Raw genomic sequence first — 57,671 nt, forward strand, 5'->3', positions numbered from 1 at the left:
GCGGCTGTGGACGCCTCGCTCGCCCTCATAGGGACGGCGATGGTCAGCGGCCTGGAACGGTCCGACCCGGGCGCCGCGCTCGCACAGGCCACCGCACTGCACGACGGGCTCATCCAAGGGCAGAAACTGCGCGGGCCGCTCGGGATGCGGTCCAAACTGTCCAAGACCGTCGGTGCCTTCGTGGACTCCGTTCGGGTAGACGGTCGGGCACCCGAAGATGCCGCGGCGGCGGCCGTCGTGCTCGCGCGTGTGCAGCTCGAACTGCGCCTGGCCCAGGTCGAGTCCGAATGGGGGAGCTCTGCCCCTGCCTGGCAGGGGCACGGTCCGCGACTGGCCCGCCTGCGACAGGAAGCCGAGGCTCTCGTAGCGCTCCTCGCGGTCACCGCGACCCGCACCGACGTGCTCGCCGCCGCCGCGACCTCACCGCAACTCACCGTTGCCGCCTGGCAGGATCCGGCCGTCGAGAACGCCGTACGAGCCGTGCTCCGGGCGGCTACCACGCTGGGTGCCGCCGAGCTGTCGCGGAGGGTCGTCGCGGACACCGAGGAGTTGCTGCGCGTCTGGAGCGAGCGGCCCGGTGCCTCGCCCGCCGTCACACGTGCGCTCGACGCCGTACAAACACAGGACCCGGACGGCTACCGAGAGTTCAGCCACGAGATGGCCGAGGTCCGCGAGGCCGCCCGGCTGCGGGCCGAACAGCACGCCGCGCTCACCCGAGTACGGGAGGTCTTCCCCTCGCTCGCCGAGCGGATCACCCGGACCCCGGAGGACGACGCGTGGGACGCCTGGCTGCCGCTCCTCGCAGAGGCCTGGGCCTGGTCGGCATGGCGGGAGCGCATGGAGAGGCTCACCGACCCGGACGCCGAGCGCACCCTGCGCGCACGGCTGACGGAGGCCGACGACGAGGCGCGCATCATGCTCGCCAGACTCGCCGCCGCCCGGGCGTGGCACCGTTGCCTCGGGCTGCTCACCGGCGACCAGTCCCGCGCCCTCAGCGCGTACCAGCAGGCCGCACGCCGCATCAAGGGCAAGTACCAGCACCGCTACCGGCGCGACGCACAGGCCGCGCTGCGCAAGGCGCAGACGGCCGTACCGGCCTGGATCATGCCGCTGCACGCGGTGGCGGAAACCGTGCCGATGGACCAGCCGGGCATGTTCGACGTCGTCATCGTCGACGAGGCCAGCCAGTCAGGACTGGAGGCCATGCTGCTGAGCTGGCTCGCCGACCGCATGGTCGTCGTCGGTGACAGCAAGCAGGTCAGCCCCAACAACGTGGGGCTCAAGCAGGACGAGTACTTCCACCTGAGGGACCGGCTGCTCACCGCCCTTGAGCCGGACGTGCGCAGCCTCTTCGGCCCCGAGTCCAGCTTCTTCGACCTCACAGAAGCTCTGTCCGCCGGCCGCGGCACGCTCATGCTCAAGGAACACTTCCGGTGCATGCCGGAGATCATCTCCTTCTCCAACGAGCTCTGTTACAACAACCGGCTCCAGCCGCTGCGGCAGTACGGGGCCGACCGGCTGCCACCGGTCCGCACCGTTCACGTCGAGGACGGAGAGGCGCTCGGCACCAACACCCGGCTGGTCAACATCGCCGAGGCGCAAGCCATCGTCGATGCGGTCGTGCGCTGCTGCGCCGACCCCGCCTACGACGGAAAGACCATGAGCGTCATCAGCCTCCGAGCCGCCAAGGGCCACCTGGCGGAGCTGGAGAACCTGCTCGCCGAACGGCTCGACTACGAACAGCGCGAGGAACGGCGCATCAGGGTCGGTGACGCGGAGGACTTCCAGGGTGACGAGCGGCACGTCATGTTCGTCTCCTGCGTCAACTCGGCGAGCACCGCCGCCGGGACCGTGCCGGGCGGATTCACCGGCAAGACGTACGAACAGCGGATCAACGTCGCCGCCTCGCGTGCCCAGGATCAGCTGTGGGTGTTCCACAGCGCTCCTACGGAACAGTTCCACGAGAACGACCTGCGTCGGCAGTGGCTCGATCACCTCACCAGGCCCGCGGAGGAGGACACCGTCGCGGTCGAGGGCGAAGTCCTGCCGGACGTACGGCACGAGGCTTTCGACAGCCTTTTCCAGCAGAAGGTGTACCTGGAGCTGGTCGGGCGCCGCTACCGGGTACGGCCCGGCTACCGGGTCGGGCGTCACTCGATCGACCTGGTCGTCGAGGGCGGCACCCGGCGACTCGCCGTCGCCTGCGACGGTGACTCCTTCGCCGAGGGCGAGGACGCGTCGACCGCGGCGGCCAGGCAGCGTGATCTGGAGCGGGTCGACTGGACCTTCGTCCGCGTTCGCGGAAGCCGGTTCCACCTCGACCGGGAGCAGGCGCTCGCGCCGCTCTGGGCGGAGCTGGACCGGCTGGGTATCGAGCCGATCCGCGCGGAGTCGGAGGCGGACCAGGTCAGCGTTCTCGAAGACGACGACCCGGATCACGCGGCTCGGGAGCAGGTGAGCGCGACGGCTCAGACGTACGCCGCGGTGTTTCCCGTCCCGGCACCGACGAGGGGCACCGCGTCGGCATCGGTACCGAAGAGGAGCACCGCGGCATCATCCGCGTCCACACGCACCGAGCCGACGGACGAGGCCGCCGTGTGGTCTGTCGCCCGCGCGTCCGCCCCGGAGGAAGCGCCGGAACCCGCCCGAGCCCCGCACGGTCCGCTTCCGGTACGGCGGATTCCCGTTGCCGCCTTCCAGCGGCTGGTCCGCGAGATGCAGGATGTGCAGCTCGCCGTCGACGCACCGGACGAGACACCCGACGGCGTCGACCCGGCCAACCTGGCCTTCCTCCGCAGGACGCAGGCCGACCGGCGCGACCGTCGTACGAAGCGTCTCGCCTTCCTGCGCACGTTTCTCGACTCCGCCCATGTCGAGGGCGGAACGGGCGCGCCGACGGTCGTGATCCCCGGCGCGCTGCTGGCCCTGGAGTTCGATGGGCAGGCTGACGACGACACCCTGTACACGATCGCCGAGCTGGCCACCGACGAGGCAGACATCATCTCGCCGTCATCCCCGCTGGGACACGCGCTGATGTGGCAGCCGCCGGGACGTGAGATCTCGTACGACGCCTCGCAGGACAGGACGCGCACGGTCGTCGTCCGCGAGATCCGGGTCTGATCCTCCGGCGGGGGACGACGGTCAGGCCCTCCGCACCCGCCGAAATCCCGCCGGCCGAACCGGAAGCCGGTTCGGCCGGCGGGGCGTGCGTGTCTCAGCCGACGACCGGGTCCAGCATGCGGCTGCGCTCACCGCTCCACGAGAGCGCCAGCGCGTCGCGGGCCCGGGTGCAGGCCACGAACAGCAGGCAGTGCTCGGCCAGCAGGTCCGCTTGGTGCTGTACGGAGTCCACTTCGGCCGGCGTCATGTGCGGGGCGAACGGGAGCACGGCCGAGGTGACGCCGACGACGGCCACGCAACGGAATTCCAGCCCCTTCATCGCGTGCATGGTGGCCACCCGCACGCCCGACACCTCCGGCCCCGGGTCGTCCTTCACCGCGACCGCCGGGACGCGTTCCCGGCGCAGGCGCGTGATGACCGCGTCGACCACCGTGTTGAAGCGAGCGCAGACTGCCACCTCGGAGGGTTTGACGCCGTCCTCCTCGATCCAGGTCCGGATCTGCCGGACCAGCGCCCGCAGTTCGTCGTCCTGGCTGACGTACCCGTGTGCCGTCGGGACACGGCCGTGCAGCTGGGAGCGGTAGCCCCGCAGCGAGTCCCGGCCGCCGTCCGACTCGTCGTCCTCGCCGAGCCGTCCCACGGTCTGGCCGTCGAGCAAGGACGCGGACCACCGCAGGATCTCCTCCGTGCTGCGGTAGTTCAGACGCAGCCTGGACGTACGTCCCCGGACGTGGATCCCCAGTGAGCTCAGCGAGACCCGGGAGTCGTAGATGCGCTGATGCGGGTCGCCGACGAGGAACATGTCGTCGGACTGTGACGCGACGCAGGCGCGCAACACCCGCCACTGGGCGGGATGCAGGTCCTGTGCCTCGTCCACCACGATGTGGCGGTAGCGCGGCTCACCGTCGGCAAGGTTGCGCGCGGCGTGGTCGCACAGCTGCGTGTAGGTCGCCGAGTCCCGGGAGGCGACGTCCGCCGTGAAGCGTTCCATCACCCGCCACAGCCGGGCCCTCTGCACCCGTCCGACCTGGGTGCCACGCCCCCGCCTCACACACCGCAGGTACTCCTCCGGGGTGCGCAGCCCTTGGGCGAGGACGACGTTGCGGAACTCCAGGGACAGGAACTGCTCCGTCCACGGAAGGTCCTCGCGTGCGACGGCTCGCGTCCAGGCGCTCTTCTCCGCGGCGGCCGACAGCGGCTTCGTCGCTCTGCCCCGTGCCTCGCGGACGACGCGGGAGGCGAGTGAGTCCACCGTCGTGACGTCGACCCGCTCCAGCAGGTGGGCGTCGGCTTCACCGAGCAGGAGCGCCAGGCTGTCCCGCAGGGTGGACGCCATGGCGTTCGTGAAGGTGGTCAGCAGAATGCGCTCGCCGGCGCGGCCGGTAAGCAGCAGGTGGCGTACGCGGTGCAGGGCGACGACCGTCTTGCCGGTTCCCGGTCCGCCGGTGACCTGAGCGGGGCCGTTGAAGCCCGGGTGATAGGCATACCGGCGCTGGGCGGGGTGGAGGAAGATCCGCCAGCGGGTGAAGTCCTCGGTGAGGATGCGTTCCAGCTCGCCGGGGCCCGTCACCTCGACGATGCGGTTGGGCGTGTTGAGGATCGCTTCGCTGAGGGTGACCGTAGGCCGTTCTTGCGCGGTGCGCACGGTCTGGCCGCGCGGGGCGATGAGTTGCTCCCAGACGTCCTCGGGGGAGTTGCCGTCCGCGAGGAACCACAGCACTTCGTACTGGTCCTCGGGCATCATGGGCGGCGCCATGACCGTCAGATCGTCGGCCGTGACGCAGACGCGGGCCAGGCGCAGGACCTGGTCGTCGATGCCGAGGTCGCGGAGCACAGCGTCGGAGTGCTCCTCTAGGAGACGAGCGGGAGTGGTGACCGCCTTCGTTTCGAAGTACGTCTCCATCTGTTCGAGCGCCTCGACGTTGCGCACCTCGAGGCCGCCGGTGGCGCCGTTGACGGAATAGGCGCGCTTGCAGGCCCAGTTGATCGCCTCGTCGTGCGGGGCCACCCGAAGCAGCGTGAACAGCTCGCTCCCGTCGTCAGGAGCGAGCAGCACACCGCGGTAGGACTTCGTGACACGTATGGTGCGGATCCGTGGGTCGCGCGCCCGCTCCAGCTTCTCCAGATGCATGCCCTTGCTGGCGTGGAGCTGGGGGACGGTCATGCTCCGGAACCTCTGGATGGTCTCGTTGACCTCCTTCTGCACGGGTCTCTGCAGCGAGATGAGGTCCGCGACGAAGTCGTCGGAGAGGGCGAGTCGGGGCATGGCGTCCTCGGATCAGGTGTCAACTGCGGTCCGGGGCAAGCCTAAAGACGTTGAGGCAGGGGCGACAGAGCCCCGCGAACTTATTGTGTGAACTGAGTCAACGTTTTATCGTGCTGGCATACGTTCGATCCGTCACGATTCCCGGTCGATCTCCGCTCGACTCCGTTCATGCTTCACCGGATCTGTCCGAGAGGACCCACCGCATGCCGGCCCAGCCTGCCCAGGCCGATGTTCCGCATCCGCTCGAAGAAGTGCCCCAGACGTTCCGTGCAGGGGACTCGTACACCGTGCGGGACGGGCTCGTCACCTACATCCGCCGCGATCTGCTGGGTCCTTGGGACGGTGAGACCGAGACCCTGTCGAGCGCGTCTTCCGGGCCGCGCGACCGCTACCTGGTCGGCATGCTCGGACCACAGCCCGCGGCCGTCACCAAGGACGGCCTCGCGCTGGCGGCGGCCCAAAGCGCGGACAGCGACTCGGGCGACGAGCAGGAAGGCGACGACGACGCCCCCCAGGACCGTCTCACCCCGCAGGCCGCCGGCCGCATCTGGGCTTCCTCCATGGGGCTCTCGTTCACGGTGCCCGCGTCGGTCGGCACGCTCAGCACTCACGTCCGCTGGGGCCGGTACACGCAGTCCGGGAAGGTGACGGACCGGGGTACGACCCGCCGGGCCTGGTCGCGCGAGCCGGTCACGCACCAGGTGGACATCGACGTGACCGGTGAGACGGAGAAGTTGCTCGCGCTCGACGGCCACGCCGTCGTCCTCGACGTGCGCGTACGCCAGCACGCCGCGCAGGCCGGAACCGAAGATCTCAGGGTCGTCGAACTGGCCCTGGTGAACCGGCAGCAGGACGGCGGCGAGGCGCGCGACGCGCACTGGCTCTTCCAGACCGAGATCGACGTGACCGCCTTCCCGGACGACCAGGCGGCGGTGTTCCTGCCCGTCGACGATCCGCTCGGCCCCGCCAACCGCGGCACCGTACCGGAAGACGCCGAGGACCGGCGTCTTCGCCTCCTCTACCGGGACAGCCTCAATCACGCCGGCGGCCGCAACGTCGCCGTGCACGCACAGGTGCGCGACGGCGAACGCAACGCGCACCGGCTTACCACCAGTTGGCTTCCCGAGTACGACGTCCGGGCCACCACCGCCCCGTCCCTGGCGGAGCAGGAACTGCTCCGCGGCCTCGAACTGGGCATGGACGAACTCGCCGAACTGGCGGTACCCGCCCGCAGGAACGAGCTCGGTGCCGCGCTGGCTCCGCTCGCCGACGGCTACGGCGCATGGCTCGAAGAGCAGCGTCACCGCGCCCGCTCGCTCCCGGACGACCTCCGTGAATCCGCGGAGACAGCCATCGAGCAGGCTTTGGAAATCTGCGACCGCGTCACGCTCGGCATCGACCGGCTCGTGGCCGACGACACGGCCCTGGAAGCCTTCCGGTTCGCCAACCGCGCCATGGCGCTCCAGCGCCGCAACACCGCCATCGCCGCCGCCCGCTCCGGCCGCGAGGACGACCCCGTCTCCTACCAGGAGGCGTACGGCGAGGTCCACGCCAAGGGCAAGAAGGCGGCAAGCTGGCGGCCGTTCCAGATCGCCTTCGTCCTGCTGAACCTCGACTCCCTCACCCGGCCCGGGCACCCGCACCGCGGCACCGGCCGCGAAGCCCTCGTCGACCTGCTCTTCTTCCCGACCGGCGGTGGCAAGACGGAGGCTTACCTCGGCCTCGCCGCCTACACCTTCGCGCTGCGCCGGCTGCAGGGCACCATCGGTTCGGGGGCGGAGGCACGCGGCGGAGAGGCGGGCGTCGGTGTCCTCATGCGCTACACCCTGCGGCTGCTGACGGCCCAGCAGTTCCAGCGCGCCGCCGCTCTGGTCAGCGCCTGCGAGGTACTGCGTCGTGCGGAGTACGCGCGGGACGCACGCTGGGGCGCCACCCCGTTCCGTATCGGTCTCTGGGTGGGAACCGCGGTCTCGCCGAATTGGTTCGACGAGGCCAAGGAGCAGATCGCCGACGCCAGGGAGAGCGCGAGCGACAAGCACGCACGCGTGCTCCAGGTACTCACCTGCCCCTGGTGCGGCAGCGGGCTGACGGCCCGCTCTCACATGGAGTACGACGAGGGGCGCCGCCGCGTCGTGCTGTACTGCCCGCGCGGGGAGGGCGAGGACCGCTGCCCCTTCTCACGCCGGGAGTCGCCGGGGGAGGGTATTCCTGTCCTCACCGTCGACGAGGAGATCTACCGGCTGGCCCCCGCGCTGCTGATCGCCACCGTGGACAAGTTTGCCCAACTCCCCTGGAACGGGTATGCCGGTCTGCTGTTCGGCCGCGTCACCGAACTCTGCCCGCGACACGGTTACCGCCACGAGGACCTCGACGCCAGGACAGGCTGCGGGAGCCGGCACAACGCCAAGGGCGACCTGCCCGGAGTCACCGCACAGCCGGTCGCCAGACTCCGCCCTCCGGACCTGATCATCCAGGACGAACTCCACCTGATATCCGGTGCGCTCGGCACCATCGTCGGCCTCTTCGAGTCCGCCGTCGACCAGTTGTGCACGTGGAGCGTCACCGACGCCCAGGGCCGGCGCCATGAGGTGGGGCCGAAGATCGTCGCCTCCACCGCCACCACCAAACGCGCCGCCGACCAGGTGCTCGGGGTCTTCGGCCGCAAGGTCGCCGTCTTCCCGCCGCAGGTGCTCGACGTCGGGGACACCTTCTTCTCGCGCCAGGTCGAGCTGAGCCGCGAGAACCCCGGCCGGCGCTATCTGGGCGTCTGCGCCCACGGCACCCGCCTCAAGGCGGCCGAGATCCGCGTGGCCGAAATCCTGCTCCTGGCCGGGCAGCAGCTCTTCGACGACTACGGCAAACCGGCGGACCCCTATATGACACTGGTCGGCTACTTCAACGCCACCCGCGAACTCGCGGGCATGCGACGCTACATGGACGACGACATCACCACCCGCGTCCGCTCCAACGGCAGCCGCAGGGGCCAGGACACACTGTCGGACCGCATCGTGAGCAGAGCCGGAATGCTCAGCGTCCAAGAACTGACCTCACGCATCTCCTCGTCCGACATCGGCGCGGCCCTCAAGCGCCTGGAGATCGAGTTCGACCCCGAACGCGACACCTCCGAGCGGCGCCGCGCCTTCCTGCGCGAGTACGCGGTGTGCGCGAAGGAGAAGCGCGTCCCGCGCGCCGCCATGACACCGACCGCGAAACAGGCCGTCGACGTCGTCCTGGCCACCTCCATGCTGCAAGTCGGCGTCGACGTCTCCCGGTTCGGCCTGATGCTGGTGGTCGGCCAGCCCAAGAACACCGCCGAGTACATCCAGGCGTCGTCCCGCGTCGGCCGCGACTCCGCGCGCCCTGGTCTCGTCGTCACCCTCTACAACTGGTCACGCCCGCGCGACCTCGCCCACTACGAGGACTTCGAGCACTACCACGCCACCTTCTACCGCCGGGTCGAGGCACTCTCCGTCACGCCGTTCACCCGTCGCGCCCTCGACCGCGGAGTGGCCGCCACCTACGTCGCCGCACTGCGGCAAGCGGCCCACGACACCTCCCGCAATCTGGACGCCTCCCAGGTCGATCTCGACGGACCACTCGCCCAGGACGTCGAGCGCCGGCTCCTGGAGCGAGCCGAACGGGTAGCAGGCGACCGGCCCCGCCAGTACCTGAGCGAACGCCTGGACCACCTCAAGGACGAGTGGCGGCGCAAGCGGGACGAGAACACCGCGACCCTCGGCTACCGCAAGGAGAAGCACAAGAAGACCGTCGTCAACGGGCTCCTGCACAGAGCGGATGGTTCACGATGGACCGAACTGACCGTCGGCATGTCGATGCGTGAGACGGAGAACGAGATCAACCTCCTGCTCCCGGGCAGCGGCTCCTTCCTGGACGAGTCGCCATCAGGGAGCGGACCCGACTGGAACTTCGGTGCCACGGCCCCCCGTTCCGAGGACGACCCCGACGCGACGGCCACCGTGGACAGCGACGAATACGGAACCACCGACACCGCCACTGCGAGAAGTGGAAAGGGACAGCGATGAGCGGCAACGGCAACCGCAGGGTCGGCGCCGTCCGCCCCAGCCACCTCATGTTCACCGCCGGCATCGGCTCCCTGGTCGACCTGCCGAACTTCTCGGTCCTCATCAAGGGACTCGAATCCTGGAGCCACGCGGGCATCACCGACTACGACATCGACGAACCCCGGCTGCGCGCCGCCGTGAACCGGACCCTGCAACGCTACGGGCGCGGCCAGATCGAGCAACTGCGCGCGGCACCCTGGCTCGAAGGTGGCGACATCGACCCCAAGAGCTGGGCCGCACAGGGCGTCGGAGTGCCCGTCACACCCTTCCCCCAGTGGTTGCGCTGCACCGCCTGCAATGTGCTCGCCGCCGTGGACTCGGGCGAGTTCGTCTTCCTCAACTCCAACCCGAGGACGCCGCACGAAGCCAAGTTCGTCCACGACTGCAAGAAGAGCAAGCCCCTCGCCGTGGCGGCCCGCTTCACTCTTGTCTGCACCGTCGGCCACCTCGACGAGTTCCCGTACACGCCATACGTTCACCGCGGGCAGAGCTGCACCAAGGCGGAACGCCCCAAGCTGCGCATGAAGGACCACGGCGGCAACCAGGCCGCGAACGTGACCATCGAATGCGTCGCGTGCGGCGACAAGCGCAACATCCGCGAAGCGATGGGCGAACGGGGCCGCCGTCACCTGCCACGGTGTCGCGGCCGTCACCCGCACCTGGGCACGTACGCGCCGAACGGCTGCGAACAGGACCCGGTCCTCATGGTGGCGGGCGCCTCCAACCAGTGGTTCCCGCTCACGCTCAGCGCCCTGGCCCTGCCCAAGGGGCGGGGCGGCGACATCGACAAACTCCTCGACGACCACTGGCCCGACCTTCAGGTCATCGCGGATCCACACCAGTACGCCTTCATGGCGAGCATCCCCAAGTTCGGCTTCCTCAAGGAGTTCGACGCGGAGACGGTGGTCGCCGCCATCGCGGCTCGCAAGGGAGGCTCGAACGCGCCGGCCTCCTCGGCCCCCGACGTCCAGGCAGACCTCTTCGGGCCCGAATGGGACGCGCTCTCCGGCCCTGTCCCCACACCCAGCGACGACTTCGCCCTGTGGCCGGTGCCCGTATCGCCCACTCTCGGGGAACTGTTCTCCGACATCCGCCAGGTCGAGCGGCTGCGCGAGGCACGCGCCCTGATCGGATTCACCCGCCTCGACGCTCCTGATCCCGAGTCGCCGGAGATCGCTACGCGAGTGGAGTTGTCCCGCGGCGCGCAGAACTGGGTGCCGGCCAGTGAGGTCCGCGGCGAAGGCATCTTTCTCCGGGTTCGGGACGACCTCATGGCCGACTGGGTTGCCCGCATGGAGAAGTCACCGCAGATGGAAGCCCACCGAGAGGCCTTCGGCCGGTTCCGTGTGAACCGGAAGTCGGACCGCAAGACCAGCGACTTCGACCCCTACTACGGCTGGCCCGGCGCACGGTACATCGCCCTGCACACCCTGTCCCACCTGCTCATTCGCACGATCGCCCTGGAATGCGGCTACAACTCCGCCTCGCTCGCCGAGCGCGTCTACGCGGGGGACGACCAGGACCCGAGAACGGGCATCCTCATCTACACCGCCGTCCCGGACTCCGAAGGCACCCTTGGAGGCCTGGTCTCCCTGGCAGAGGAGCGCGAGTTCGAACGCATCCTCCGCCGTTGCCTGGTCGACGCCGGACACTGCTCGGCCGACCCGCTGTGCTCGGAGCGTCTGCCGCACGATCCGGCGGACCATCTCCACGGAGCCGCCTGCCATGTCTGCCTCTTCGTATCGGAAACCACCTGCGAGCGCGGCAACCGCTTCCTCGACCGCCGCTTCCTGGTCCCGCTCTCCGGAGACAAGGAGCAGGTGCTGACACCGGTCGGTCTGCTCCCATGAGCAGGCCCCGGTTCGAGGCCGCAGCCGAGGCCGCCATCACGGTCCTCGGCCTGTCCCGCGGCAAGGACCTCGCCGGTCTGCTGGCGCAGCGGCGCCGGAAGGAGAGAACCCTGGCCGAACTCGCGACCCCCGCCGTCAGCGCGGCCGTCGGGGAACTGTACGACGCCCTGGAGGCCGAGGCGGTCTCCTTCGCCGAAGCGTCCGCCTACGTACGTGGCTATATCGCCGCCACACTGCGTGCTCGGGACGAGGTCCAGGTCCGTACCGTCTGGAGCGGCCCCGCGACACCGGCCGTACCGGTCCGGGCCACCGCTCAGGTACTCATCGACGTCATCGAAGAGGCACGGGACGAACTGCTCGCGATGACCTACGCGGCGCGCCCCTACCCGGCACTGACCCGGGCGCTGACCGAGGCCGTGGGCAGGGGCGTGACGACGCATGTGGTCGTCGAGACCCTGGCGGGCGCGGGCGGACTCCTGTCGGGGCGGGAGCCGGCCGATGCCTTCAGGTCCGTACCGGGTCTGCGCCTGTGGCACTGGGCACGGGACCCGACCGCGCGCACGCGCTCGCGTCAGCACGCCAAACTCGCGGTGGCCGACCGGCGCGTGCTCTTCCTGGGCAGCGCCAATCTGACCGAGTCGGCTGCCCGGCGCAACATCGAGGCGGGCGTGCTGGTGAGGGGCGGGGAAGCACCACGGCGCGCGGCGGAGCATGTGGTGGAACTCCAGCGCGATGGAGTGCTCCGCCCTTTACGGTATTGAGCACCCTCCGGTGCAGAGCCGTCGGTGCAAGCGGAAAATGCGGCGTCGGCACGTCACCCACGTAAAGACGAGCAGTGGAATCAACCCGGCTTCGAGGCACAGACGCGTTTCACCTGGGCGATGCCACCGTGGCCCTTGGCCACGCTCGGGTAACCGGACTACGGCGGAGACGGTGTGCCAAGGATCGCGTTCGTTCGGGCTCTGTCGCACGGCGTACGGGCCAGTGCCTCCCTCGCCCCCGCCTTCGGCTCCTGAACGGTACCGCTTCAGGAGCCGTGGTCCCTCGGGCCGCACAGCCGGGTGGCACGCCCTGTCGGCGCGAGCGACGCCACCGGAACCCCGTTCGGCACGACGTACCGCCGGCTTCGAGCCCGGCTCCCGCAGGGCCGAGAACTGGCTGCGGCCGGTCTTCGGCCCCGGCACCGTGAACGGCGTCGTCCAGCGCACCGCCAACGACCGGCTGATCGCGCGGGTCAACTCGCGGGCGCCACCGCCCAGATCGACGCCGCCACGCACCGCTACCGGGTCGAGGCGGACGTCGCCCGCGAGGGCCGGGCGTTCTGGCAGTACGGCACGAGGACGTCCACGGCTTGGACGTTCGACTCCGGCCACGTGCACGTGGCCGCCCGGCTCGACTTGCAGGTGCTCCGCTACGACCTTGGCGCCGGCCTGCTCGGCGCGGCGCCCGCTGATCGTGACATCACCTTCGGTGTGTCCCTGGACAGGCCCGACGCCTCGCTGAAGGCCCGGGCTTCGTACGACGGCGGCCGGCCCTGCCAGGTCTGCGGTTGCTCCGGGCGTCACGTGATCGTCTAGGATCGCCGGAACTTCGGAGGCAGGGCCGCGCGGGCCGTGAGTAGCAGAGGATCATTCGTGCCGAGCCACATACGCTCGTTTTGGGTCGTGACCCCGGGGCAGGGCGCGATCATTGACTCCGAGGCCCGCCTGCCCGCCTGCCCGCCTGCCCGCCTGCCCGCCTGCCCGCCTGCCCGCCTGCCCGCCTGCCCGCCTGCCCGCTAATGCGGAGGCTGTAGTACGGACGCTGTACTCGGCGGTCAGCCGTGGTACCGAGTCCCTGGTCTTCCAGGGGCGGGTTCCGGCCAGCCAGTACGCCATGATGCGTGCCCCGTTTCAGGAGGGCGACTTCCCCGGACCCGTCAAATACGGGTACTTGAATGTCGGCCGCGTGGAGGAGGGACCTGCGGACCTGGTGGGCCGGACCGTGTTCAGCCTGTATCCGCACCAGACCCGCTTCAGCGTCCCGGCCGCCGCGCTCACCCCCGTACCGGATGGTGTGCCGCCGGAACGGGCCGTGCTGGCCGGGACCGTCGAGACCGCGCTCAACGCACTGTGGGACGCGCCGCCGCGGATCGGCGACCGGATCGCGGTGGTCGGCGCGGGCATGGTGGGCTGCTGCGTGGCCGCCCTCCTCGCCGATTTTCCCGGGCTCAGAGTCCAGATCGTCGACGTCGACCCGGCGCGGGCGGCAGTCGCGGAGGTGCTCGGTGCCGGCTTCGCCGCGCCCGATCGGGCGAGCGGCGACCGTGATCTCGTCTTCCACGCCAGCGGCACCGAGACCGGGCTCCGGCGCTCCCTCGAACTGCTCGCGCCCGAGGGCACCGTGGCCGACCTGAGCTGGTACGGGGACCGCCAAGTGTCTCTGCCGTTGGGGGAGTTCTTCCACTCCCGCCGTCTGTCCTTGCGCAGCAGTCAGGTCGGCGCCCTCCCGCCGGAACTGCGCGGGCGGTACACGCTCGCCGACCGGCTGGCCCTGGCGCTCGACCTCCTGCGGGACCCGCGCTTCGACGCGCTGATCACCGACGAGTCCGACTTCGACGATCTCCCGCGGGTCATGGCCGGGATCGCCGCGGGGCGGCTGCCGGGGCTGTGCCACCGCATCCGGTACAGCCCGCACTGACCCGCGTACAGCACCCCACTACGTCACCGCACAGCCAACCCCCGCCCGGAGAAGCCATGTTCAGCGTCACCGTCCGCGACCACCTCATGATCGCCCATAGCCTCGACGGCGAGGTGTTCGGCCCCGCGCGGCGCCTGCACGGAGCGACGTATCTGGTCGATGCGACGTTCCGGCGCCCGGACCTCGACGACGACAACATCGTCGTCGACATGGACCTGGCGGCCAGGGAGGTGCGCGGGATCGTCGGGGCGCTCTCGTACCAGAACCTCGACGACGACCCGGACTTCGCGGGGATCAACACCACTACGGAGTTCCTGGCCAAGGCCATCGCCGACCGCCTCGCCGCCCGCATACACGCAGGTGCTCTGGGGCCCGGTGCCCATGGTCTGACCGGCCTCTCCGTGCAGCTTCACGAGTCGCACATCGCGTGGGCCGACTACCACCGCGCGCTCTGACCGCGGGCGGGCGGCCGGATCACCCGTGGCCATCGCGTACAAGTGGACCCGCACCGCGCGTAGCTGACACGTCGTAGGTATGCTGCGGCGGACGGATGACCGGACGGTGTCGGGCGGAACGGGGGCCGAGTGTGGACGACGCGGTGGAACTGGCGGACATGATCGCGCAGTTGCGGGCCGAGCTCGGCCGGGCCATGGCGGACGGCGAGGGCGACGGACTCCGGTTCCAGGCGGAGAAGCTCGAACTCGAACTCGCCGTGGGAGTGGAGCGCAGCCGCGAGCCCGGGGCCAAGGTGCGTTTCTGGGTGTTCGACGTCCAGCACTCCGCGCGCTCCGCCCGCACCACCACTCAGCGCCTCACTCTCACCCTCCAGCCGGTGCGCACCGACGCGCCCGACCGGCCCGCACTGATCTCGGGTGCCGAGCTGCTCGATGAGGTCTGAGGCGCCGGCCGACGAGCCGGGCGGGCTCGACCCGCGCCGGATCGCCGAGATCATCGTCGAGGCGGAGCAGGGCGGGCGGCGGGGATCCGGCTACCGGATCTCCTTCGGCGCTGTCCTCACGGCTGCGCATGTGGTCGCGGAGGCCAGCTCGGTGATCGTGCGGTGTGAGGCCGACAGACCTGGCGAGTGGTCGGCTCCGGCGACCGTGGCTTGGGCGGACAAGGCCAGTGATCTCGCCGTGCTGAGCGTGGCTGCGCCACCGACGGCCCCCGCGGCCGTGACAGCCCCCCGCTTCGGGCGGGTGGCCGACGACCGGCACGGAGTGAGCGTCGTGCACGCCGCCGGGTTCCCGCTGTGGAAGCGGCGCCGCCGCCCCGACGGAACGTCCTTCCGCGAGCTTCACCAGGCCGACGGGACCGTGGCCGCGCTCTCCAACCTGCGGTCCGGAACCCTGGAGCTGACCGTGGCACCGGCCGGCGCCGATCCCGACCCGGGCGCGTCGCCCTGGGCGGGCATGTCCGGCGCCGCCGTCTGGGCAGGCCACCGCGTCATCGGAGTCGTCGCCGAGCACCACCGCGCCGAGGGGCCCGGCAGGCTCACCGCCGTGCGTCTCGACCACGCACTGCGCCGGCTCGGCGCGGTGGACCGCGCGGAACTCGCCCGACTGCTCGGTCTCGTGGACCCGATGGCACTGCCTGTCGCGGACGACACCGCCGCGCACGTCGAAGGGCCGCCACGGATGCGGGTGGTCGGGGTCCCTGTCGCGCACGGCATCGAGCTGTTCAAGAACCGCACCCGTGAACGCGACGCGATCGTGCGGCACTTGAGCGATCCCGCGATCCGCATGGTGACCGTCACCGGACGCCGGGGCATCGGCAAGAGCGCGCTCGCGGCCAAGACCATGGACCTCCTCGACCGCGGTGCCACCTGGCCGGACCCCGCCTCCGGGCCCCTCCCGTCCGGCATCGTCAACCTCTCCACGCGGACCACCGGAATCTCCCTGGAGCGCCTCTACTTCGACTGTGCCCGCCTGCTCGGCCCGGAACAGGAAGTACGCCTGCACACCGTCTGGGCCGCGGCAGGCACGACGCAGGACCGCCTGGCCGAACTGCACGCGGCCATCGGCGAGCGACTCGTCGTCATCCTCATGGACAACCTGGAGGACCTGCTCCACGACGACGGCACCGTCGCCGACAACGACCTGTCACTCTTCCTCGACTGGCTGTTCCGGGCCCGCTCCAGCCCCCGTCTCCTCGTCACCAGCCAGGTCCCCGTGCGCCTCGCACCCGAACTGCGGCGCTTCGCCGCCCACGTGGAACTGTCCGAGGGGCTCAGCCCCGCCGAGGCGGCCGCCCTGCTGCGCGAACTCGACCGGGACGGCAGCCTCGGTATCGCCGATCTGTCCGACGCCGAACTGCTGCACGCCGCGGTCCGCGTCCACGGCGTCCCCCGCGCACTGGAGCTCCTCGTCGGCGCGGTCGCCGACGACACGGTCCTGCTGCCGAGCCTGCAGGACGTACTGGAGGACTTCACCCGCCGCCACGACGTCGTCGCCGACCTGGCCCAGGACCGCTACCGTCGCCTCGCCCCACCTGAGCGCGCCGTCCTCGGCGTCCTCGCCGCACTGCGCACCCCGGTACCGCCGGACACGGTCGTACAGATCATGGTGGGACTCGACCCGGACCTGCCCGCGACCGACGCGCTCACCGCCCTTGTCCGCGTCCACCTGGTCTCCGCGGACAGGGCGAGCCGTACCCTCGCCCTGCATCCCATGGACGCCGACCTCGCCTACACGCAGATGCCGCAACAGGGACCTTTCGGGAGGCAGGCAGTGGAACGGCGGATCGCATCCTGGTACGCGCAACAGGCCAGGCCGCACGGCACCTGGCGGACCCTTGAGGACATCGAGCCGCAGCGACGGCAGTTCGACCACCTGGTGCGCGCGGGCGACTACGACGCCGCCGCGCTGCTCCTGGGCGAGATCAGCGAATGGCTCGTCTGGCACGGTTCGGTGCTCGCCGCGCTCTCCATGCACCTTGCCGTGGACGAGCACATCGCCGACGAGCGATCACGCCTCGCCCACCTCGTGGCCTACGGGCACGCCCGGCTCAGCGCGGGACCGATGGAACAGGCCGTCGACCTGTTCACCCGCGCTGTGGACCTCGCCGAACGCCTCGGCGACCAACGCGCCGTCCAGAAGGCCCTGTTCGGGCTCGGTGACGCCCACCGGCAGCTCGGGCGCACCGACGCCACCGTCATTCCGCTCACCCGCGCCGCCGAGCTGGCGCACGAACTCGGCGACAGCGAGCGCCAAGTCCACGCGCTGCTGTCCCTGAGCCTTGCCCACAGCTACCTCCGCGACGGTGAGAGTGCGCTGAAGGTCGCCGACCGGCTGGCCGAACTCGCCCGCCAGGGCGGCGACTTGCTCACCATCGCCCGCGCGGGCAACGCGCGCACCATCGCCCTGCTCGCCCTGGGGCGCTGGCAGGAGACCGCCGACGCGGGCGCGGAGACGGCCCGCGCCTACCGCGCAGTCGGCAGCCAGGAGGCGATCGCCTACGCGCTGAACGCGCGCGGTCTCGCCCTCCTGGCCCTCGGCGAACCGGCACAGGCGGCCCCCGTTCTCGAAGACGCCCGCCACGAGGCATCGTTGATGGAGAACCCCCGCGCCGAGGGTGTCTGTCTGCTCAACCTCGCTTGGGCGTACTGGTGCGACGGCCGTCTCCAAGAGTCCGTCACCGTCGCCGAACGCGCCTCCACCACCCTCCAGATCGCGGGCGCCGGCCAAGCGGCGGCGGCTCAGGACCTGGCCGAGGCCGCCCGCGCACTTCCTGCCGACCCCAGGACCGCTGCCACCGCCCTGGCCCGGGCGGCCGCCTCACTTGACGGTAACGCCGAGATCATCACTCCCGTATGGCTCGCCGACCACGCGCGGCGACTGGCTGATTGACCGGGGCGCGCTACCGGAGCCGTGCCCGTGAGTGATCAGCCGGCTGCGGACGGGCGGCGCCGCCCCACTCCTGACCCACGAGTTCCTGCGATTCCTGCGCGACGGCGGAACGACGGCCGCGACGGCGGGGAGCGGATCCGGCGCGGTGGGCGAGGATCCGCCGGGAAGTGTTCGTCTCACCGTGCCACGTCAAGCGCCGAGATCCTCGATCAGCTCGTCGATCACGATCTCCTCCTCGACCCGCACCCCGAAATCCTGCAGGGCGTGGGCCAGTTCGGGTTCCCAGGGGGATGCGGCAGGGCTGCCTGTCAAGGGTGGCAGACCCGTACGGCGGGCTGCTCGTCGGTAGTCGGTGGCCCGGTAGCGCCACGGCTGCCAGGGCGCGTGGCGCAGCAGCCCGGCGGCGATCCTGAGGCCTCCCCAGTCGAAGTCGCCGTGATAGTGCAGGGTGATGTCCTGGGCGTGCGCTCGGCGCAGCAGGGTGAGTGCGGCTGCCGAGGGCTGGCCCTGGAGACAGACGAGCGGTGGGCAGCCGGCGCCGTGGGCCTCCGCGGCCGCGGACAGGACCGCCGGGTTCTCGCAGATCCACAGCTGCTGGTGGGGCAACCGGGCTTCTGTGCGTGCAAGTTGACGTAGCGTCAAAACTGTTGGTTCGCCCACGTCGGCCATCCAGTCCAGCGCCGGCGTGCCCCGGAGGTTGAGGGCGAGGGCGGTCGAGGAGACGTCGTCCTTGAGCAGGCCGGCCGAAGCCCAGAGGTCGCGGCGTCCCTGGGCCCCGGGGCCCGGCGGGTGTCCGGAGAGGGCGCGCAGGCCGGAGAGCAGGAGGGTGGCCTGCGGCCGACCCTCGTCGAGGGCGTGCGCGTCGCCGAGCACGCGCGCGGCGAAGGTGCTCAGCGGGGCCGGCGGGTCGGCGGGCAGCTCGCGCAGGGCGTGGACCGTCTGCCCGACGAGGATCGCCGCGCTGTCCGGGTCGCGGGCGAGGCGACGTACAAGGCCTTCGCGCGCAAGGCGTTCGGCCCAGTCGGCCAGTGGGGTCCCGGCCAGTTCACCGAGCGCGGCGTACGCCGCCTGCCAGGTCCTCGCCTCGCGTTCGCGGGCGCCGCGCAGCGGTTCGACGGGGCCGCCGAGGGCGACCAGGGCGGAGGCGAGGCCGCCGGGGCTGACGCCGCTGCGGCGCAGAATGTCGTCCACCGTCTCCAGACGCACGCTGAGCGAGCGTCCGGTGCCGGGTGTGCGGCCGAGCAGCCGCTCCGCTGCGGCCCGCTGCGCCGCGCTCGGTGCGGTCAGGGTGACCGCTCCGCTGAGCGGTTCCTCGCGCGCCAGGCGCCGCCGGGCCCGTTCGACGAACCACGCCAACTCGTCTGCTCCCAGCAGTCGTTGGAGCCGCTCGGGGTCCACTTGGTGCGGGCTCATGGCCACAACGCCCCGTCCTGGGCCGGGTCGCCACTGACCGTCTCCCGCGGATCGTCCCGTCGTGTGCGAGCGGTGCCGTCCCATTCCCAGCGGGTCACGAGCACGGACGCGATCTCGTCGACACGGGACAACTGGGCGATGGCGATGCCGGGAACCTGCGGGTAGCAGGCCCATTCGCGTTCACTGGTCATGACGACGTCGAGGTCGAAGGCGTGCAGCAGCCCGAGGCACTTGGCGCGCGAGTCGTCGTCGACGCCGGCGAACGCCTCGTCGAGGGTGACCAGTCGCGGCGCGTACGGGCTCGTGGCGCTCGCGTAGTGGGAGGAGGCGGCGGCGAACAACGGGACGGACACCGCGAGGGCACGTTCGCCCCCGGAGGCGGGGCCGGTCGCCGGGACCCATTTGCCGTGCTGTTGACGCTCGATCCCGAACTCGTGCCAGGTGCGGTAGTCGAGGGCCTCGGTGAGGTGCTCCAGCCAGCTCCCGGAGGCGTCCTCGCTCTGGTGGCGGGCGATCTGCTCCTGCAGGAACGCCCCGACGGCCGCCCGGTCCTCGCGCGACCAGGCGTCCGCCGATTGCCGCAGGCGTTTGCGGGCCTCGCCGAGTCCGGCCGGAGCCCCGCGCACCGTCCGCCACACGAGCTTCAACCGCATCCCGGTGGAGGTGGGCCGCTCCTCCAACTCGGTGTTCATCGCGTTCACCTGCCGGTCGGCCGCGCCGATCAACTCCTGCAAGGTGCCGGCGACTTCGGTGAGCAGATGGGTCTCCAGGATCTCCCGCTCGTGGGCGGACAGGATCCGTTGCAGCTCGCCGACCTCGGTGGCCAGCGCCTCAGCGAGCTCCGCCACTGCTCGCTCGCGGCCCTGGTACACGATGTCGACGATCACGCCGTCCTCGACCATCCGCGCGGACGCGCTGTGGCCGCCGCGGGAGAGGCTGTCCTGCAGCTTCTTGAGCTCGGCGTTGAGGTGGGACTGGACGCGTTCCCAGGCTGCGTCCGTGTCCTCGGTGCGGGTCAGTTCGGTCTCGACAGCGCGGGCGAGGGCGATGGCGGGGGTGGCGGCCCATTCCGGGCCGCTCGGGTCGGGTACGGGCGCGTCGGGCAGGGCGAGGGCGAGCAGTCCTGTGGCCGCGAAACGCTGCAGCGCGCCGATCGCCTCGGCGCGGCTCGCGGTCGCCTGCGCCACATCCTGTTCCAGCTGGTCGATGCGGCCCTCGGCGCGACTGGCCCGACGGTCGGCGGCCGCCCGCTCCTCGGCCGTCGTACCCAGGACGGTTCCGGTTTCGGTGAGGGCGCGGGCGGTGTCGGCGAGGCGGCGCTCCATCTCGGCGACGGCCGTGCCGACCGTGGAGCGCAGCGTGGTGTGGTGCTCCTCGGCCGCGGTGGCCAGGTGGGCGCACTCCTCGGCGCGCGAGGCGAGTTCGGCGGTGCGCTCACCGGCTTCCTCGGTGTCCGTGCGCTCCTGGGTGACGGCCGTCTCGGCCTCGCCGCGTGTCCGCAGCGCGGGCCAGAGCGCGGCGAGGGCGACCGTGTAGTCGGTGAGTGCCTGGCGTACGGCGGCGAGCGCGTCCCGGGCGGCGGGCAGCGCGAGATCGGCTGCCGTGTCGACGAGAGTGGTGCGGGCCTGCGCGGCACGTTCGGTGGCGGCGGTCACGTCCTCGGCCCGCTCGTCGTGCCGCTCCTGGGCCCGCCGAGTGGTAACGCCCGCAGCCGCTGCCCCGGCGTGGGCCTGCCTGAGCGACGCCTCGTCGGGGACCGCGGCCAGCTCGGCGTCCAGGGTCCGCCGCCGCCCGGCGACGCGCTCCAGATCGGCGACGATGGCCGCCAACTCCTGTTCCAGCTCTGCGAATTCGCTCTCCAGTGCGGTGATGCGGGCGCGCCGGGCCTCCTCGCGTGCCCCTTCGCCGATGTACTCGGCCGACGACTTGGCCCAGCTACCGCTCAGCGCCCCGGCCTGGAACCGGCCGTCGACGCTCACCCAGGTGTCGCCGCCCCCACCGAGGCCGATCGCGCTCAACAGGCGTTCGACCGCGGCCTCGCCGACGGCCGCGGCGAGGCTGTCGCCGTGGTCGGGCGCCGGACGCAGCAGCTCCCCCAGGTGCGGTCCTGGCAATGGCGCACCAGGGGTGAGGAGAACGTCGTGGCCGTCGCGTGCATCCTGGAGCACACCGTCGGGTCGTACCCATGCGTCAAGGAGCCCGGACGCTTCCAACGCGGCCTCGACACCCGCCCGTTCACCGTCCCCGAGGGCGCCTTGACGGAAATCGACCAGGCGCCACAGCGGTGCGCCGGGCCGCCCGTCGCGCACGCCGGGGGTACGGGTCGGCGGCGCCGCCGGAGAGGGCTGACCGCCGGCCTCCAGGAGGGCCAGTTCGGCCCGCACCTCGCCGATCCGGGCCTCGGTCTCGCTCTGCCGCCCTGTCAGGCCCGCTTCCACGTCGGCGAGTCGCTGCCCGGCGGTGCGATGGGCACGGGCTGTCTCCTCCTGGGCGGGTCCTGGTCCTGCCAGGTGGGTGACCCAGTCCTGGAGCCGGTCCAGCAGGCCGACCGGGTCCGCCACCCTCAACTCGGTACAGGCGTCGAGGTGTTCACGTACGCGGTGGACCAGGCCGAGGCCCGCCTCGGTGACCGCGTCCTCCGCCTCGGCCTGCCGGGCGCGGTGCTGGTCGAGCTCGGCCGCAGCGTCGTCGAGGCGGCGCTGAGCCGCGCTCCGCTCGGCGTCCGCCTGCTCGGCGCCGCGGACCAGCCGCTCCACATGGTCGACGGTGCGGCGCCTGCGGGCGAGTGCGTCGTCGGCCGCCTGCTGCATCTCCTGCACGGTGGCGCCCGCCCGCTCGATGTCCGGCTCACCGTCCAGGGCCGCCGCGCGTGCGTGCTCCTGGGCCTGTGCGAGGGTCCGGTTCACCTGCGCCGCGGCGGCGTCGGACCTGTTTTGGGCGGCGCCGAGCCGGTCGAGGGCGCGCGTGTGCGCGCGGGCGGCGCGGTCGCGGTCGGCCGCTGCCTGGGTGTGCGCCGCCGCCGTACGCCCCGCCTCCTGCGCGGCACGTTCCAACTCGCGGGCGCTGCGCATTTCGGGGCCCGCCCGCAGTGCCGTGTCCTGCGCGGTGAGCCGGGTCTCGGTCTCCTCCAGTTCCGCGATCCGCGCGTCGGCCTCGGCCCGCTCGCGGGCGGCGTCGTCCCGCTCCTCCTGGGCGTGGGCCAGGTCGCGGCCCAGGTGCTCGTAACGGGCGTGCTCGCTGCGGGGCAGGCGGGCGCGGCGGCGGGCGGCGACGCGGGCGTAGCGGCGGTAGTGATCGAGGAAGGCGCTCGCCGCGTGCTCCGCCTCCGCCGCGGCCCGCAGTGCGTCCTTCTCCTCGTCCAGCGAGCGGAACGCCTCCGCCACGTCCGCGACGACGGCCTGGTCCATCGGGGGCAGCGCCTCGGTCAGCGCCTTGGACAGGGCCGCCTCGTTGGGCCGCTTCGACAACTGTGGCTGGCGCAGCTGTACGAGCAGGTCCACCAGCGCCTGATACCGCTGCTCGCCGAGCCCGAACAGGGCCTCGTCGACGGCCCTGCGGTAAGCGCGCGCCTTGTCGTACACCATGCCGTGCCCGGCGATCGCCTCGGCGAGACGGTCACGGCCCAGCGCGCTGCCGGTCGCGTCGAGCAGGCTGAGGTCCGCGCCGACGCGCTGGTCGGTGACGGCGAACCAGTGCCGGGCGATGCCCCGCCCGGCCACCGCCTTGAGCCCGCACAGCAGCGTACGGACATGGGTTCGCCCTGCCTCGTCGAGGCGGCCGAACTCGATCCAGGTGTAGCCGAGCCGCTCCGGATGCGGATGCTCTCCGCCGAGCAGCAGATTCCACTCCATGCGCTTCTTGGGGTCACCGTCGGGCTCGACCCGGCGCGCGGACAGGTCCCCGTCGAGGAGCAGGGGCAGGGTGAGGGCGAGGACCTTCGACTTGCCGGTGCCGTTGTTGCCGCGAAGCAGCAGCCGGCCGTCGCGGAACCAGAACTCCTCGTCGTCGTAGTAGAAGAGGTCGACGAGGCCGATGCGCAGCGGCTGCCAGCGGCCTCGGGCGGGGGCGGGCAGGGGGCGGGGGCCGGTCATCGCTGCGGGGCCTTCCGTGCGGGGGAGCGGGGTTCGAGGACGACGGTGTCGCCCACGGCGTAGCGGGCGAGCGCCGGGCGGGGCGCCGCGCCGCCGGGTGTACGTGTGATGAGACCGAGGGCGGCGAGTTTGGCCAGTGCCTGCTCGACGAGGTCGGCCTCGGCGCCCGCCTCCTTCGCGCTCTTGGCCCAGAACCCGGCGTGTTCCACGGCGAGTTCACGCACGCGGTGGTGAAGGGCCGCGACCGGGACGAAGCCGGCGGCGGCCGCGAGGTGTTCGGCGAGCAGCAGGGTGACATGGCCGTGGGTGCCCTGCTCCGGCATCCGTACGTCGGTGAGGTCGTCGTACGGGTCCACCATCGCGATGCCTTCGGCGCGTACCTCGGCGACCAGACCCGTCAGCTCACCGATGCGGGCGAGGATGAAGGGCCGCTGTTTGGTCAGGTAGGCCAGCTCGGCGTCGTTCAACTCGTCGTAGTAGAGCACCGGGTCGTCGATCAGTCGCCGGGTCAGGTGCTGGCGGATGGCGCTGAAGCGGGCCTCCTCGGTGTCGAGGCCGCTGTCACGGGTCAGCTCGGCGAGCCGCTGGTACGGGTCGTCGTGCACCGCCTGGATCACGGACGGGCCGTGGCGGGTGGCGAGCAGCCCGGCGAGCACCCGGCGCTCGACGTCGTAGAGGACGTCGCCCGCGCCACTGACGTACGCCTCCTCGTCGCCGGCCACCCGGCGCAGCACGCCGAGGTCGAGCAGGACCTTGACGACGGCTGCCAGGTCGAGGCGCTCGTCGCGCCGCTCCAGGGTGAACTCGACGCCCGCAGTGGCCAGTTGCGGGTCGGTGGCGTCCATCACGATGTGCTCGGCGAGCCGGCCGAGCGCGATCTGTGCCTCACCGCGCTCCAGGGCGGCAAGGGCCAGGCACAGCAGGACGTAGCGACGCCGGCTGAAGGGGGCCGCGGACCGGGTGGCCTCGCGCGCCGGATGGCTCGGGTCGTCCAGCCGTCCGGGCGTCTTGCGCAGCCGGGCGGCCTCCGCGTCCACCTGAAGCGGCCAGCCGACGTTGCGCTCGAACCATGCGCGCAGCTCGGAGGCGTGCCGCCGGACCAGGCGGAACTCGTCCGCGTGCGGGCCGTGTGCGAGCAGCAGCGGGCGCTTCAGTAGGGCCCGCGCGGCGCGACGCAACTCGGCGGCACGCTGCCCCTCCAGGACTTCGGCGAGCGGCGTACTCATCGTTCCCCCTCCTCCCGCTTGTGCGCCGCGACCAGGTCGACGATCTCCACCAAGTGGTCGGGGCCGCGCAGTATCCCGTCCGGGGTGCGGATCTCGGCTTGGCCGCCGCCCGGCAGGAGCGCCAGTCGGATCTCCATGGAGCCGTCGTTGCTGGTGGCGACCGTACGGGTCATGCCGGGCCGCCAGGTGGCCAGCGCGTCGCCGAGCAACTGCAGGAACAGGCCGAAGGTCACCGGGTCGAGCTCGCCCATGTCCGACAGGCGTATCTGGGCCGAGGTGGCCAGGCGCTGCCGGGCCGCGGTGATCTGCGCGGACTGCCGGGCCGCGAGCTCGGCGAGGGCACGCCGGCCCGCCGACCGGTCCTCGACCTTACGGGCCCGGCCGCGCCGCTCGTAACTTCCGGTCCGCCGCAACTGCGGGCTGATCCGCAGCGGTTCGGCCCGCTCCCACGGCGTGGCCGGCGGCACCGGCTCGGCGTCCCTGGCCGTCAGTGTGTCGCCGTCCACGGTCAGGTGTCGCGCCGGGTACAGGCCGAACGCGGCACGCCACAGCCGGTGCCGTGCCGCGTCGTCGGGCGCCTCGGCGAACCATCGGGCGAGCACCCGGAAGTCCGCGGACCGGTCCGAACGCCCGGCACGCCGCTCGTTCAACATCCTTACAACGGCAAGAAGTTGGGGAATCGCGCCGAGCGCCTGCCCGCGCAACAGGCGCGCCTGTGAGGGACGCCCCTCGCCGTCCGGCCCTGACAGGAACCAGGCCCGCAGCCCCGCCCAGCGTTCCCGCCACTGCTCCAGGGCGGCCTTCTCCGCGCTTTCCGCCTCACCGGGCGAGGCGTCGGCGGCTTCGCGGGCGGCGGCGATCCGCAGCAGCGGCTCCATCCCCGCGCTTACTTCCGCTCCCGCGCCGGAGGCCGCCCCGGCCTCGTCGAGTTCGGTCAACAGCAGTGCGATCCGCCCGCCCAGTGTGATGAGGTCCTGGATGAACCGCTCCAGGTACTGGATCAGCCGGTCCTTGTAGGAGAGAAAGTCGTCGACCTCCACCTCGTGCAGGTCGATGGTGCGCTGCAGAGAGCCCATGAACGCCCGCGCGTTCTCGGCGAGCGCGGCGAACCGGCTACTGAGCGCGTCGAGGGTGAGATGGGTCACAGCCGGGTCGGGTGCGTCCTCCGCGGTGAGTACGAGCAGCGCCCGCAGGTGCGTGACGATGTCGTGCAGCGCCACGGCCTGCAGTGCGCCCCGACGCCCCATCGCCTCACCGAAGACCGCGAGGGCCTCCTCGGCGGCCTCGCCGGCCCGGGTCAGCTGGTAGATGAACCGCTTGCGGTAGAAGTCCTCGACCGCGGTGACCCGCGCGGTGTCCGGATCGGCCCGGAGATTGCCCCATCCGACCAGGCTGTCCAGCGCCTTGGCGACGTCCTCGACATCGGCGGGGCGCCGCTCGGCAGGCAGCGCGGCATGCACGTCCTCGGGCCGCAGATGCACTGTGAACCGGTCCTTGGCCACCATGAAGGCGTCCATCACGGCGCGGTAGAGCGCGGCGTTCGGCACGCTCAGATGCGTGAACGAGGCGTAGGCGTCGGTCGGCCGGGCGGCAGGTGGTGGTGACATCATCGCCCGTCATTCTCCCGGGATGGACTACGTCGGTGGAAGCGGGTTCCCGAGGGGCCTGCCGGCCTCGTAGGTCACCCTGTGGGGCTCGAAAAGCCATCGTCACAGGTCAAGTCGCGTACTGCGTACTGGAACTGCCCGGCGCCCCGGCGCCCCGTCGAGCGTCGACGAGCCCGACGGAGAACGACTGCTCATACTCGCGTTGATCGACCATGTGACCCGACGTCTCCGGAACTCCGAGGCGGACGTGGACACCGAGCCTGCAGCCGTCAACCGTGCGGAGACCCTGTTTGAACATGGCGTCACGGCACTCCTGTTCGGGGCGACGGAGGCCGCCGCAGCCCTCGAACGATGCATTGAATGTCAGGGGCAAGCGGACGGCCGCGGTGACCGATAGGCGGCTGCCCGACGGTTCACAGACAGTGGGAACCGGCGGGTAGCCGGGTCTACAGAACTCCCCCGGAGAAGTCCTCCTCCGAGGACAGGGAGTCGTGGAGCTTGACGAACTGCTCGCGCGTCAGCTTCGGGCCGCTGGCTTCGATGACCTTGTGGGCGGCGCTTGCGCCGTCCATGAGTAGGTCGACGACGGTCATCGCCATGAACTTGGCGGGGACAATCGCCGCGGCGACCTGGTCCTTGGTGTAGAAGCCGTTGCTGTGCAGGGACGCGTCCTGGCCCGCCGAGGCGAAGGGCTGTACCACCGGCATGACCTGCTTGAGGTCGCCCATGTCGGTCGAGCCGCCGCCACCGGGGCCCGAGGTGGGGATGCGGTGGAAGCCGTCGCCGGCGAGGGACTGGGCGTTGGGGACCAGAGCCTCGGCCAGCGGCGCGTCGTCCACGTAGGGCATGAACGACACGGCGGTTGAGATGTGCACGTCGGCGCCCATGGCGAGCGCTCCGCCGCGCAGCGCCCGGTCGACGAGGTCGGAGGCGCGCTTCATGCCCTCGACGGTGCGGGCCCGGATGAGCATCTCCATGTCGGTGCGGGCGGGAATGGCGGTGACGGCGTCGCCGGAGTGGGTGATGAGGTGGTGGACGCGCACGCCGTCGTCCTCGCGCATCATCTCCCGGTGGGCGTCGATGGCGGCGATGGCCACGGTGGCAGCCTTGTACGCGCTGATGCCGTCCCAGGGCGCGGCCCCCGCGTGCGACGCCTTTCCGAGGAAGCGGATGCGCTTGACCAGCGAGCCGTTGCCGGCGCCGCCGACCGCGACGGGCATGAAGGACGGCCCGGCGTGGGTGAGCATCGCCATGTCGACGTCGTCGAAGTGGCCGCCCCGGATGAGTTCCGCCTTGCCGGCGGTGTGGTGCAGCTCGCCCTTGTCGCGCAGGCCCATGCGCCAGTCGACCTCGATGCACTCCTCGGCCGGAACGGCGAAGAGGACGACGTCGCCGTCGAGTTCGCCGACGACCTCGCTCATGCCGATACCGACACCGACCATGGCCGCGATCTGCGCGTTGTGGCCACACGCGTGCGCCGCTCCGGTGTCCGGGTCGGCGAACGGGTGCTCGGGGATGATCAGGCTGTCCAGTTCGCCGAGGACGGCGACGGTGGGTCCGGCGGCCCGTCCGCGCATGCGCGCCTTGACGCCGGTGTGCGCGAGGCCGGTCTGCGGGGTCAGACCAAGGGCGGTGAACTGGTCGGCGACCACGCCTGCGGTGCGGGTCTCCTTGTAGCCGGTTTCCGGGTGGCGCAGGATGTCGTCGCTCAGTCCGGTGATCCGGTCCGCGGCGCGGTCGATCGCCGCGCAGACACGGGCCTTGAGCTCTTCAGCGGTACTCATGGTGATGCCTTTCGTGAAGTCTGCGGGGGCCGTCGGGGGAATCAGGCCCCTGGCACGGCGTCCATGACCGGGCCGGACTCGGTGGATGCCGGGGCGTCCGGGGGGCCTGCCCAAGCAGGACCGGTCGGGACCAGGCCGTGGCCGAAGGCGTAGAGCGGGTCGGGACTGCCCTGCGGAGCGTCCGGTGCGCCGCCCTGGACCTCGTCCATACTGCGGGGCAGTTGGAAGGGCAGGCGGCCTTCGGGCGCGGCCCCGTCGCGGGCGAACAGGACGTCGAGGAGGGCTTCGTCGCTGGAGCCGTAGCAGGCGATGAGGGCGGCGGAGTGCTCGGCGATCTCCGGGATCACCGCCGGGCGCTCCAGTCGGATGGCCGTCACGGTCGGGACGGTGGCGAGCAGTTGGAGGATCTCGGCGAGCCGGTCCTCGGGGAAGTCGAGGCGCCCGGCGTGGAAGAACTGCTCGAAGCCGCCGGGGCGCGGCTCGAACGGGGTCTCCAGGCGGATCAGTGCGAGGTCGGCCGCTTCGGGGGTGTCGGCGAGGGTCGCGTAGCGGGCGGCGGTCTCGCGGTCCACACCTTCGACGTAGAGGGTGGTGCCGGGGCGGACGGGCAGGACGGCGCCCTCACCGGCCGGGGCGCCGTTCTTCAGCAGGGTGAGGGAGCGGCGCTGCGCTCGGGCGCCGGCGGCGCGGAAGTCGGCGCGGCCGACGATCTCCTCGGCGGCGTCGGGATCGACGTAGCGTCGCCCGTCGAACAGGCCGAGGCGGAACTTCTCGGCGAGCAGTCGGCGTACGGAGTCGTCGATACGCTTCTCGTCGACGCGGCCGGTCTCGACGAGACGTACGACCAGTTCGGGACGGGCCTCGCCGCCGAACTGGTCGCAGCCGGCTGCGAGGATCTTCTCGACGCGCTCCTCCTCGCTCAGGTGCTCGGCGCCCCAGGCGCGGGCGGGCATCGGCTGGCCGAGGATCTCGGCGTCGGTGACCAGGCCCCAGTCGGTGCAGACGATGCCGTCGAAGCCGAGCTGCTCGCGCAGCAGCCCGGTGATGATGCCCTTGTTGAAACCGAAGGCGACCTCTTCGTACTCGGTGGCCAGCGGCATGCCGTAGTAGGGCATGACCTGCGTGGCACCGGCGGCGAGCGCGGCGCGGAAGGGGCGCAGGTGGTAGTCGAAGAAGCCGCCGGGGTAGACCTGTTCGCGGCCGTACGGGAAGTGCGGGTCCTCGCCGTCGAGTTGCGGGCCGCCGCCGGGGAAGTGCTTGACCATGGCGGCGATACTGTCCGGGCCGATCCGCTCGCCGTCCGGGGCCGGGCCGCGCAGGCCCTCGACGTAGGCGGCGACCAGGCGCGAGGTGAGGTCGGCGTCCTCGCCGAAGGTGCCGCCGATGCGCGACCAGCGCGGCTCGGTGGCGAGGTCGATCTGCGGGTGCAGCGCGAGACGCATGCCGACGGCCAGGTACTCCTGGCGGACGGTGTCGGCATAGGCGCGCACCGCGTCCTCGTCGCGCAGCGCGGCGAGTCCGAGGGACTCGGGCCACTGCGAGAAGGGTCCGGCCATCATGGCGGTGCCGATGTTGTCGGTGAAGGAGTGCCGCGGGTCGGTGGAGAGCGTGACCGGGATGCCGAGGCGGGTCTCCTCGGCCAGCGCCTGTACGCGGTTGTGCCACTCGGCGAGTTGGCGGGCACCGGCCGCGCCGACGAGGTTGAAGTGGGTCATGCCCAGGCCACCGACCATCTGACGGGCGGTCATCAGGCCCATGGGGTGCTCGCGGTCCTCGACGAGCGAGCCGTCGGGGTTCATCGCCAGCATGGTCTGGAAGAGCAGCCCCGCCTTCTCGTGCAGGGTCATCCGGGCGAGCAGGTCCTCGACGCGCCGGTGCACCGGCTCTGCGGGGTTGCGGTAGATGTCGGTCACGACGTGGCTCCTTGCCTCGGGTTCGACTGTGGGCGACCCGATTTAAAACAGAGTAGATGTTCAGGTTTTAGTGGTGAATCGGGCCCTGCCCGCCGAGGCACGGGTTAGGGTCTCGGTGGTGACGACCAAGCCACCCGCGCAGCCGGGCCAGAAGCGAAGCCGCCGCCGTACCGGTTCGTACGCCGCCGCCGACGCCAAGCGCGCCGCGATCCTCGACGCCGCCATCCAGCGCTACGCGCAACTCGGCTACCTGCGCTCCTCGCTCGCCCAGATCGCGGCCGACGTGGGCTCCTCGCCCGCCGGTCTGCTGCACCACTTCGGCAGCAAGGAGCGCCTGCTGCTCGCGGTCCTCGACGCCCGCTCGGACCGGGTCATCAAGCTCATCGGGGCGGACGACCGGCCCAGTGCCGACGTCGACCTGGTCGAAGAATTCCGCACACTGCTGCGCCTGTTGGAGCAGAACATCGCACAGCCGGGCTTCATGCTCATGTTCAGCAAGCTCTCGGTGGAGGCCGCCGACCCCGGCCACCCCGCGCACGGCTTCTTCGCCGAGCACTACCGGAAGAACCGCACGCAGACGGCCGACCATCTGCGGGCGGCCGAGCGCGAGGGGAGGCTGCGTCCCGGAGGGGACTGGGACGCGATGGCCCGCGAGTTCATGGCCGTCTGGGACGGTCTGCAGATCCAGTGGGCGCTCGATCCCGAGCACTTCGACCTGGTCGCCCCGATGCGCGGCTGGATCAACCGCTTCCTGCGCGCCTACGCGGTGGACGGCCTGGACCTGGACGCCTCGGCGCCCGACGCCTGAGCGCCGGGCGCGTCCCCGCGAGTGACGCGACGTCAGACGTCCTGCGTCTTGGGGATGGCGAGGGACACCACCAGGGCGAGCGCGGCGCCGACGACCGCGGTGAGGAACGCGATCTTGTAGCCGCCGTCGAGGTAGAACACGGAGCCGTTCAGCACCCGGCTGTGGCCGGCGAGGGTCGCGAACATCACCGCGCTGTACACCGAACTCAGGGTGAGCGTGAGCAGGTTCAGCATGCCGCTGCCCAGGCCCTGTTCCTCCGGTGCGACCACCTGGACGACGAGGGTCGGAACGGTGGCGATCATGATGCCGCCGCCGAACTGGGCCACGCAGCCGGTCCAGATCAGGTCCGTCGCGCTGTGGTGGTGGAAGGCCATCAGCGCGTATCCGGCCATCGTGAACACCAGACCGACACGGAACAGCAGGCGGTTCGGGACCTTGTCGACGATCCGGCTCAGACCCATGCCGGTGGCGAACATGACCGCGGCGGCCGGGACGCCGATCCACGCGTTGTGCATGTTCGACCAGCCCAGGCCCGCGGAGACGCCGGGGATGTGCGGGAAGAGGGCCAGCAGGATCATCGCCGTCGGGATAGTGTACGCCACGGACTGGGCGATCGCGCCGGAGAGCAGCACGGAGATCACCGGCCGGCGGCGCAGCACGGCCAGGTCGAAGATCGGGTTGCGGCTGCGGCGCTCCACCACGAAGAAGGCGACGAACAAGACCGCGCCCAGCGCGAACAGACCCAGGATCGAGCCGGACGTCCATCCCCACTTCTGGCCATAGCCGAGCGGGTACAGGATCGCGACCAGGGCGAGTCCGAGCAGGATGCCGCTCAGCCAGCCGATGCCGCGGTCGTCGGGGCGCCGCGTCGTCTCCGGCACCAGGGTGGCGATGAGCACGAACGCGGCACCGGTGCCGATGGCCATGCCCCACAGCGCGCCGCGGAAGCCCCAGCTGTCCACGACGCCGGCGGCCAGGAACGGCACGAAGAGACTGACCAGGGCCAGGGTGCTGGCGAGGATCGCGGTGGCGCTCTTGACCAGGCCCTTGGGGAAGATGTCGCGGACGACGGGGTACGTCAGCGCGGCCAGCGGGGTGTAGGCGGCGCCGATGGCCCGACCCACCAGCAGCATCGGGTAGTTGACGGCCACCGCTGCGAGTACGTCGCCGATGACACCGAGACCCGTCATGATCAGCATGACGCGCTTGGTGCCGTAGCGGGCGGCGAGCCGGATCACGAACGGCGTGATCATCGCGGCCAGCAGACGGACGATCAGGGTGAACCAGACGATCTGCGTGGTGTGGAAGTGCTGCGCGATCCCGGTGGTGGCGTTGGCGCCCAGGACGCTGATGACGGTGATCACCTGGGTCGGCCATATCAGCGCCATCAGGATCAGGGTCAGCCGTGGGGTGAAGCGTGAAGGCGCTTCCGCCCCGGCCTGCACCGCGCTGGTCGTGGTCATGATGTCCTTTCGGGGGACCGGACAGTCATGCGGCTGCACGGTGGGTCTCGGCGATGGGCGAAACGATAAGTTAAAAGCCGACTACCCAATAGGTTTTTACCCTTGTGATCCACACCACACATTCCGGGTGTCTGCGCTCCGACCCGAGTGCGGGCACGATCCGGGTCGTGTGCCGGCCGACAGCCGTGCAGGCCGTCGCCGGACTCGGCGTCGCCCGCTGGATCCGGACCCCGCCCGGCGGGCCTCCTCGACCTCGGCGTATTACTCGGATTACTCGGACGGGCGCTGCCCGCCCGAACCTGTCCGTCTGCCTGCCTGCCTGTCTGTCCGTCTGCCTGCGCCGGCGTCGAACCCCACGGCAAGCGCACCGCACACGCCCGGAACCAGCCGTCATCACGAGGTGGAACATGCTGGAACAACTCGCCGTCACATCCGTCGAGCCCTACGAGGATCTTCCTTACGGGGATCTTTCCTACGAGTGGGTGACCGCCACCGCCGGATTCGCCGTCGACCCCGACCGGCCGGCCAACGCCCGCGTCACCGACCTCGGCCTCGCGCCGCGCGACACCGACGGCCTGGTCCGCTTCGACGCGGACGTGCGCCTACTGCGCCCCACCACGGGCGGCAACGGCCGGGCCCTGCTCAGCGTGCCCAACCGCGGTATGACCATGGGCCTGCCGTTCAACAGCGTGCCCGACCCGCAGTTCGGCCTCGGCCGCTACCCGGCGGCGATGGACGGGTTCCTGTTGCACCGCGGCTGGACCATGGCCTGGTGCGGCTGGCAGTGGGACGTCCCGCGCACCCCCACCTCACTCGGCCTCACCGCGCCGGTCGCGGACGTGCAACCCGGCTGGCTGCGGGTCGAGTTCCGCCCCGACGCCGACCAGGCCGACCACGCCCTCAGCGACTCCAACCCGCTGGTCGCCTTCACCGACTACCCGACGGCCGACGTCGCCGACCCGCAGGCCGTCCTCACCGTCCGCACCTCACCGATGGGCCCCGAGCACACCGTGCCGCGCTCCCAGTGGCGCTTCACCAGTGAGACCCGCTTCGAGGTCGACGGCGGCTTCCGGGCCTTCCACTGGTACAGCCTGCGCTACCGCACGACGTACGCCCCGGTGGTCGGCGCGGGTCTGCTCGCCCTGCGCGACTTCGGCGCCAGCCTGCGCGAGAGCCACGGCCACGTCTTCGCCACAGGTATCTCCCAGAGCGGGCGGATGCTGCGCCAACTCCTGTACGAGGGAATGAACTTGGACGAGAGTGACACCCAGGTGTTCGACGGGGTGTTCGCCCAAGTTGCCAGCGCACGGCGCGGCGAGTTCAACCAGCGCTACGGACAACCCGCGCTACTCCACCCGCTCACCCCCGCGTACGGCGCACCGCTCGACACCACCTCGCTGCTCGGCCGCCAGCGCGCCGCCGGTGGTGTACCCAAGACCGTCCTCGTCAACAGCGCCTACGAGTACTGGCGCGGGGACGGCGCGCTCGTTCACCAGCACCCGCACACCGGTGACGACCTGCCCGAGGACCCCGACGCCCGCGCCTACTTGATCTCCGGCACCGACCACCTCGGCCCGGTGGAGTTCCTCAAGAAGCCCATGCCGCTGGCCAACCCGCCGCACCTGCTCGATCCTTCGCTCGTCACGCGAGCCCTGTTCGTCCAGCTGGAGGAGTGGGTCTGCGACGGCCGCGAGCCGGAGCCGAGCCAGGTCCCGCGCCGCGCGGACGGCACCGCCGTCACCCGCGAGGAGGTCCTGACGTCCTTCCCCGGGGCGGCGCTCCCCGACCCCGAACACCTCACCCACACACCACTCATCGACCCCGACAGCACATGGCCGCTCCGGACCGGCGAGCCGCTCGTCGCCCTGGTCTCCGCCGTGGACGAGAACGGCAACGAGCGCGCGGGCATCCGCCTGCCCGAGGTGGCCACCGGCGTCGCGGCCTACACCGGCTGGAACCCCCGCGCACACGTGGACGACCTCCCCGACGTCCTCTACGAGATGCCCGGCAGCCGACTCCCCGCGCAGGGTGCGGGCGCGCGCCCCACACCGTCAGCGATCCGCGCGGCCGCACAGGACCTGGCCACGCGCCGCTTCCTCCTGCCCCAGGACGTGGACCAGGCCGTGGAACAGGGCCTGGGCGAGCTCGCCGACCAGCCGGTGTAGCCGGGGGTACGGGCCGTATTGCACTCGCAGCGTCCGCGCAGTGTGCCGGATCCGCCGTGGTGCGGCGAGCCCGGCACCCCGGGCGACTTGCCGGTGGTGGCCATTCCTGCGGACGCTCGGGGCCCCGCGAGCGTTCCTTTGGAGGCGGCGAAATCCCCGACGGACACGCGCGGGTGTGAGGCGCTCCTGGCGCGCGGGCCGCTCCCAGGGCTTACGGAGATCCTCAGCGAGGGGCCGGGCAAGGCGGAGTTGGGTGTGGGCGGCAATGACGAGCCAGGTCCAGCGGTCGGCGGCGGCCGGCTCGCGGAGCTTGGGGGCGGTCCACCCCAGTGTCTGCTTGAACATCCTGAGGGTGTGCTCAAGATCGAATCGACGCAGGAATGCCTGCCAGGGCCGGTCCACATCCCCAGCAGAAGCGGCGGTGGCCGACCACCACAGCCAGATGGGTCTGGGGCTCTGGTCTCCGCGCAGGTGGTCGGCCTGGAGACGGATGACGGTGCCTTCGATGACCGGCAGCTCTCCTTCGGGGTGGTCGGCCCGGGCCGAGCGCCGGACCAGCAGCGGGTGCAGGCGGTCCCAGGCGGTGGCGACGGCCTTCCCGTCGCAGCCGCGACGAATCCAGATGCCGGCGGTTCAACCCGCCGTACAACGCACCATGCCCACGCTGACGCTCAGGCGCCAGAGACAACTCCACCAACGTCCTCACCGGGCGTCCGCACACAGCAAGGCGTCACTCAGCTCGAACAAGGCGTCGGGCCTCTGGGTCAGCAGGCATTGAACTCCGTCCGGAAGCATGACAGTTCGGCAAACGCATCCCGCGGGACATCCCGCTGCAGCAGACTCATTGAGACGTGTGCATTGTGAAGTTGCTGGTCACGGGGATGGTGTGCGCGGGGTTCAGCACTCTCAGGCTGGTCGCGGGCGTATGACTCCGGTCAAGATCGTCGGTCAGCGGGCGACGTCACGGTTCGTCAGGACCAGCAGGGCCCTCACCGGCTTCGCCGCCTCCGACCAGGTCAACGCCGTCGACCGCGTCCTGGCCGAGGTCTTCCCCGACTCGGCGATCAGGCGCGGCCTGCGTCGATCCCTCGGCGTACTGCCGCGGTGGGTGCTACCGGCGACCGACCCCGATCACATCAAGGTCGCGCCCGATGACCAGGCGTCCGTCGAACCCGTCGCCGGCACGCCGGAACTGTGAGTCCTCGCCGTTTCCGGGGACGATGTGGGAGAGCACCAAGGTCTTCGCGTTGGCCTCCTGGGCGACCCGGCCGACGTCCTCCACGAGGGTGTGCGCCTGGAGGAGGTGGTGGTACATGGATTCGTCCTCGGGGGTGCGCGGCTCCGGGGAGAGGGAGGCGACCCAGGTCTTGTCGATGACCTCATGGACGAGTACGTCGGTGTCGCGGGCGAGCGCGACCAAGTTGGGGTTCTTGCCGGTGTCTCCGGAGAACACCACTGAGCCGTCGTCCGTGTCGAATCGGTAGGCGAGCGCGGGGAACACGGGGGCGTGGTTCACCAGCGTCGCGGACACGCGCACACGGTCGTCCTCGTAGAAGGTGAAGGGTGCCATCTCGGGGCAGGGGTTGCCGTTGGGGTCGGCCGTGTACCGCGGAGGGACCGGGACGTCCTTGGCCTCCCACAGCTGACTCGGGTGCGGTTTTGAGTTGTCGAACATGCGGTCGTTGATGTCGGTCGCATAGGCACGGACCAGGAGGTCGACCGTCTCCCGTGTCCCCGGTGTCGGAGAGTCCCCGCCCACGGGCTCCGGCGGCTCGCGACCGCCGAAGACCGGCGGCAGTTGACCGCGGTTGCCGGGGCCCCAGATCGGGAAGCGGTCGGCGTGCTGGAGGCCGTTGTAGAGGCCTTCGGTGAGGATGTTCGGCAGGTCGACGGTGTGGTCCGAGTGCAGGTGTGTCAGGAAGACCCCGGCCAGGACATCGAGTGGGCCGTCGAAATCGGTGTCGTAGTGCGGGCCCAGACGGGCCTCACGCAGCTGTCGGGCGACTCCGTGGCCCGCGTCGACGAGGTAGTAGCGGTCGCCCACCACGAGGGCCGAGGCGATGCCCTCCCTGGTGCCGCCGGGCCAGTACGGCGGACCGCCGGAGGTACCCAGCAGCACGAGCCGGGTGCGCTGATGGGCGTACGCCGCAGGGTCGAACTCCCGTGCCTCACACGGCACTTGCTCCGCGCTCGCCTCGTCCGGGCATATCGACGCCGGCACGGTCATGGCGGTGCCACCGGCCAGGCCGGCCAGGACACTTCGCTGAGGAACACGCCCGGAGCGGGATCGGGCGACAAACTCACACATCGTTCTTCTCCTCGGGGTGGAGAGGCTGAGGAGGTGGTGCGGTCCTGCCAGGGTTCGCGGGGTGGGCTACGCGAGGGTGTCGTCGTGCCCGTCGGGGCTCGGTGTGTCCGGGGTCGCCTCGTGCCGGAGCAGCTCGAAGGTCGCTCCGGCTGCCACCTCCCAGGCGGGCCCGTCCGGGTCGACGACGTCGAAGTGGTTCGCCCCTTCGAGGCAGGAGAGGTCGACCGTGTCACCGAGTTGTGTCGCGCGTGCGGTGAAGTCGCGGGCGTCAGAGATCAGGTAGCGCAAGTTGTCCGCGCTGCCGACGACGACCTTGACGGGGATGCCGAGGGGCAGCATCTGCATGGGGGAGGCCGCCTCGAGCCGTGCTTCGGCGTCCTTGACGTCATCGGCGTCCGCGCCCAGCAGAGTGCGGATGGTGGTCTCCTCGAACCGGTACGAGAGGTCCAGGGCGCCGGAAAGCGAGACCACCCCGCTCACCGGCAACGGGTCGGGCACGTACAGGGGGCTGTGCTCGGGGATCCGGTGCCGGCCGGCGGCCCACACTCCCAGATGCCCGCCGGAGGAGTGGCCGACCACGACGACGCGGTCGAGGTCCAGGTTGTGAGGGCCGGCCAGCGTACGCAGGTGGTCGAGTCCGGCGCCGACATCGAGGAATGTCCCAGGCCACCCACCGCCCACGTGGCCCACTCGCCGGAACTCCAGGCTCCAGGTCGCCACTCCCGCGTCGGTGAGCGCGGCCACCAGCGGGTCGCCGTAGTTCATGTTCCAGTTGGCCGACCAGCCGCCCCCGTGTACGAAGACGACGACCGGGTGGCCGTCGGGGGCGTTCCGCTCGGGCAGCCGTAGGTCGCCGAACTGCAGTGGGTCCGTTCCGTAGCGAATGCGCCGGTCCGCGGGCTTTGGCGGCAGCCACTCCACGATGTCCTGGTCGGAGGGGTTGGCGTACTCGACCGTGCTGCGGCGCATGGGTGTCTCCTCGTGCATGTCGACGCGGGGTGGATGGATCACGCGATGGAAGGTCCCCGAGCTGCGACCGTGGGCCGGGGCGATACACGGCGAAGGGGCGGGCGCGACCGTGCATCAGGCCCACACCGAGGAACGGTAGGCAGCATACGTCTCAAGTGGTGCCCGTCAAGGGGAGCGTACCGCGCCGTTCAACAGCGATTTTGGTTCCCGCTTGGCCCTTGACGCTCTGAAAGTACGACGTATGCTGCCTATATGTTTCGGTCTCCGGCCGAGGCGAGGCAGAGGCGGCCCAGCCTCCGGATTCGCCACCACACATCCGACGTCCACGGCAAGCTGTGAGCGATGAACCCCAACGACACCTCCGGGTCGGACGAGCCGGCCGACGATCGGCTCCTCGACGAGTTCGACCTCACCCAGAACACCTCTCACCTGCTGCGCCGGGCGCACTTCCGAGCCGAGGCGATCTTCAAGGAGGAGATGGCCGGTCATGAGCTCACCCCTAGACAGAAGGCGCTGCTCCTCGCTGCCCGCCAGCGGCCCGGGGCGACCGTCAATGAGCTGGCCAAGCAGATCGCCCTCGACCGCAACTCAACAGCCGAAATGCTCGGCCGTCTCGTTCAGCAGGGCTTACTGGACAAGTCGCCGGCTCCGACGGACAGGCGGGCGTCGGCCGTCCACATCACCGAGGACGGCGCCCATCTCCTGCGTGTGGTCATGAGGGACGACCAGCGTGTCGAGGACCGGATCGTCGAGCCGCTCCCCGAGGAGTACCGGCCGCTGTTCCTTAAGTGCTTGCGCATCATGAACGGCCTCGAAGAGTGACGACGGGGCCCTTGTCGGGGTACCGGCAAGCGCTCTCGCGGTGAGGCGAGACATCATGCGCAACGATAATTACGACCGCACCAAAGTGTTGGACAAAGCGGTACTGCTGCTCTTCAGCTTCACGGCCGAAGACCACTCGGTTTCCTTCAGTGAACTGATGGAGCGCACCGGTTTTCCCCGGGCGACGCTGCACAGAACTCTCTCCGATCTCGTCGCGGTGAATCTGGTCGAACGTACGCCGGAACGCGGATATCGCCTTGGCCGCGATCTCTTCCAGCTCGGCCTGAGAGTTTTCAACGAACGGAAATTGCTGGAAGTGGCCACGCCTTTCATGGAAGACGTGTACGAGCGCACTCACCAAACTGTGCACCTCGGCATCGTCGACCACACCGACGTGGTCTACGTCGCCAAGATCGGCGGCCATCGGCAAGCCGTCATGCCCTCCCGCGTGGGCGGCCGCATGCCCCTGTACTGCACCGCGGTCGGCAAGGCGCTGCTGGCCCACTCGTCGGACGAACTCCTCGACCGTGTCCTGCGGGAGGGCCTGGAGCCGAGGACCGGCCGCACTGTCGTCTCGGCCCATGCGCTGCGGCAGCAGCTGGCGACGGTCGCCGCCGCCGGCGTTGCCTACGAGTACGAGGAATCGGCCCGGGGCATCGCCTGCGTGGCCGCACCCGTGCTCGATCGCGGAAATGCCCCGATAGCCGCGATCAGCGTCACCGGGCCCCTTCCCGGATTCCGTCCCGAGCGTCACAGCAGGGCAATCCGCATCGCTGCCGCCAGCATCGCGGCGGCGTTGCGGAGTTCGGAAAACCGTCAGTAGAAAATAAAGCCCTCCAGTTCCAGTGGCCGGAACTTCAGGCTGGATCGACGCGGAGACCCGCGCACATACTGACCGCCACCCCGTGGTGAAGGGGCGGTCAAAAGAACCCTTCGCCGTTCTGTCTCGTCGCCGGCCGGCTCCGAAAATGCCCGGCTCCGAAAACGCCCGGCAACGACAGGGTGAGCAATACATGGGCGGCCCCTCCCCAGGGCGGCGGCCCATTCTCGGAACGAAAGGGATCCACCTTGCCCGCGCATGAACCGGCCTTCAACCGGCCAGGCGACACATCGGCCGCCTGGATCAGCAACTTCGTCGACGGGGAGTTCGTCGAGCCCGACCCGGGACAGTCCTTCGACGCCGTCGACCCCGCGACCGGAAAGGTGTTCGCGCAGGTTCACGAGGCCGACGCGCCCCTCGTGGACCGTGCCGTCAACGCGGCCCGTCGCGCCCTGGACCGGGGATGGGCTGACACGGCTGTCCAGGAGCGCGTGTCCCTCCTGCGCAGAGTCGCGGATGGCATCGAGCGCCGCTTCGAGGACTTCGTCACGGCCGAGGTGCGAGACACCGGCAAGCCCGTCACCCAGGCCCGTACTCTCGACGTCGCCCGCGCGGTGCAGAACTTCCGGGCCTTCGCGGACATCGTGGCCGCGGCAGGCGAAGAGGCGTACCTCAGTGATCTTGCCGATGGCCGACGGGCGCTCAACTACACCGTGCGCAAGCCGCTCGGCGTGGTGGCGGTCATCGTGCCCTGGAACCTGCCACTGCTTCTGCTCACGTGGAAGGTGGCGCCCGCGCTCGCCTGCGGGAACGCCGTCGTCGTCAAGCCCAGCGAGGAGACACCCGGCACCGCGACCCTGCTGGCGGAGGTCATGAGGGAGGCCGGAGCCCCGCAAGGCGTCTACAACGTGGTGCACGGCTTCGGTCGCGACTCGGCGGGCCAGTACCTGACCGAGCACGAGGGCATCGACGGAGTCACCTTCACCGGCTCCTCCGCGACCGGGGCCTCCGTCATGCGGACCGTGGCGCCGCGCGTCCGCCCGGTGTCCTTCGAACTCGGCGGCAAGAACGCGGCGATCGTCTTCGACGACGTCGATGTGGACGAGGCCGTGGACGGCCTGGCCCGGTCGGTGTTCACCAACACCGGCCAGGTCTGCCTGTGCACCGAGCGCGTGTACGTCCAGCGGCGGGTCTTCGACGAGATCGCCGACGGGCTCGTTCGTCGTGCCGAAGGGCTGAGGCTGGGCGACCCCTGGGCCGAGGGCACCACCACGGGCCCGTTGATCTCACAGGACCACCGCAGCAAGGTATGTGACTACTTGTCATCCGCGGAGCAGGCCGGTGCGTCCCTCCTCACCGGTGGCGGCGTCCCGGCCATGGGTGAGCTGTCCGGCGGCTCCTGGATCGAACCCACGCTGTGGACGGGCCTGACGAACAAGGACCGGGCCGTCCGCGAGGAGATCTTCGGCCCAGTGGCGGCACTGATCCCCTTCGACACCACCGAAGAGGCCGTGTCCCTCGCCAATGACACCGAGTACGGACTCGCCGCCGCCGTGTGGACCAACGACCTGCGGCGCGGACACGACGTCGCGCAGCGCATGCGGGTCGGCATCTCCTGGGTCAACACCTGGTTCACCCGCGAACTGCGCTCACCCTTCGGCGGAGCCGGCCTCTCCGGCATCGGCCGCGAGGGCGGAGCGCACTCCCTGCACTTCTACACCGAGCCCACGAATGTGTGCGTGCAACTGTGACGACCACGCCGTACGCCTCCTCGTCTGCCGCCACCCCTGCCAGTAAGGAGCTCCGATGAGCCTGCCGGAGACCACCCTCGACGCCCTCGCGCAGCGCCTCGACGAGGCGGCCGTCAAGTGTGCCGACACCCCCAGCCTCGCCGATGACGTCGAGCTGTCCGTGGCCGACGCCTATGCGGTCCAACAGCGGCTGCTGGCCCGCAGGTTGGAGCGCGAGGAGTCGTTCGTCGGTGTGAAGCTCGGCTTCACCAGCCGCGCCAAGATGATCCAGATGGGGGTCTCCGACGTGATCGTCGGACGCCTGACGGACGCCATGGGATACGCCGACGGGGACTGCGTGAACCTGTCCTCCTTCATCCATCCGAAGGTTGAGCCGGAAGTCGCCTTCCGGCTCGCCGTCGACGTCGACCTCGACGGCCCGTCCGCCGCCATCGAGTCCGCGGTCGACGCCGTCGCGCCCGCCATGGAGATCATCGACTCCCGCTACCGCGACTTCAGGTTCACCTACGCCGACGTCATCGCCGACAACACCTCCGCGGCGGCCTACGTCCTCGGCACCTGGCAGCCCGTCCAGGACGTCGACGACCGGGAGGTGCGCCTCGAAACTCCGGCGACCACCGCGACCGGTTCCACGGCAGCCATCCTCGACGGCCCCAGCCGGGCCCTGCACGCGCTCCTCGACATGTGTCGACGCCACCGCATCCCGCTGCGGGCCGGGGACGTCGTCCTCGCGGGCGCGGCGACCGCGGCCGTCCCGTTCACCGAGGGGGTCACGCAGTGCGACATGGCCGGCCTCGGACGAGTAACTGTGCGAGGTACCAGGTGAGTTCAGCACGTGTCGTGGAGTCGCTCGCCGTTCCGCGCGGACGCTTCCCCCATGTCAAGAAAGCCGGAGACTTCGTCTACATCTCCGGCACCAGTTCGCGCCGCCCCGACAACACCATCGAGGGTGCCGACGCCGACGAGTTCGGCACGACGTCGCTCGACATCCGGGTCCAGACCCGCGCTGTCATCGAAACGATCCGCACGCTCCTCGCCGAGTTCGGCGGCGACCTGCACGACCTGGTGCAGGTGACGACCTACCTCGTCTCGATGAACGACTTCGGCGGCTACAACGAGGTCTACGCGGAGCTCCTCGACGAGTCGGGGCCCACCCGCACCACCGTCGCGGTGCACCAACTCCCGCACCCCCACCTTCTCCTGGAAATTCAGGCGGTCGCCCACCTACCGGGCGCCCGCGACCGATGAGCGCTCTCGGCGCAGCGAAGTGGAAGGGCAACACCATGTCATCAGGAAAGATTGTCGCGGGGTACCTCGCCCCGCACCCGCCCCACCAGGTCTACGGTGAGAACCCGCCGCAGAACGAGCCCCGCTCCCAGGGCGGCTGGGAGCAGCTGCGTTGGGCCTACGACCGGGCCCGCGCCACACTGGAGGCACACCGCCCCGACGTGCTCCTCGTGCACTCGCCGCACTGGGAGACCCAGGTGGGACACCATGTCCTCGGCGTGCCCAACCTCAAGGGCAAGTCGGTGGACCCCATCTTCCCCCACCTGTTCCGCTACCACTTCGACCTCGACGTCGACGTCGAACTGGCCGAGGCCTGTTACGAGGAGGCGCGCTCGATCGGCCTCACCTCCAAGCTCATGACCAACCCGGACTTCCGGGTGGACTACGGGACCATCACCACGCTGCACATGATGCGTCCGCAGTGGGACATCCCGGTCGTCGGATTCAGCGCCAACAACTCGCCGTACTACCTCAAGACCGAGGAAGGCCTGGAGGAGATGGACCTCCTGGGCAAGGCGACGACCAAGGCGATCGAGCGCACGGGGCGCCGTGCGGTGGTCCTCGCCTCCAACACGCTCTCGCACTTCCACTTCAGCGAGGAGCCCGAGCTGCCGGAGGACATGAGCCGCGAGTATCCCAAGACCGATGCGGGATACCGCTGGGACATGAGGATGATCGACCTCCTCCGGCGCGGTGAGACCGAACAAGCCGTAGCCCTGCTGCCGCAGTTCATCGAGGAGGCCGCCGCCGAGGTCAAGTCCGGAGGCTTCACCTGGATGCTCGCGGCCCTCGGATACCCGCAGATCCCCGCCGAGTTCCACGGCTACGGAACCGTCATCGGCACCGGAAACGCGATCATGGAATGGGACGTGGAGAACGCCTCCACCGCACTGACAGGAGCGGCACGGTCATGAGCGTCGACATCAAGTCCGCCTACCTCATCCCCAGCAGCCCCCTCCCGCTGCTCCAGCCCGACGCTGCCGGCCTGCGACCCATCGTCGAGGGCCTGAAAAAGGCCCGCCGCTCCCTGGAACGGGCCACACCGGACACCCTCATCGTCTACTCGGCCGGCTGGATGGCCGTCGTCGACCAGATGTGGCTGACCCGGCCGCACATGACGGGCCGGTTCGTCGACCACACGTGGCACGAGTTCGGACACATCGACTGGGAGCTCGACGTCGACGTGCCGGTGGCCGAGGCCGCCATCCCCACCACGCAGGCATTCGGCGTCCGTTCTCGGGGGTGCGACTACGACGAGTTCCCCATCGACGCCGGCACCATCGTGCTCTCCCAGACTCTCAACGCCGAGGCCGCGGTGCCGCTGGTGGTCACGACGAACAACCTGTACCACGACTGGGAGACCACCAAGCGGCTCGGCGCCGCGGCGGTCGAGGCCGCGGACCGGCAGGGGCGCTCCGTGTCGGTGGTCGGCATCGGGGGGCTCTCGGGCTCGCTCCACCGCCACGGAGTCGACTTCGACGAGGACCACATCGCCTCGCCCGAGGAGGACGAGGCGAACCGCCGACTGCTCGACCTGGTCACGAAGGCCGACACCGCTGCGCTTGAGCAGTACGTGCCCGAGTACGCGACCGTCGGCCGGGCCGACATGGGCATGAAGCACCTCGCCTTCGTCCTCGGCGCCCTGGGCGACCAGTACAGCGGTGCCGAAGTGCACGGCTACGGCCCGCTGTGCGGGTCCGGCGGCGCGGTCGTCGAGTTCACCCCGTAACTCCGCACTCCCACAGTCTAGTTGCACAGGGAAGGGTTCGTCGCTCAGGTGGCGAACCCTTCTGTGTACCGCCTCCCATCCCGCTGTCCGAACGAAGGAACACGCATGAGCGCCGTCGACACCGCAGCCGACCGGCTGTCCGAGCCCGCGCGGGCCAAAGAAGTGCGCCGAGTCGTCCTGTCGAGCTACCTCGGCAGCGTCCTGGAGTACTACGACTTCCTGCTGTACGGCATGGCCGCCGCGCTCGTCTTCGGACCGGTGTTCTTCTCCGACCTCTCCCCGTCCGCGGCGACCATCGCCTCCTTGGGCACCTTCGCCGCCGGATATGTGGCCCGCCCGCTCGGCGGCATCGTGTTCGGACACTTCGGCGACCGCATCGGTCGCAAGTCCATGCTCGTGCTCTCGATGACGGTGATGGGCGTCGCCTCCTTCCTCATCGGACTGATACCGCCCGCGTCGGCGATCGGATCGTGGGGCGCGGTCGCCCTCGTCACGATGCGCGTCCTGCAAGGCGTCGCGGTGGGTGGTGAGTGGGGTGGTGCCACACTGATGGCGCTCGAGCACGCCGAGCCCAAGAAGCGCGGCCTCATGGCCGCGTTCACCAACGCCGGCGCACCCAGCGGAGGTGTCCTGGGCACGCTGATACTCATGGCGTTCTCGACCCTGCCCGAGGACCAATTCCTGGCGTGGGGCTGGCGGGTCCCCTTCCTTCTGTCCGCAGTGATGCTGGCCGTCGGCCTGTTCGTACGGACCCGGGTCTCGGAGAGCCCACTGTTCCAGGCCGCCCTCGACCAGGACCAGGACCAGAAGCCGAAGCGCGACGCCACCCCGCCGATCCTGACGGTCCTGAAGAAGCCCAAGGTCGTCCTCCTGACCGCGTTCGCGTGTCTGACGAGCTTCGCCCTGCAGTCCGCGATCACCGCCTTCGGTGTCACCTATGCGGTCGACCAGGGAACACCCCGGTCCGACGTACTGCTCGGCTTCGCCGTCGGAAACCTCTGCGCCATCTTCGGAGTCCTCGGCTATGCGCGGCTCTCCGACCGCGTCGGCCGACGCCCCGTCATGCTCTTCGGCTATGTGGCCGCGATCGTGCTGATCTACCCGATGTTCCAACTGCTCGCCTGGGGCGGCGTCGTGGGCGCGATGCTGGCCTTCCTGCTCTTCAACGTCTTCCAGAACGCGGTCTTCGGCCCGATGGCCGCGTTCATCTCCGAGCAGTTCGGCACCGGGAGCCGCTACACGGGCGCCTCCCTGGGCTTCCAGCTCGCCACCCTGCTGGGCGGCGGCTTCACCCCGATGATCCTCGCCTCCCTGTCGGCCTCGTCCGCCGGGTCGATCACCTCGGCATGTGTGTTCCTCGCGGCGCTCGCGGCGATCAGCATCTGTTGCCTGCTCGCCGTCGGCGAGACGAAGGACAACGACCTCGCCGCGAACTGAGCGTCCACGCCTACGCCTTCGGGCTGGGGGCATCAATTCCAGCCCGCCGCTGAGGAGGCGTGCAACCCTCGTGAGTGCCCGAGTATCGGGTGTTCTACGTTTCTCGACGCGGTGGGCTGATCGTGGCCGGCCCGCGTCGTGGGCCGGCCATCGCGGAACCCGGAGCGCGTCGTTCACGAGTAGCGGAACGCCGGGCCCGCTGGGGTGTTCAGTCCGTGAGGTTGCCCATCTTCCACACCGTCAGCGACGTGAGCCTGCCGTCGGCGAGGGCGAGTGGGCCCTTCTGGGTGCCGAGGTCGCCGACCGCGCTGGAGACGTTGCCGGATCGGGTGCGGTCCACGCCCAGTTCGGAGCGGCGGTCCTGGGCGTCGACCAGATCGACGTCCTCTACCGGCACCGCGTCGACCCGGACGTTCCGATCGAGGACGTCGCGGGCACCGTCAAGGAACTGATCGGCGCGGGCAAGGTCAAGTACTTCGGTCTCAGCGAGGCCGGCCCGCAGACCATCCGCAAGGCGCACGCTGTCCAGCCGGTCTCGGTCCTGCAGACCGAGTACTCGATCTTCGAGCGCGGCGTCGAGCAGCTCTTCCCGCTCCTCCAAGAGCTCGGCATCGGCTTCGTCCCCTATTCGCCCCTCGGCCGCGGCTTCATCACCGGTACCGCGAAGCCCGCGGGACAGGGCGACGCCACCGACATGCGCAACTCCGATCCGCGCCGGCAGCCCGGCAACTTCGAGAAGAACGTCGAAGCCGTGGACCGACTCGGCCGGCTGGCTGCCGCCAAGGGCGTCACCGTCTCCGAGGTCGCCCTGGCCTGGTTGCTCGCTCAGGGCAACCAGATCGTCCCGATCCCGGGCACCCGCAGCGCCGCCCGTATGGAAGAGAACGCCCGCGCCGCCGACCTCGCCCTCACCGAGGCCGATCTCGCCGCGGTCCGCGAGATCCTCCCGAACGGTGGATTCGGCGCCCGCTTCGCCGAGGAGCATGTCCCCAACTGGGTCTGACCCCCACGCAAGGGGACCTGTGAATCGACCACCGGCCTGGCCGCGTTCCGCCGCATGAACATCCGGAGCCCGGCCGCCGTCACGGGTGGGCCGTGGTGTCGTCGGCCGCGAAGGCGGCCGGGGTGAGGCCGGTGCGGTCGCGGAAGAAGCGGCCGAAGTTCGCGGGGTCGGTGAAGCCGAGGTGGTCGGCCACGGACCGGGCATCCCATCGGGCGTTTCCCAGCAGGCGCCGGGCTTCGAGCAGGCGCCGCTCGTCGATGAGCTCACGCACTGTCTTGCCGGTGGTGTCCCGGGCGGCGCGGCTGAGGGTGCGGACCGAGCAGCCGAGCAACTCCGCGTAGTCCGCGGCCCGGTGCAGCTCGCGGAAGTGCAGCTCCAAGGCGTCCGTGAACCGTCCGTAGGTGTCATTGCGGCTCCTGCCGGCACTCGTGTCGGCGGGGGTGATACCAGGGGCGCCTGCCAGGCGCAGCAGCAGCGATTCGAGCAGGCTGCGCCGCAGGGCGTGGTGGACGTCGAGGGGGCGGCGCCCGAGTGCGCGGTGTTCGTCCAGAAGCTGGAGCGCCGTCTGCTGGAGCCAGGCGGTGTCGTCGGGGTGCGGGCTCAGTACGGCAGGAGCTTCGTGTGCGGTGAGCGGGGCCAGCAGGCGGGCGATGTCGGGCCGCAGCACATCGGGTTCGAACAGGATGATCGTGCCGCGGGCGGCGCCGGGCGGGTGCCAGCACTGCGCGTGCCCCGGGCGCACCCACAGCCACTGGCTGGGGGCGACGGTCCGCGTGAGGTGGTCGACGTCGTGCCGCAGCTCGCCCTCGGTGACGGCGATGAGGTAGTGGAAGGTGGCGCGGCCCGGACGGGGCGGGTTCCACGGCCAGTCGTCGTGCTGGGCGAAGAAGTCCTCGACGGTGCTCACCTCGAGGCCGTACGGGGTGCCGACCGGGGGCTGGAACCCGTACAAGGGGATCGTGGCCGGTCCGGCCGGTCCGGCCTGTCCGGTCGGGCCTGGGTGTCGCTTGTCGACCATCACGTGTCCGCAGTCTACTGCCCCTTTTGTCGGCTCCGAAGGAAGGATGGGGTGTGCCGCCGCGATCACCCCGTGAGAAAGGAAGCGCCCCATGAAACGCCCCATGAAACGCCCCATGAACGGAACGACCCTGCACAAGACCGCCGCCGACCGCGCCGAGGAGCTTCCCGGAGCCCAGCTGGAGCACCCCTTCGGCGACGACTGGGAGGTCTTCAAGGTGCGCGGCAAGGTGTTCATGCTGATGACCGAGGTCCCGGGGCGCCCCGTCGTGATCCTCAAGGCGGACCCCGGCGAGGCCCACGCCCTGCGGGAGCAGTACAGCCACATCACCCCCGGCTACCACATGAACAAGAAGCACTGGATCACGCTGGAGGGCGGCGACGGCCTGGACAGGGAACTCGTCGATGAGCTCGTCACCGACTCCTACCGACTCGTCGTCGCTCACCTGCCCAGGGCCGAGCGGCCCGTCGACCCGCACACCTACGCCAGCCGCATGCGGGCGGCCCGGTGAGCGCGGCCGGCGACCGGCTCCAGGACACCGCCCGCCACACGGCGCTCGCGCTGCCCGGGACGGACCACGGTTACCCGTTCACCGAGCACCTGGACGTGTACAAGGTCGCGGGCAAGGTGTTCCTGATCGTCACCGACGACCCGGACGAGCAGATCATCACGGTCAAGTGCGAACCCGAACACGCCCGCGCGCACGTGCACGGCCATGCCTCGATCACACCGGGCCGCTACCTCGACAAACGGCACTGGATCTCGCTCGGACCGGGCCCCGGCATCACCGAGCGGCTGGTCACGGGCGTAGTCGAGGATTCCTACGACCTGGTCGTCGAGCGGCTGCCGCAACGCGACCGCCCCCGTGACCGTCCCCGTATCTGATGAGCACCGTAAGCACGCCCGCAATCGCGCGCACGAGCCGCTGAGCCCGCGGCCTGTCAGTGCCGCGTGCGAGGCTCGTCATGCCCGCACACCTACGCCTGCACACCTACGCCTGCACACCTCCGCCCGCAATCTGAGAGACCGATGGAACCGACCGAAGCGACCCTGCCGCTCTTCGACGAAGAGCCCGCCCGGCCACTCGCCGACCGCCTGCGCCCCACCCAACTGGAAGACGTCATCGGGCAGGACCACCTCCTGGCGCCGGACGCCCCGCTGGGCCGCATGGTCGCCCAGCAGCGCCTCGGCTCCGCCATCCTGTGGGGCCCGCCCGGCGTGGGGAAAACGACCATCGCCCGCCTCCTCGCGGACGGCAGCAACCTGGCCTTCGAACCGGTGTCGGCCACCTTCTCCGGCGTGGCCGACCTGCGCAAGGTCTTCACCGCCGCCCGCAGCCGGCGCAGCATCGGCCAGGGCACCCTGCTGTTCGTCGACGAGATCCACCGCTTCAACCGCGCCCAGCAGGACAGCTTCCTGCCCTACGTCGAGGACGGCACGATCACCCTGATCGGCGCCACCACGGAGAACCCGAGCTTCGAACTCAACGGTGCCCTCCTCTCCCGGACCCAGGTCCTCGTCCTCAAACGCCTCGACGAAGCCGCCCTGTCCACACTCCTCGACCGCGCCGAACACCTCACCGGCCACCGGCTTCCCCTGGACGACGACGCCCGCCGCGCCCTGATCGCCATGGCCGACGGCGACGGCCGCTACCTCCTCAACATGGCCGAACAGCTCCAGGCACTCCCGGCCCCCGGGACACCGCTGGACACCGCCGCGCTCGCCCACCACATCCAGCAGCGCGCCCCGTTGTACGACAAGGCGCAGGAGGGCCACTACAACCTGATCTCCGCGCTCCACAAGTCGATGCGCGGCTCCGATCCGGACGCGGCCCTGTACTGGCTCGCCCGCATGCTCGACGGTGGCGAGGACCCCCTGTTCGTGGCCCGCCGCCTGGTCCGCTTCGCAAGCGAAGACATCGGCATCGCCGACCCGCACGCCATCCAGCAGGCCCTCGCCGCTTGGGACGTGTACGAGCGACTCGGCTCACCCGAGGGCGAGTTGGCGATCGCCCAGGCCGTCGTCTACCTCGCCACCGCTCCCAAGTCCATCGCCGTCTACCGCGGCTTCAACGCCGCCCACCGCGCCGCCCGCCGCACCGGCTCACTCATGCCACCCGCCCACATCCTCAACGCCCCGACCCGGCTGATGAAGGACCTCGGCTACGGCAAGGACTACCAGTACGACCCCGACACCACCGACGGCTTCTCCGGCGCCGACTACTTCCCCGACGCCATGGACCACGAGACGTACTACCAGCCCACCCGCAACGGCTACGAAGCCCAGATCAGCGAACGCCTACGCCACTGGGCCTCCCTGCGCGCCCGTCACAGGCGCAGCGACTAACGTCAACTACCGTGCTCAGGCTCAGCAGTTAGGATGGCGGGTTTGCCGTCGTTGAGGGAGTACTCGTGGTCATCGCCGCGCGGACCCGGGCGGGCCCGGCCGCATGTCCCGGGTGCGGACGGATCTCGCTGTGGGAGCACAGCCGTTATGTGCAGCCCGTCGCCGATCAGCCCGTCGCCGGGGCCCCTATGGCTTTGGTCAAGGGGCAAGCGGGGTTGGTGGTTGGGGGTTGCTGGTTGGTGGTTGGTAGAAGGTGCCGTCGCGGAGCATGGCGAAGAGGACGCCGGCTCGGCGGCGGGCGAGGCAGAGCAGGGCTTGAGTGTGGTGCTTGCCTTCCTTGATCTTCCTCTGGTAGTAGGTCCGAGAGATCGGGTCGGTCAGGGCGGCGAACGCGGAGAGGAAGAGGGCCCGTTTGAGCTGCTTGTTTCCCGCATCGGCGAGGGCGTCGATGATCCCGTGCTGCCGGGCGGCGACGCGGTCGATGGGCAGCAGGGTGCCGTCGAGGATGACGAACGCCTTCACCCGGATGGTCTTCACCGCCTCGGTCAGGGTCGGAGCGAGGGTGGACAGGACCTCGACGGCTTCCCGTATGGAGCGGTAGACGGTTGCGATCCCGATGCCGAACCTGGCGGCGAGCTGGGCGTAGGTGTTACCGCACCCCAGATGAGCCAGGGCGAGCAAGGCCTGACGTGCGGCGGACAGGCGTCGCCACCGCGTCCCGATCTCCTGCCGCCGCACGGTCAGTTGCCCCGTCGGGAACCGCGGAGTGTGGCTGGACAGATCAATCGAGGACGGGTAGGCAAGCACGCGAAGCTCCTGGCGGACACGGGTGATCTTGGTCGAGAACCCATCTACCAGGAGCTTCATCCGTGCGCAGTACCGTCCAACTCGCGGTCAGAAACGCCAGCTTGGAAACGGCTCGATGTACGTCACCAAGTGGCCCTGCCCCTGACCACGCCCTTGCAGCACGACCCGAGGAACGCCCCGTGTGGGAGATCATTCTCCACCTCACGCCCGTGACCGTCGCGGGATTCCTGTTGCTGTGCGCCGCCTTGCCCTGGGCGGCCGCGGCCTGGAACGCCCGCACCCGCGATGTTGCCCTGCCGCTCGCGCGTGTCCTGCTGACGTTGTGGCTCCTGCTCGTGCTCGCCGTGACGCTGATCCCCGACCAGTCACTGAACAGCGGTGGGTCCCGCTACATCAACTGGCTGCCGGGCGAAGGCCTGTGGGGCGGCGGCGTGAGCACGCTCGGGGTGGGTGACATGGAACGCGGCATGATCGTGCGGCTGCAGCTGGCGAACGCGATGATGTTCGTCCCTCTCGGGGCCCTGTACGTCTTCGCCGGCCGGCGCCCGCGGCTGGGCCGCGCGGTGGTGGCCTGCTTGGCGCTGAGTGTGTTGATCGAGGCCGTGCAGTACGCGATGAACGCCGGTCGCACCGTGGACGTCGACGACGTCCTCTTCAACACGTTCGGCGGGCTCGTTGGCAGCCTGCTCGCGTACTTGCCCTACCGCACACTGTGTCCCAAGGCGCCGCCACGGCACGCCTCCTGAGCTCGGTGCATCCTGAAGTCGCAGGCCCAGGGGAGAGGGGGATCGGGTTCCGGGATACTCCTGCTGGGCGTGGGCGGTTGCCTGCCGCGAACATCGTCGTCCAGGCTGGTGAAGCCGAGGTCGCCGATGGCACCCAGTTCATGGGCTCGCAGGCGCTCGACGAGTTGGTGGTAGCGGGCGGTGGTGATCTCCGGGGAACGTCCCTGGCGGGCCGGAGACAGTCACAGCAGACGGCCCTTTTCGAGGGCGAGTGCGAGGAAGAAAAGGCCTTTGGCCTTGTGTTCCCGCTGGAGTTGCGACGGCTGTCCACTCCGGTGTGGCACCGGATGCGGATGGATGGATGGATGGCGGCGTCGATCAGGACGACGTGGCCGCCCTTTCGGGTGACCTTCTTCAGTGCCGGGTGCGGCCGCGGGGCCCGTGCGGCGATTGGTTCGATCACCTCCATCACTCGGCGGCGCACCGCGGTCTGGGAGATGCGGTTGCCGCCGGCCATGTCGGCAAGCCGCTGGTCATGGCGCCGATGAGTGAGGACGATCGTGGCGATTTTCCCGGGCGGGAGCCTGCGCCGCCGTGAGTCGGTCTTCTTCGGACGGGCGCGCAGCAGTTCGCCGAGGAAGGTCACGGGGGCGTCGGATCGCTGGTCGGAGATGACCCGGTGGTGTCAGTGGGGCCAGTGTCAGAGGTGGACCCTAGCCTCGCCCTCAAAAGACAAACACCAGCACCCGGAGGGCAGCACCATGGCCTCGATGCCACAGAAGATCACCACTTTCCTCATGTTCGAGGGCACGGCGGAGGAGGCGCTGACCTTCTACACCTCGCTGTTCGAGGACGCGGGGATCGTTGACATTTCCCGCTACGGCGCCGACGGCCCTGGTGAGGCGGGCACGGTCCAGCGCGCCACTTTCCAGCTCGCCGGCCAGCGGCTCATGTGCATCGACAGTTACGTCAAGCACGACTTCGGGTTCACCCCGGCGATGTCGCTGTTCGTTGAGTGCGACACCGAGGCCGAGCTCGACCGCCTCTACGGCGCTCTTGCTGAACAGGGCACGGAGCTCATGCCGCTGGGCTCGTACGGCTTCAGCGCCAAGTTCGGCTGGGTGAACGACCGCTTCGGCGTCTCCTGGCAGCTGAACCTGCCCGAGTGACAGCGAAAACGAAACCCAGCGGGGCCCGTACCGCGGGCGGTGACGGCCGACGGCGAGGAGTACGTGACGGACGGACGAGGCCCGGTGGTCGAGGACGCGGTCGGCACGACGCGGTACGCGACGGTGACCGTGACGCGGGTTCGGTGACCAACCTGCCGACGTCCTAGGCGAACCGGACCGGCGGCAAGCCGCGACGCGTAACCCTGCGCAAGTGATCGCGCTCCGCGGTACCACCCACGCGGACGCCTCAGGCTGCGCGGAGAAACTGCCCGCCACACCATGACGGCATGTCATCTGCGCAGCCAGTTGTGATCTGTCCGCCCGACGAGGACGGCGGCCGGCACGTCCGTATCGACGGTGCGATCCTCGGCCGGGCGTTCTGCGCCGGGGACGTGGCCGTGATTCTGCAGGGGGCTGGACTGCGGTCCTTCAGCGAGATGGGCGTCGCCTACTCCGCGATGATCGAGTGGCGCGGCGGAGGGCCCGACGACTGGACGCACTGAGACCGTCCACAGGTCGGATCCGATCGGCTCGCGACGCGAATCGCCCGCTCTGTACCGAGTGGCCCGTACGGTGCGCGTGGCCCGCGGCTACGCGGAAGACTCCCATCCTCACACACGAGTACCAGGGGGATCTCATGACTGGCCGGTCGCCGCGCCCCGACGAGGACGACCTTGCCCGCTTCCATAACGAGGACGACCTTGCCCGCTTCCACAACGGGGACACCCTCGACAGCATCCCGGTTGTGCGTCTTCTTCCTCGCGCCGTCGCCTCGACCACGTTCCGAAGGCCATGGTTTCTGGCCGGCCTGGTGTTGGCCGTCGGGGGAGTAGGCGCGCTGGCCGGAGTGGGTATTGCTTCCCTTGCCGATCGCGCCGCGCAGACTTCACGGCGCGATAGCCACGCGGCCCCGAAGCAGGCAGCGCCCTCTGCGACATCGCCAATGCCGACAACTACGTCGGCTACGCCGTGGGTTGAGCCCTCGCGTCCTTCCTCACAAATGAACGCGCCGATCCTGGAACCGGTGCTCGTGATCGTGGCGCCGCCGACAGGGGGCGACCCGGGGACAACGTACTGCCTTAGCTACACGGGCTCGGAGAGTGAGGGGCGGCGCGAGGCCGTTCTCCTGGCGAACGCTCCGGCATACCGGTGTTCGGACACCTTGGTCAACACGGCCGGGCAGGTGGCGGACGTGTGGCAGGTGAGCATACCGATGTGCCAAGCGCCCTCCCGGCCCGCAGAGTTCTACTTCGCGGCGGACACGGAATGGGCTGGGGGTGAGTCGTTGTACTCCTGTCTCACGCTCAATCACGGCGCGTAGGTGCCCGCTTGCTCGGGTCCCGGACCGCTTACCTTCTGGACGGTAATCGGGCGGCCAGGCCCGCCAGCAAGTACCGGGCGATCTCCGGGTCCGGGCTTCCGCGAGCAGCACCACCGCGAGGGCCACCTCGCCACCCGCCACGGCAACAAGGAGAAGCAGCAGTACGAGAATGGCCTGGCCCCCAAGCTCCTTGGAAAACGTGAGCAGGAGTGCGCTGAGTCCGAGCAGCGTCGCGGTACCGAGGGTGGCAGGGCGCCGCCCCCATCGGTCCGCGGCCGCCACCGCGAGCAGTGCGCCGACGGTCAAAGCGGGCACCGCGACAAACGACGCCGCGGCCGCCACGCTTGCAGTGCCCTCCCCCTACCCCCTGCCCATCTGGGACCAGATCGCGGGCAGAACCGTGAAGACCGACGCGAGTGAACCGCCTGATACCGCACTGGCCATGGCGCGGGCCCGTTTGCGTCTCGACGGTGCCTCCCTTCTGTCGTCGCCAATCCCCAGTACGCGCCGGAACATCGCGTACACCTGCGGTCGCACGTCCTCGCCGACGCGGTCGTAGACCCTGCGCCGGCTCGGCGTGAGGTCCAGCGGATGCAGGGTGGACTCCCAGTCGGCGCCGAACGCGCTGTTCGTCGCGGCCGTCTTCAACCGCGGACGGATGCCGACTGCCAGCCAGCTCACCGACTTGATCATCCCTCGCTAGAGGTTGGAGCTCCCACAGGGAAGACACCTCCATCGATACGCAGGCATCACTCCAACCTGGGCGTGCTCGTGTGGCTCCCCGCTCGGAGACACTCCCCGCACCTCACGCACGGACAACGGTTGACCCGCCCCACCATTTGGGCTCCAGGCTCGGTGACTACCTGTACTGATCGGGCACGTTGATCGAACGATTGGGCCGTAGACACCGTGAGTAGAACCGTGGCGTTGGCCTGTGGCTTATCCGGACTTGCCGACCAAATGCTGGAGGCGTGACTGGTCGAGCAGCGAGTAGATCTGGGCGATCCGGCCGCGCGTGATCACGAAAGCCATGATTGAGACGGGCCGGCCGTCGGTGCGGACGATGACTGCCGCACTGCCGTTCACCGTGACCGGCTGGAAGGTGGCCTCTGGGTTCGCGAACGCCGCTGCACGTCGGGTCACGTTCTCCGGGCCGTGGATCGTGGCGGTCGCAGCGGGCCGTGTCGCCCCGCCACAGGCGTGGAACGTGATCTCGGGGTGCAGCAGACCGAGAAGGGCGTCGAGATCACCGTCTCGGGATGCCGCGAAGAAGGCGTTGACCACGCTGCGCTGACGAGCGGGGTCGGTCTCGATCTCGGCCGAATCCACTGCGTGCACTCGTCTGCGGGCACGACTGGCGAGCTGGCGGGTCGCTTCGGTCGACTTACCCAGCACACCGGCGATCTCGCTGAAGGGCATTCCGAAGGAGTCGTGAAGCACGAACGCGAGGCGCTCGGGTGGCGTCAGACTCTCCAGGACGATATGCAGTGCCAGACTGAGTTGCTCGGCCAGAAGAGCCTGATCCTCCGGGTTCAGCGCCTGGCCGAGGCGAACGTGGAGCTCGGGCGCGATGGTGTCAGTCGGGCTTTCGGGTCGCGCGGCGCGGGCTCTGAGTTTGTTGAGACACGTGCGTGAGACGACCGTGGTCATCCACCCGTCGAGGTTGGTGACGGTGTCGACGTCTGTGGCCCCCGGGCGGCTGAGGCGGATCCACGCATCTTGGACGGCGTCTTCAGCATCGGCGCTATCGCCGAGGATCCGGTAGGCCAGCGCGGTCAGTCGCCGGCGGCTCTCATCGAAGCGTCGGCTGAGCTGTTTGGAGTCCATCAGTCACGTCCTCGTGTTGCGGGGTGTCAGTACCGGTGACACCCCTACGGCCGAGAACGTGACAGGAGCACGATGTGACGACCCCGAACCCATCACAGACAACCGTAGGTGCCCGCCGGCGGTGGGTCGCGCTGCCGGCGCTGTGCTTGGCCGGCTTTGTGATCCAGCTCGACGTCACGATCGTCAACGTCGCGCTCCCGACGATCCAACATCAGCTTTACGCGGCCCCGAGCGCGCTGGAGTGGATCGTCAGCGGCTACGCCCTCGGGCTGGCCGCGCTGATCCCTCTGATGGGCGCGCTCGGTGATCGGCTTGGCCACCGGCCTGTCCTGTTGGCAGGGCTCGTCGTCTTCGGCCTTTGCTCTGCGGCAGCAGCGTTGGCACCCAATCCGGGCACCCTGGTCGGCGCGCGCATTGGTCAAGGCGTCGGCGGAGCAGGCATCTTGGCGCTCACCCTCGCCGTGCTGACCGACGCCTACCCACCGGAACAGCGTGGTCATGCGATCGGCTGGTGGGCCGCGATCGGGGGCATCGGCTTCGGCGCGGGCCCGATCCTCGGCGGCCTTCTGCTGTCGGCCTTCGGCTGGGCAACCATCTTCTGGGCCAACCTTCCGATCGTCGCCGTCACGGTCATCTTGATCCTCCTGACGGTCCCCGGAGCAGCCGAGGCGTCCGAGGCGAGGCCGCCGCTTGACGTGCCGGGTGTCGTGCTGGCTTCGGTGGGTCTGGCAGCGGTGACCCTCGGATTGATCACCGCGACCGACGTCCCCTGGGCACCGGCACGAACCCTGGTACCGCTCGTCGTCGGTGGCATCGTTCTCGCGGCGTTCGTGCAATGGCAATACCGCGCCGGCCATCCTCTGATCCCAAAGTCGGTGCGCAGCAACGCAGCGTTCCTCGGCGCTTGCTTCATCTACTTCACCAGCTACCTCGCTTTCGGCGGAATGCTCTACTACGTCACCTTGATGTACCAGAACCTGCTGGGCTGGTCCGCGCTGCAGACCGGCCTGTCATGGCTGCTGATGAATCTCCCCTTTCTGTCTGCCGCGCAGATGGCCGGTAAACTCAGCCAAGGGTTCACGCCACGGGCCATCGTCACCACGGGCTGCGCGGCCGGAGCGCTCGGCGTGGGCACACTGAGCGCATTGACACCGACGAGCCCATTCACGGTTGCGGGCGTCGGCTATGTGGTCGCTGGGATCGGTTTCGGACTGCTGGTCCCCGGGATTACCCAAGTGGCCATGCGCGACGTCGCCGGGCCTGTCGCAGGTGCCGCCTCGGCTCTCCTTAACTCCTCTCGCCAGCTCGGCACCGCCGTAGGGCTGGCGCTCGTCGGCGCAGTCGGAGCAGCGGCAACCCAGCACACCTGGACCACCTCGCGGTTCGGGGACACGAGCTCTGGCTCCGCCTCTATCGCGACCGGAAACCTGCAAGGAATCCCTGCTCACATGCAGGACACGGCTCGCAGCGCATTCGAGACGGGATACCACGTCGCTCTTGGCCTCTGCACCGCGAGCCTCTTGACCGCGGTCGGGGTGTCGCTGCGGGTGCTAAAACAACGGACGCCCCGCACTGGATCTCACCGGACGAAGGAGCCGAGCCTGTAAGCCAGGCGAACGCCGCCCTGCCCCCGCGAGCCCGGCTCAAAGTCGCGCAACAGGTCATCGACCATGGCGTCCGGATCCGAGAGGTCGCTGCACGGTTTCAGTGCCCGTGGCCCACCGCCAAACGATGGGACCGGCGCGGAGAGCCGACGCCGAATCAACTGGACGCAGTACCCCTACACCGGCCCCGGCGAAGACGTCCTCGGGCCCCTGGCCGGCCGCCGGGTGCTGGAGCTGGGATCCGGCAACGGGGACAACCTCGCCCACCTCGTCACGCTCGGCGCCGCCGGTGTGGGCGTGGACGTCACACCGAGCCGCGAAGCCGTCGCGCGGGAACGCTGGGGGACATCTGCACATACTCGAGTTTTCGAATGGCGAGGCCGTCGACTACCTCACCACCACGGCCGACACGT

The 57,671-nt window shown here is 70.1% G+C and carries 42 protein-coding genes and 3 pseudogenes (1 of these 45 cut by a window edge); 29 read left to right on the forward strand and 16 right to left on the reverse strand.

Annotated features, from left to right (window positions below):
* Positions 1–3,120 carry the 3' portion of an AAA domain-containing protein gene (locus ACIRHA_RS04360; protein WP_403839681.1) on the forward strand. 2,739 nt of this gene lie to the left of the window's left edge, so only the last 3,120 of its 5,859 coding nucleotides appear in the window; its start codon lies off the left edge, out of view; its stop codon occupies positions 3,118–3,120.
* Positions 3,121–3,214: 94 nt separating this feature from the next.
* Here ACIRHA_RS04360 and ACIRHA_RS04365 read toward each other — a convergent pair whose 3' ends face one another.
* Entirely contained in the window at positions 3,215–5,386 is a 2,172-nt protein-coding gene (locus tag ACIRHA_RS04365; protein WP_403839683.1) for a UvrD-helicase domain-containing protein, read from the reverse strand.
* Between the two features lie 203 nt (positions 5,387–5,589).
* Between ACIRHA_RS04365 and drmA the strand changes: the two genes are divergently transcribed.
* From drmA to ACIRHA_RS04405, 8 genes are all read left to right on the forward strand, one after another.
* Positions 5,590–9,429, forward strand: a complete 3,840-nt coding sequence (gene drmA, locus ACIRHA_RS04370; protein ID WP_403839685.1) for a DISARM system helicase DrmA — start codon at positions 5,590–5,592, stop codon at positions 9,427–9,429.
* Entirely contained in the window at positions 9,426–11,318 is a 1,893-nt protein-coding gene (gene drmB, locus ACIRHA_RS04375; protein WP_403839687.1) for a DrmB family protein, read from the forward strand. Before drmA ends, drmB begins: the two co-directional genes overlap by 4 nt.
* Complete coding sequence (drmC, locus tag ACIRHA_RS04380) at positions 11,315–12,079, forward strand: DISARM system phospholipase D-like protein DrmC (RefSeq protein ID WP_403839689.1); 765 nt, start codon at positions 11,315–11,317, stop codon at positions 12,077–12,079. The genes drmB and drmC overlap by 4 nt, the downstream gene beginning before the upstream one ends.
* Positions 12,080–12,379: 300 nt before the next feature.
* Positions 12,380–12,895 (forward strand): hypothetical protein, encoded by a 516-nt coding sequence (locus ACIRHA_RS04385; protein ID WP_403839691.1) that lies wholly within the window; start codon positions 12,380–12,382, stop codon positions 12,893–12,895.
* 370 nt (positions 12,896–13,265) lie between these two features.
* On the forward strand, positions 13,266–13,997 hold the full coding sequence (locus ACIRHA_RS04390; protein ID WP_403839693.1) for a zinc-binding alcohol dehydrogenase: 732 nt from the start codon (positions 13,266–13,268) through the stop codon (positions 13,995–13,997).
* A 56-nt stretch (positions 13,998–14,053) separates the two neighbouring features.
* On the forward strand, positions 14,054–14,452 hold the full coding sequence (locus tag ACIRHA_RS04395; protein WP_403839695.1) for a 6-pyruvoyl trahydropterin synthase family protein: 399 nt from the start codon (positions 14,054–14,056) through the stop codon (positions 14,450–14,452).
* A gap of 131 nt (positions 14,453–14,583) precedes the next feature.
* The gene (locus ACIRHA_RS04400; RefSeq protein WP_403839697.1) at positions 14,584–14,895 is read left to right on the forward strand and encodes a trypco2 family protein; all 312 of its coding nucleotides are present in this window, start codon (positions 14,584–14,586) and stop codon (positions 14,893–14,895) included.
* Positions 14,885–17,845, forward strand: coding sequence for a trypsin-like peptidase domain-containing protein (locus tag ACIRHA_RS04405; RefSeq protein WP_403839699.1), 2,961 nt, complete (start codon positions 14,885–14,887; stop codon positions 17,843–17,845). The genes ACIRHA_RS04400 and ACIRHA_RS04405 overlap by 11 nt, the downstream gene beginning before the upstream one ends.
* A gap of 189 nt (positions 17,846–18,034) precedes the next feature.
* Here ACIRHA_RS04405 and ACIRHA_RS04410 read toward each other — a convergent pair whose 3' ends face one another.
* The 6 genes from ACIRHA_RS04410 to ACIRHA_RS04435 form a co-directional block, all read right to left on the reverse strand.
* Positions 18,035–19,258: a TIGR02679 family protein gene (locus ACIRHA_RS04410; RefSeq protein WP_403839701.1), complete on the reverse strand. Its 1,224-nt coding sequence runs from the start codon at positions 19,256–19,258 to the stop codon at positions 18,035–18,037.
* Positions 19,255–23,349: a TIGR02680 family protein gene (locus tag ACIRHA_RS04415; RefSeq protein WP_403839703.1), complete on the reverse strand. Its 4,095-nt coding sequence runs from the start codon at positions 23,347–23,349 to the stop codon at positions 19,255–19,257. The genes ACIRHA_RS04410 and ACIRHA_RS04415 overlap by 4 nt, the downstream gene beginning before the upstream one ends.
* Positions 23,346–24,575 carry a TIGR02678 family protein gene (locus ACIRHA_RS04420; RefSeq protein ID WP_403839705.1) on the reverse strand — a complete coding sequence of 410 codons (1,230 nt, stop codon included), beginning with the start codon at positions 24,573–24,575 and terminating at the stop codon, positions 23,346–23,348. The genes ACIRHA_RS04415 and ACIRHA_RS04420 overlap by 4 nt, the downstream gene beginning before the upstream one ends.
* Positions 24,572–26,182, reverse strand: coding sequence for a TIGR02677 family protein (locus ACIRHA_RS04425; protein ID WP_403839707.1), 1,611 nt, complete (start codon positions 26,180–26,182; stop codon positions 24,572–24,574). The genes ACIRHA_RS04420 and ACIRHA_RS04425 overlap by 4 nt, the downstream gene beginning before the upstream one ends.
* A gap of 446 nt (positions 26,183–26,628) precedes the next feature.
* Positions 26,629–27,966: an amidohydrolase gene (locus tag ACIRHA_RS04430; RefSeq protein ID WP_403839709.1), complete on the reverse strand. Its 1,338-nt coding sequence runs from the start codon at positions 27,964–27,966 to the stop codon at positions 26,629–26,631.
* A gap of 41 nt (positions 27,967–28,007) precedes the next feature.
* On the reverse strand, positions 28,008–29,879 hold the full coding sequence (locus ACIRHA_RS04435; protein WP_403839711.1) for a glycoside hydrolase family 3 N-terminal domain-containing protein: 1,872 nt from the start codon (positions 29,877–29,879) through the stop codon (positions 28,008–28,010).
* Between the two features lie 118 nt (positions 29,880–29,997).
* Here ACIRHA_RS04435 and ACIRHA_RS04440 point away from each other — a divergent pair, with 118 nt between their 5' ends.
* A complete protein-coding gene (locus ACIRHA_RS04440; protein WP_403839713.1) occupies positions 29,998–30,687 on the forward strand; it encodes a TetR/AcrR family transcriptional regulator in 690 nt (229 codons plus the stop codon).
* Between the two features lie 32 nt (positions 30,688–30,719).
* Here the strand turns inward: ACIRHA_RS04440 and ACIRHA_RS04445 are convergent, their stop codons facing one another.
* Complete coding sequence (locus tag ACIRHA_RS04445; RefSeq protein WP_403839715.1) at positions 30,720–32,150, reverse strand: MFS transporter; 1,431 nt, start codon at positions 32,148–32,150, stop codon at positions 30,720–30,722.
* A 407-nt stretch (positions 32,151–32,557) separates the two neighbouring features.
* On the opposite strand from ACIRHA_RS04445, the gene ACIRHA_RS04450 reads away from it, so the two are divergent.
* Positions 32,558–34,315 (forward strand): alpha/beta hydrolase domain-containing protein, encoded by a 1,758-nt coding sequence (locus ACIRHA_RS04450; RefSeq protein ID WP_403839717.1) that lies wholly within the window; start codon positions 32,558–32,560, stop codon positions 34,313–34,315.
* Positions 34,316–34,453: 138 nt separating this feature from the next.
* Here the strand turns inward: ACIRHA_RS04450 and ACIRHA_RS04455 are convergent.
* A pseudogene (locus ACIRHA_RS04455) lies at positions 34,454–34,915 on the reverse strand (transposase); the annotation flags it as partial.
* 325 nt (positions 34,916–35,240) lie between these two features.
* Here ACIRHA_RS04455 and ACIRHA_RS04460 point away from each other — a divergent pair.
* Positions 35,241–35,513 carry a hypothetical protein gene (locus tag ACIRHA_RS04460; protein WP_403839719.1) on the forward strand — a complete coding sequence of 91 codons (273 nt, stop codon included), beginning with the start codon at positions 35,241–35,243 and terminating at the stop codon, positions 35,511–35,513.
* Here the strand turns inward: ACIRHA_RS04460 and ACIRHA_RS04465 are convergent.
* The gene (locus ACIRHA_RS04465; protein WP_403839721.1) at positions 35,427–36,542 is read right to left on the reverse strand and encodes an MBL fold metallo-hydrolase; all 1,116 of its coding nucleotides are present in this window, start codon (positions 36,540–36,542) and stop codon (positions 35,427–35,429) included. The genes ACIRHA_RS04460 and ACIRHA_RS04465 overlap by 87 nt on opposite strands.
* Before the next feature lie 147 nt (positions 36,543–36,689).
* The gene (locus ACIRHA_RS04470) at positions 36,690–37,634 is read right to left on the reverse strand and encodes an alpha/beta hydrolase (RefSeq protein ID WP_403839723.1); all 945 of its coding nucleotides are present in this window, start codon (positions 37,632–37,634) and stop codon (positions 36,690–36,692) included.
* A gap of 300 nt (positions 37,635–37,934) precedes the next feature.
* On the opposite strand from ACIRHA_RS04470, the gene ACIRHA_RS04475 reads away from it, so the two are divergent.
* The 9 genes from ACIRHA_RS04475 (at position 37,935) to ACIRHA_RS04515 (ending at position 46,441) form a co-directional block, all read left to right on the forward strand.
* The gene (locus ACIRHA_RS04475; RefSeq protein ID WP_403839725.1) at positions 37,935–38,414 is read left to right on the forward strand and encodes a MarR family winged helix-turn-helix transcriptional regulator; all 480 of its coding nucleotides are present in this window, start codon (positions 37,935–37,937) and stop codon (positions 38,412–38,414) included.
* A 55-nt stretch (positions 38,415–38,469) separates the two neighbouring features.
* The gene (locus tag ACIRHA_RS04480) at positions 38,470–39,237 is read left to right on the forward strand and encodes an IclR family transcriptional regulator (RefSeq protein ID WP_403839727.1); all 768 of its coding nucleotides are present in this window, start codon (positions 38,470–38,472) and stop codon (positions 39,235–39,237) included.
* A gap of 245 nt (positions 39,238–39,482) precedes the next feature.
* Complete coding sequence (locus tag ACIRHA_RS04485; RefSeq protein WP_403839729.1) at positions 39,483–40,985, forward strand: 2-hydroxymuconic semialdehyde dehydrogenase; 1,503 nt, start codon at positions 39,483–39,485, stop codon at positions 40,983–40,985.
* 55 nt (positions 40,986–41,040) lie between these two features.
* Positions 41,041–41,811 carry a 2-keto-4-pentenoate hydratase gene (locus tag ACIRHA_RS04490; protein WP_403839730.1) on the forward strand — a complete coding sequence of 257 codons (771 nt, stop codon included), beginning with the start codon at positions 41,041–41,043 and terminating at the stop codon, positions 41,809–41,811.
* On the forward strand, positions 41,808–42,233 hold the full coding sequence (locus tag ACIRHA_RS04495; protein ID WP_403839732.1) for a RidA family protein: 426 nt from the start codon (positions 41,808–41,810) through the stop codon (positions 42,231–42,233). The genes ACIRHA_RS04490 and ACIRHA_RS04495 overlap by 4 nt, the downstream gene beginning before the upstream one ends.
* Before the next feature lie 35 nt (positions 42,234–42,268).
* Positions 42,269–43,186, forward strand: coding sequence for a tRNA U-34 5-methylaminomethyl-2-thiouridine biosynthesis protein (locus tag ACIRHA_RS04500; protein ID WP_403839734.1), 918 nt, complete (start codon positions 42,269–42,271; stop codon positions 43,184–43,186).
* On the forward strand, positions 43,183–44,001 hold the full coding sequence (locus tag ACIRHA_RS04505; RefSeq protein ID WP_403839736.1) for a tRNA U-34 5-methylaminomethyl-2-thiouridine biosynthesis protein: 819 nt from the start codon (positions 43,183–43,185) through the stop codon (positions 43,999–44,001). Before ACIRHA_RS04500 ends, ACIRHA_RS04505 begins: the two co-directional genes overlap by 4 nt.
* Before the next feature lie 105 nt (positions 44,002–44,106).
* Positions 44,107–45,438: an MFS transporter gene (locus ACIRHA_RS04510; RefSeq protein ID WP_403839738.1), complete on the forward strand. Its 1,332-nt coding sequence runs from the start codon at positions 44,107–44,109 to the stop codon at positions 45,436–45,438.
* Positions 45,439–45,508: 70 nt separating this feature from the next.
* Positions 45,509–46,441 (forward strand): aldo/keto reductase, encoded by a 933-nt coding sequence (locus tag ACIRHA_RS04515; RefSeq protein WP_403839740.1) that lies wholly within the window; start codon positions 45,509–45,511, stop codon positions 46,439–46,441.
* A gap of 79 nt (positions 46,442–46,520) precedes the next feature.
* Here ACIRHA_RS04515 and ACIRHA_RS04520 read toward each other — a convergent pair whose 3' ends face one another.
* The gene (locus tag ACIRHA_RS04520) at positions 46,521–47,462 is read right to left on the reverse strand and encodes a helix-turn-helix domain-containing protein (protein ID WP_403839742.1); all 942 of its coding nucleotides are present in this window, start codon (positions 47,460–47,462) and stop codon (positions 46,521–46,523) included.
* A gap of 112 nt (positions 47,463–47,574) precedes the next feature.
* On the opposite strand from ACIRHA_RS04520, the gene ACIRHA_RS04525 reads away from it, so the two are divergent.
* From ACIRHA_RS04525 to ACIRHA_RS04535, 3 genes are all read left to right on the forward strand, one after another.
* Complete coding sequence (locus ACIRHA_RS04525; protein WP_403839744.1) at positions 47,575–47,970, forward strand: MmcQ/YjbR family DNA-binding protein; 396 nt, start codon at positions 47,575–47,577, stop codon at positions 47,968–47,970.
* On the forward strand, positions 47,967–48,344 hold the full coding sequence (locus ACIRHA_RS04530) for an MmcQ/YjbR family DNA-binding protein (protein ID WP_403839746.1): 378 nt from the start codon (positions 47,967–47,969) through the stop codon (positions 48,342–48,344). The genes ACIRHA_RS04525 and ACIRHA_RS04530 overlap by 4 nt, the downstream gene beginning before the upstream one ends.
* Positions 48,345–48,488: 144 nt before the next feature.
* A complete protein-coding gene (locus ACIRHA_RS04535; RefSeq protein WP_403839748.1) occupies positions 48,489–49,805 on the forward strand; it encodes a replication-associated recombination protein A in 1,317 nt (438 codons plus the stop codon).
* A 198-nt stretch (positions 49,806–50,003) separates the two neighbouring features.
* Here ACIRHA_RS04535 and ACIRHA_RS04540 read toward each other — a convergent pair.
* Both ACIRHA_RS04540 and ACIRHA_RS04545 read right to left on the reverse strand, forming a co-directional pair.
* Positions 50,004–50,234: pseudogene (locus ACIRHA_RS04540) on the reverse strand (hypothetical protein); the annotation flags it as partial.
* Positions 50,232–50,612 (reverse strand): annotated as a pseudogene (locus ACIRHA_RS04545) (transposase family protein); the annotation flags it as partial. The pseudogenes ACIRHA_RS04540 and ACIRHA_RS04545, both read right to left, overlap by 3 nt.
* Before the next feature lie 179 nt (positions 50,613–50,791).
* Between ACIRHA_RS04545 and ACIRHA_RS04550 the strand changes: the two are divergent.
* From ACIRHA_RS04550 to ACIRHA_RS04565, 4 genes are all read left to right on the forward strand, one after another.
* Positions 50,792–51,358, forward strand: a complete 567-nt coding sequence (locus ACIRHA_RS04550) for a VanZ family protein (RefSeq protein ID WP_403839750.1) — start codon at positions 50,792–50,794, stop codon at positions 51,356–51,358.
* A 77-nt stretch (positions 51,359–51,435) separates the two neighbouring features.
* Positions 51,436–51,885: a hypothetical protein gene (locus ACIRHA_RS04555; protein ID WP_403839752.1), complete on the forward strand. Its 450-nt coding sequence runs from the start codon at positions 51,436–51,438 to the stop codon at positions 51,883–51,885.
* Between the two features lie 222 nt (positions 51,886–52,107).
* Positions 52,108–52,506 carry a VOC family protein gene (locus ACIRHA_RS04560; RefSeq protein ID WP_403839754.1) on the forward strand — a complete coding sequence of 133 codons (399 nt, stop codon included), beginning with the start codon at positions 52,108–52,110 and terminating at the stop codon, positions 52,504–52,506.
* Between the two features lie 287 nt (positions 52,507–52,793).
* On the forward strand, positions 52,794–53,009 hold the full coding sequence (locus ACIRHA_RS04565; protein WP_403839756.1) for a hypothetical protein: 216 nt from the start codon (positions 52,794–52,796) through the stop codon (positions 53,007–53,009).
* Positions 53,010–54,187: 1,178 nt separating this feature from the next.
* Here the strand turns inward: ACIRHA_RS04565 and ACIRHA_RS04570 are convergent.
* Together ACIRHA_RS04570 and ACIRHA_RS04575 are read right to left on the reverse strand one after the other, a co-directional pair.
* Entirely contained in the window at positions 54,188–54,508 is a 321-nt protein-coding gene (locus tag ACIRHA_RS04570; protein ID WP_403839758.1) for a hypothetical protein, read from the reverse strand.
* 258 nt (positions 54,509–54,766) lie between these two features.
* Positions 54,767–55,654 carry a sigma-70 family RNA polymerase sigma factor gene (locus ACIRHA_RS04575; protein WP_403839760.1) on the reverse strand — a complete coding sequence of 296 codons (888 nt, stop codon included), beginning with the start codon at positions 55,652–55,654 and terminating at the stop codon, positions 54,767–54,769.
* A gap of 74 nt (positions 55,655–55,728) precedes the next feature.
* On the opposite strand from ACIRHA_RS04575, the gene ACIRHA_RS04580 reads away from it, so the two are divergent.
* A complete protein-coding gene (locus ACIRHA_RS04580) occupies positions 55,729–57,261 on the forward strand; it encodes an MFS transporter (protein ID WP_403839762.1) in 1,533 nt (510 codons plus the stop codon).
* Positions 57,262–57,671 lie beyond the last annotated feature (410 nt).

The organism is Streptomyces sp. NPDC102360 (assembly GCF_044766085.1).
Taxonomy (GTDB): domain Bacteria; phylum Actinomycetota; class Actinomycetes; order Streptomycetales; family Streptomycetaceae; genus Streptomyces.

Bases quoted from the DNA above. Each gene is read 5' to 3' on its own strand.
- drmB (WP_403839687.1), top strand. From the start codon at position 9,426: ATGAGCGGCAACGGCAACCGCAGGGTCGGCGCCGTCCGCCCCAGCCAC.
- ACIRHA_RS04395 (WP_403839695.1), top strand. From the start codon at position 14,054: ATGTTCAGCGTCACCGTCCGCGACCACCTCATGATCGCCCATAGCCTC.
- ACIRHA_RS04500 (WP_403839734.1), top strand. From the start codon at position 42,269: ATGTCATCAGGAAAGATTGTCGCGGGGTACCTCGCCCCGCACCCGCCC.
- ACIRHA_RS04450 (WP_403839717.1), top strand. From the start codon at position 32,558: ATGCTGGAACAACTCGCCGTCACATCCGTCGAGCCCTACGAGGATCTT.
- ACIRHA_RS04575 (WP_403839760.1), bottom strand. From the start codon at position 55,654: ATGGACTCCAAACAGCTCAGCCGACGCTTCGATGAGAGCCGCCGGCGA.
- ACIRHA_RS04405 (WP_403839699.1), top strand. From the start codon at position 14,885: ATGAGGTCTGAGGCGCCGGCCGACGAGCCGGGCGGGCTCGACCCGCGC.
- drmC (WP_403839689.1), top strand. From the start codon at position 11,315: ATGAGCAGGCCCCGGTTCGAGGCCGCAGCCGAGGCCGCCATCACGGTC.
- ACIRHA_RS04505 (WP_403839736.1), top strand. From the start codon at position 43,183: ATGAGCGTCGACATCAAGTCCGCCTACCTCATCCCCAGCAGCCCCCTC.
- ACIRHA_RS04430 (WP_403839709.1), bottom strand. From the start codon at position 27,966: ATGAGTACCGCTGAAGAGCTCAAGGCCCGTGTCTGCGCGGCGATCGAC.
- ACIRHA_RS04465 (WP_403839721.1), bottom strand. From the start codon at position 36,542: ATGACCGTGCCGGCGTCGATATGCCCGGACGAGGCGAGCGCGGAGCAA.
- ACIRHA_RS04475 (WP_403839725.1), top strand. From the start codon at position 37,935: ATGAACCCCAACGACACCTCCGGGTCGGACGAGCCGGCCGACGATCGG.
- ACIRHA_RS04535 (WP_403839748.1), top strand. From the start codon at position 48,489: ATGGAACCGACCGAAGCGACCCTGCCGCTCTTCGACGAAGAGCCCGCC.
- ACIRHA_RS04480 (WP_403839727.1), top strand. From the start codon at position 38,470: ATGCGCAACGATAATTACGACCGCACCAAAGTGTTGGACAAAGCGGTA.
- ACIRHA_RS04420 (WP_403839705.1), bottom strand. From the start codon at position 24,575: ATGAGTACGCCGCTCGCCGAAGTCCTGGAGGGGCAGCGTGCCGCCGAG.
- ACIRHA_RS04425 (WP_403839707.1), bottom strand. From the start codon at position 26,182: ATGTCACCACCACCTGCCGCCCGGCCGACCGACGCCTACGCCTCGTTC.
- ACIRHA_RS04525 (WP_403839744.1), top strand. From the start codon at position 47,575: ATGAACGGAACGACCCTGCACAAGACCGCCGCCGACCGCGCCGAGGAG.
- ACIRHA_RS04365 (WP_403839683.1), bottom strand. From the start codon at position 5,386: ATGCCCCGACTCGCCCTCTCCGACGACTTCGTCGCGGACCTCATCTCG.
- ACIRHA_RS04490 (WP_403839730.1), top strand. From the start codon at position 41,041: ATGAGCCTGCCGGAGACCACCCTCGACGCCCTCGCGCAGCGCCTCGAC.
- ACIRHA_RS04410 (WP_403839701.1), bottom strand. From the start codon at position 19,258: ATGAGCCCGCACCAAGTGGACCCCGAGCGGCTCCAACGACTGCTGGGA.
- ACIRHA_RS04445 (WP_403839715.1), bottom strand. From the start codon at position 32,150: ATGACCACGACCAGCGCGGTGCAGGCCGGGGCGGAAGCGCCTTCACGC.
- ACIRHA_RS04560 (WP_403839754.1), top strand. From the start codon at position 52,108: ATGCCACAGAAGATCACCACTTTCCTCATGTTCGAGGGCACGGCGGAG.
- ACIRHA_RS04565 (WP_403839756.1), top strand. From the start codon at position 52,794: ATGTCATCTGCGCAGCCAGTTGTGATCTGTCCGCCCGACGAGGACGGC.
- drmA (WP_403839685.1), top strand. From the start codon at position 5,590: ATGCCGGCCCAGCCTGCCCAGGCCGATGTTCCGCATCCGCTCGAAGAA.
- ACIRHA_RS04510 (WP_403839738.1), top strand. From the start codon at position 44,107: ATGAGCGCCGTCGACACCGCAGCCGACCGGCTGTCCGAGCCCGCGCGG.
- ACIRHA_RS04460 (WP_403839719.1), top strand. From the start codon at position 35,241: ATGACTCCGGTCAAGATCGTCGGTCAGCGGGCGACGTCACGGTTCGTC.
- ACIRHA_RS04415 (WP_403839703.1), bottom strand. From the start codon at position 23,349: ATGACCGGCCCCCGCCCCCTGCCCGCCCCCGCCCGAGGCCGCTGGCAG.